We start from the raw sequence: 57,671 nt of genomic DNA, 5'->3' as shown, positions 1-57,671 counted from the left end.
GGGCTAAGCTTCCACTGGCGCAGCGGGTCCTCGATGCGTGCTTTAAACCGCCGCTCTTGCTCCTCGTTGCTTACTTCCAGCCAGAGTTTGACTAGCCTGATCCCTCCTTCCACAACGTACTTTTCAAACATGGCGCAAAGTTCAAGAAAGCGGCGATGGTCTTTCTCAGTGCAAAATCCCATCACCGGTTCCACTCCGGCGCGGTTGTACCAACTGCGGTCGAAGATCACAATTTCACCGGCGGCTGGAAAATGCGGAATATAGCGCTGCATATACATCTGGCTTTTCTCTCGATCGGAGGGGGCGGGCAGCGCCACTACACGGAAAACGCGGGAGCTCACGCGCTCTGTGATTGCCTTAATGGCCCCACCCTTTCCAGCACCGTCGCGGCCTTCGAAGACAATGATGATGCGCTCGCCTTCGTGTTTGACCCATTCCTGCAAATGGCAGAGTTCGGCCTGCAGTCCCACGAGTTCCTTTTCGTATTCCTTCCGTGCCAGCTTTAGCTTGATGCTGGCGTTGCCTTTGACTTGCTTTGCCATATGGTTGCCTCCTGACAAGCTACTTTCCGTTCTAGCGTTACTTCCGGAATCCTCACGGTTACGCATATCTGGTGTCGTGTCCCTGATTATTTCGTGACTGCGATCGACTTGCGGAAGAGCGCAACGCTATATGAGAAGAACGCCAGTCCAATCACCGCTACCATTGCGAAGTTGCGCCACACGGCCGCTAGTCCGCCGCCGCGGTAGATGATGATCTGCGAGAAACTGACGAAGTGCCGTGACGGCAGGAAATACGTGATCGCCTGCAACCAGCCGGGCTGGCTTTCAACGGGAGTCGATCCGCCTGAAAGAAGCTGAACCACCATAACCACCAGGACGATCAGCAGCGCGAACTGCGCCATTGACCGCGAAATGGTTCCGAGGAACACGCCGAGCGCCGTCGCAAAGAACAGATATAACAGAACGCCAACGAACCACAGTGCCACCGATCCTTGGACGGGCACCTTTAGAACCATTCGTACAACGAGGAACAGCGAAAGCATCGTTGCGACGAGAATCACCAGACCATTCGCCAAGACCTTCGCCATTGCAATCTCGAAGGGGGTGAGCGGCATCACCAAGAGGTGTTCGAGCGTGCCGTGCTCGCGCTCGCGGATCACCGCGGCTCCCGTGAGCACGATCGTGAGCAGCGATATCTGGTTCATGATGGCCACGATGCTCGAGAACCATGCCGAGACACCGTTCGGATTGAACAACTTGCGCTGCACGAGGTTCACGGGGCCGCTTGTGTCGACATCCGTGCGTTTGAGATAGGTCGCGAGCCGTTGGGTGATGATGTTGTGGATGTAGCCGGCGCCGATGCCTGCCTGCTGCATGGCGGTCGCGTCGATGTTCACCTGGACGTCCGGCTGGCGTCCGGCACGCAAATCCCGTTCAAACTGGGGTGGAATCACGACGACGAACATGAAGCGGCCTTCGTCCATGACTCGCTCGATTTCGTCGGTTCGAATCCTCACTGGATGCTGAAAGCGAGGGGGATAGAATGCATTGATCAGCTCCTCCGACAGCGCGGACTGGTCCTCGTCCGCGAAGGCGATCGAGGCATTGTTGACCTCGTTCGACGTGCCGCTCGCCTGCTGGTAGATGGTCCACGTGAATGCGTAGAGCACGAACATCACCAGTACCTTGTCGCTCAGGACGCTACGAAGCTCCTTGATCGCAAGCCAGAAGATGTTCTTGAGCGAGTCCATTCTCTACTTCTCCTGCTTCTTCAGCCCGAGCATGCTTACGAACAGGAGCACGGGGATCCAGCAGAGGAGAATGAGCATGTCGTTCCACATGAGATCGGCTCCTAGGCCTTTCGTGTAGGCGCCCAGGCTCGAGTGCATGTAGTACGTTGTGGGCCAGATGGAGCCCACCGCACCAGCACTGCCCTCCAGTGTCGATACCGGCTGCAACATTCCTGAGAACTGGACCGATGGCTGAATCGTGAGAATAGCCGTGACGAACACGGCGGCGACTTGAGTGCTTGTGAATGTCGAAGTCGCCATTCCAATTCCTGTTGTGACAAAGACATAAATCAGCGTGCAAAGCGCCAGAAGCAGAAAGCTTCCCTTTATAGGGACACCGAACACGATCAAGGCAAGCGTCACAAGAATGAAGAAGTTGATCATGGCAATGACAAGATACGGCAGTTGCTTACCGAGCAGATATTCAAGCCGTCCTGTTGGCGTTACGTAAAAATTGATGATCGAACCCAGTTCCTTTTCGCGCACGATGCTGACCGTCATCAAAACCGCTGGAATCAGGATGAGGAGTATCGCCGGCACGCTGGGGACAATCGAGTAGATACTCTCGAACGTGGGGTTATAAATGTAGCGATCCTGGAAGTTGGCGGTGTACTTGGTCGGCCCTTGATAGAGCCGATTGTCCGGGTCTGCAAGAAGTGTGTTCTGGACCCCCTCCATGTACCCCCTGATCGTTTCGGCACGGAAGGGATTCGCGCCATCGATCTGCATGAAGACGTCTGGAGTGTTGCCGCGACGCAGGTCACGGCTGAAGTTCGGAGGGATCTCGACCACGGCTGCGACTTCGTCCCGCTGCATACGTTTAAGAGCATCCTCGTCGGAGAATGTTGGAGGTTGCCACATGAAATATCGGGGTATTGATCGGAACTGCTCGAGGTACGTCCGGCTGTCCTGAGATTGATCGCGATCCAAGGCAGCCACTTTAATATGCTCAACATCGGACGTAATGCCGAAGCCGCAGACCAGCATTAGGACGGCCGATCCCAGGAAGGCAAAAGTCAGCCGGATGGGATCGCGCATGATCTGAATCGCCTCGTTACGCGCATAGGCCATCAGCCTGCGCAGCGGCAGAGGAAACGCCGCTTTCTCGTGTGCCGGAGCGGCAGTGGACGCTGCGGCCACAGGTACCTCGCTCGCAATCTTCGCCTGTATCGAACCTTTTGCCTCCTGCGCGATCCCGTCTTCCATGTAGCCTATGAACGCCTCCTCGAGATCCTTGGCGCCGCGCGCCTCGATCAACTTCTGCGGCGCATCGCAGGCGAGCACCTTGCCGGCATTCATCAGCGAAATGCGATCGCAGCGCAGGCCTTCGTTCATGAAGTGCGTCGTGACAAAAATCGTCACACCCTGCTCACGAGAGAGCTGGACCAGCAGCTCCCAGAAGCTGTCGCGCGCAACCGGATCGACTCCTGAGGTGGGTTCGTCGAGGATCAGCAATATGGGGTCGTGGAGCACAGCGACGGCCAGCGAGAGCCGTTGCCGCACGCCCATGGGCAGCGAGTCAGCCAGCGCATCGAGATGTGGACCTAGGCCGAATCGTTCGACGAGGTCCTCGATGCGCGCCTTGGCTTTGTCGGGCGGGATGTGAAAGAGACGTGCATCCAGTATGAGGTTCTCGCGCACCGTGAGCTCGCCCCAAAGCGAGAACGCCTGCGTCATGTACCCGATGTTGCGGCGAACCTCCATGCTGCCGGCTTCGACCGATTTACCAAAGATCTTCGCCGTGCCTTCGGTGGGAGGCAGGAGTCCAACCAACATCTTCATCGTCGTCGACTTGCCGCAGCCGTTGGAGCCGAGAAAGCCGAAAATTTCTCCGCGCTCGATCTGCAGGCTCACGTGATCGACGGCTGTGAAACTGCCGAAGCGCTTGGTCAGGCCGTTCGCCTCGATAGCGATTTCGGGTTTGTCGCTTACGGAGCGTGGCGGAATCACGAGCTCCACATGTCCCTTGCGTTTTTCTTCCGGGAGCAGACCGACGAAGCAGTGCTCCAGATCTTTGGATCCCGTGCGCTCCATGAGTTCAGCTGGCGTTCCTGTCGCGAGGACTTTCCCCTCGTCCATCGCGACGATCCAATCCCATTGCTGCGCCTCGTCCATATAGGCTGTCGCGATGACGACGCTCATGCTCGGCTGAGTCTTACGAATATCATTGATGAGCGCCCAGAACTGGCGCCGTGAGAGCGGATCTACGCCTGTGGTCGGCTCATCAAGAATGAGGAGATCCGGGTCGTGGACCAAGGCTCCGCATAGCCCTACCTTCTGCTTCATGCCTCCCGAGAGCTTTCCCGCCGGACGATCGGGAAAGGGCCCAAGCCCGGTGGCATCGAGCAGCTCTTTGACTTTAACGGGGCGCTCACTCGGGGAGAGGCCGAAGAGCTGCGCCATGAAGTCCACGTTGTCGTGGACGCTGAGCTCCAGGTACAGGTTCTTGCCGAGACCCTGCGGCATGTACGCGATCTTGGGGCACACGGCGCGCCGGTGCCGCAGTTGCCTCATGTCGCCGCCGAGCACGTCGATCTGTCCCTCCTGCATCCTTTTCGATCCCGCCATCAGCCCTAAAAGCGTCGACTTGCCGGCGCCGTCCGGACCGATGACGCCGACCATGATCCCCGATGGAATGTCGACCGAAATTCGATCGAGCGCGAGCACTTTGCCGTAGTGGTGCGTGACATCTCGAATCGAGGCGACCGGTTTGATCTGCGAGGACGGGTATTCAACCGCTGTTGCCATAGAGCACCTTAGTTGGACTTCACTGAAGAATGAGATGACTCCAACGCGGACGTCTTCGTCTTCGGATTTATGAGGCCTTTTTCCAGCCAGTCCGGAAACGTGGCGTCGGGGGTTACCTTCACATAGCCGACACCGCGCACGCCAGTCTTGATGCGTTCGATGTAGTGCGTGACAAGCTCGGGAGGTATCTGAATCTTGACGCGAAACATCAGCTTCTCGCGCTCGCTCTTTGTCTCGACCTGTTTTGGTGTGAACTGTGCTTCAGGCGACACGAAGCTAACATACGCGGCAGCGGCTTGGTTTGGTTCGTAGTCGACGGTAATGCGCGCGGGCGCGCCTGTCTTCAACCGGGCGGCCTGATCGGACGGGAGGTAGATCTCCATATAAACGTCGCTCAGGTCCACGATCGTCAATGCCTTACCGCCAGAGCCGAGGACTTCGCCCGGTTCAACCAAACGATAGAGCACCCGGCCGGTCACAGGCGAGATCAGGGTTGCATCCTTAATGCGGCTTTTGGTCACTTCTACCTGACCCTGAGCCACTCCGATCTGCTGCTGTGCAGCGTCAGCTCGTGCTTGTGCGGCGGCCGCCCGTGCTTGTGCGGCGCCCTCTTTTGCTTGTGCGGCGCCCACCCGCGCCTGCGCGGCGATCTCGCGCGCTTGTACGTCCTTAAGCGTTGCCTTCGTCGTAAGCACGGCAGTCTGGCGGACGTCATACACGGCCTTTGACGTCGCATTCTCCGCAAGCATCCTGCTCTGGCGGTCGGCCTCGGTCTGCGCGAGTTGGACCTCGCTCTGTTGCTGCTCGATGGCGGCGTTGGCCGAGGCGACGTCTGCCTTGGTGCCAGCAATGTCTGCGTTGGCCACAGCGATATCCGCCTTGGCCTCGGCGATGGCTGAGTTAGCCGCGGCGAAATCCTCCCTGGCGGATGCGACGGCGGCCTCGTCCTTTGCCAGTTCCTGGTCGATCGTCGAGGTGTCCAATTGCACTAGCACTTGACCAGGCTGGACCAGGTCACCCTCGTCTACCAGAACTTTCTTGACCCTGAGCGGCTCCTTCGCAGAGGCGTCGGAGAGCTTGGCTTCGATACGGCCGTTGCCAGACGCGATTCCCTCGGGCAGGGCCGATTGCTTTGACTTCCAATATTGGTAGGCCAGGATGCCAACGGCCACGATGACGACTGCAATGATGATCCACTTCTTGGAAAATCTGCTGGCCATGATGTTCTTACCTCACGGGTGGTGCCGGTTACTTTTTGGACGAGTCCGTCGTCGGCTGCGTCGAGAACAAATTGCCCCAATTGGTGCGATTCTCCATCTCGATCCTGATTACGTTGGGGACGAAAGGCTGACCGACGCTCATCTCCCAACCGCCGCCGAGGGCCTTGTACAGACTGATGACGTTCGTCGCGGCGTTCGAGCGCAGATTGACAAGATTGTTCTCCTCCTGCAAGAGCGTTCGTTCGGAATCGAGCACACGCTGGTAATCGACTGCACCTTCCCGATATTGGATGGAGGCCAGTTCGACCGACCGGCGTGCCGCCGTCACCGCGTTTTGCTCGGCAGACGTCGCCTCGAGTGTTTTGGTGAATCCTATAATGCTGTCATCCACCTCTTGCGACGCCTTGAGTACGCTGTTCTGGAATGTGGTGAGAGCTTGTTGAAATCGCGCATCCTCGACACGCACTTGATTCCTGATGCGGCCGTAAGAGAAGGGTTGCCAATACACACGCGGACCCACGGCATAGAACAGGCTGGCGGGGTCGAGAAAGTTGAAGGGCGATACACCAGGGTTGGTCGAGTGCACTCCCAGTGCACCTGAGAGAACGAAGTGCGGATAGAGCTCCGTCTTTGCGATACCAATGCGTTCGAATTGTGCCATTGCGACGAGTTCTGCACTTCGGATATCCGGACGGCGCTGCAGCATATCTGCAGGAATACTCACCGCCACTTGGGGCGGTGCCGCCGGGATCGTCCGCGGTCCTTGCAACAGATTCTGGAGCGAGCCTGTGGGCTGACCGAGCAAGGTGGAGAGCGCGTTTTGCGATTGAGCGAGGCCGATCTCGAACTGAGGAATCGACGCTCGTGTGCTCTCGAGCAGCTCCCGCGCCTGCGCTACGTCTAATTCGGACGTAGCCCCATTACGGAAGCGCACATCCGTGATGCGCAGCGATTCTTCCTGAATGCGCACGTTCTGGCGGCCCTGCTCGATCAGCTCTTCGAAGGTGCGAATAGCCACGTAGGTCCGCGCGACTTCGGCGCACAACGAGACGAGTGCGTTCTGGTAGTCGTCAATGGAGCTCACATAAACGGCCTTCTGCTCCTTGACGGCTCTGCGGTACTTGCCCCAGAAGTCCGCTTCCCAGGATGCGTCAAAACCGACCTGCTGATTCCAGTAATCTCGAGTGAAATCAGGTGGTCTGTTAACCGTATTGTTGCTGAGACCTACTCGGCTTACTCTCGCAGACACCTCGTTCTGCGGATATTGATTGCCGATCGCGACACCGAGCGCGGCCCGAGCTTCCATGATCCGAAGTCCCGCAACCTGCAACGTCAGGTTCTGACTGTAGGCGAGCTGGATCAATTGTTCAAGCGTTGGATCGTTGAAGGCTTTCCACCATGCGCTGTCCGAAGGAGGCTGCGCAGAGATCTGTGGGCTGGTCACGCCCCAAGTGTCGTTTACCTTCAGTACCGGCTTTTTGTAGTTCGGCCCTACCAAGCAACCAGTCAGCGTCAGCGCCGCGCCCAAGAGCATAACGGCAGAGCTGGCGTCTCGACATCGATAACCGGAGCAGAGTTCCGATTTGCGCTCAGTAGGCATGGCGACATTCGCTAAGCAAAATTTAAAGCTACGAACTGGTCAATGAAAGAGATCCTAGAAAACCATGTAATCAGGGTCAACTAGGGTTTTCCCCAGTTGTAGGTTCTCTGGCACCCGCTTATACCAACACATGAAGCGACAAAAAGTGGACTTCAAGTAACAAAAAGACTTCCAAAGACGGGTTAAGCGGTATCTGAAGTGCTCTGTTAGAGAGCAGCAACATGCGGCGCGAACTTCAGCGTCAGTCGCACGGACGTATATGGCAGAGGTAAGAGCACAATTAGAAAGCCGGCCGCAGACTGGGAAGAGCCTGGGAATAGCTGTCCTTGCATGGGTGCTGACCGCGATCTACTACTTTTATCAGTATTCACTCCGCTCGGCTCCCTCTGTCATGATGCCGCAATTATCGGAAGCCTTCGGGGTGAGCGCACTCGGCGTGGCCTCGATCGTAGGCCTGTTCTATTACGGGTATTCTCCGTTCAGCCTGGTGGCGGGCGCTGCTATGGACCAGCTTGGGCCGCGAAGAGTTCTGCCGGTCGCCGCAGCTGTGGTTGGGTTAGGGGCGCTGCTATTCGCTACTGGCCGCAGCGACGTCGCGAGCCTGGGCAGAGTGCTTCAGGGTGCGGGCGGCGTTTTTGCACTTGTAGGTGCGATCTACATCGCGACCAAGAATTTTCCGGCTTCCAACGCGGCCACTTTGGTCGGTGCCACACAAATGTTTGGAATGGCCGGTGGGTCGGCTGGGCAGTTCGTGGTAGGACCCATGATCGGCGGCGGCCTCGCGTGGAACCGTTTCTGGATCGGCATGGGCATTGCCGGCCTGGGGATTGGCCTCCTCCTTGCCGTTTTCTTACCAAAGGAAAAACAGGAAAAGCGGCTCGACAACTGGTTGAGTACCACCGTCGCGTCTTTCCGCGTTGTCTTCAGCAATCCGCAGTCGATCCTGTGCGGTTTGATCGCCGGGCTGCTCTTTATCCCAACCACGATCTTCGACATGGTTTGGGGGGTGCGCTATCTCCAGGAAGCCCATGGCCTCGACTACGCATCTGCGGTTATGCGCTCGTCCGCGGTTCCCTTTGGTTGGATCATCGGTTGCCCGCTCCTGGGTTTCATCTCCGATCGGCTCGGGCGACGGAAGCCAGTAATCATCGGAGGCGCGGCTGCGCTTATGGCATGCATGGCCTGGATACTCTTCGGTCGCACAGGAGTGTTCCCTCCTTACGTCGTCGGTCTGATGGCCGGAGTGGCATCCGGTGCAGCGATGCTGCCTTACAGCGTGATCAAGGAAGCTAACCCTCCGCAGTTTGGAGGGACGGCGACCGGGGTCGTCAATTTTCTGAACTTTACCTTCAGCGCTCTGCTCGGTCCGGTCTTCGCATGGATTCTTCAACACATGTCTGGCGGCGCCGGTCGTATGGAAAAGGAACATTATCAGGTGGCTTTTGCGCCGTTGCTCCTGGGGGTCGCGGTTGCTATTATACTGTCGTTCTTCCTGAGGGAAACCGGCCCCGCAGCCCGAGCATCGTCTTCGCGAGTAGTGCAGGGGATGAAAGCGTGACTGACCAAACCGGAACCGGAAAATATGAACAGATATTGGCGACATGCAAGAACATGAAGCCGATTCCAACCGCGGTAGCACATCCATGCGAGGAGTCGGCGCTGTCTGGTGCAGTCGAGGCAGCGAACCTGGGAATCATCATTCCCATCTTGGTTGGGCCTCGCGACAAGATAGCTGCCACCGCCAAGTCCGCGGGAATTAACCTCAACAGCTTTCAAATCGTGGACACGCCACACAGCAATGCATCCGCGGCGAAGGCCGTCGAATTAGTGCGTTCGGCACAGGCAGAACTTCTGATGAAGGGCAGCCTTCATACTGACGAATTGATGGCAGCGGTCGTGTCACGCGAAGGAGGACTGCGGACAGGCCGTCGCATCAGTCACGTCTTTGTGATGGATATTCCGACGTATCACAAGGTCCTGATTGTTACAGACGGTGCGATCAATATATCCCCCACGTTGGAAGACAAGGTAGACATCTGCCAGAACGCTGTTGATCTCGCCATCTCACTCGGCGTGAACAAACCAAAGGTCGCAATTCTGGCAGCGGTCGAAACCGTGACTTCGAAGATGCCGGCCACGATCGACGCCGCAGCGCTTTGCAAGATGGCGGAGCGAGGACAGATCACCGGCGCGATCCTCGACGGTCCACTGGCATTTGACAACGCCATCAGCAAGGAGGCCGCCCTAACCAAAGGTATTCACTCTGAGGTTGCTGGTGATCCTGACATCCTTCTGGCGCCGGACCTCGAAGCAGGAAACATCCTTGCCAAGCAACTAAGCTTCCTGGCCAAAGCCGACAGTGCCGGATTGGTGCTTGGCGCTAAAGTGCCGATCATCCTGACCAGCCGGGCCGATAGCGTGCGGTCGCGAATTGCAAGTTGTGCCGTCGCGATGCTGGCGGCGCATGCCCGCCGAAGCAAACCGTAGGAGTTACAGATGGACGACTACGCACTTGTGCTCAACGCCGGCTCATCAAGCCTGAAGTTTTGCGTCTACCAGCGACCTCGTGACAACGACTGGGAAATCGCGGCGCGCGGCCAGATTGAGGGGATTGGAACCTCGCCTCGGCTTAGTGCGAAGGATGCTCAGGGTGCAGTCCTTGTAAACAACAGCTTGGATGCCAGCGTCGCTGATGGCCATGCAGCCATCGAGGCGCTTGCGTCGTGGCTGCGGTCAAAGTGGCCCGGCGCGCATGTGCTCGGTGTTGGACATCGTGTAGTTCACGGCGGGACACGATACGGCCAACCGGTGCTGTTGACGCGGCAGACGCTTTCTGATCTTTACGAGCTCGTCCCGCTGGCCCCGTTGCACCAGCCATACAACCTCGCAGCCATCGATGCCGTCTTCGAACGCCTGCCTGGTGTGCCGCAGGTCGCCTGTTTTGATACGGGTTTTCATGCCGGTCATTCGCAAGTCGTCGAACTGATCCCGCTGCCAAAGGAGATTTGCAAATCGGGTCTGCGGCGATACGGTTTCCACGGGCTGTCCTATGAGTACATTGCCTCCGTTTTGCCTACGGTAGCACCCGCGATTGCCAAAGCCAGGGTCATAGTCGCGCATCTTGGAAGCGGTGCGAGCCTATGCGCGTTAAAGGATGGAAGAAGCCTGGACAGCACTCTGGGCTTTACAGCCCTGGACGGACTCTGCATGGGAACAAGGCCGGGCGCGATTGATCCAGGGGTCCTTTTGTATCTTTTTCAAAACCTCGAGCTCAGCGCCAAAGAGGTGGAGACGATGCTTTACAAGCAGTCGGGTTTGCTGGGGATCTCAGGGATAAGCAACGACATGCGCGATCTGCTCGGCAGAAGCGAACCCGAAGCTCGTCTGGCGGTGGATTACTTCGTATATCGCGCGGCAAAAGAAATCGGAGCTCTGGCCGCGGTGCTCGGTGGAGTCGATGCACTCGTCTTTACGGCAGGAATCGGGGAAAATTCGTCGGAAATCCGCCGCCGAATCTGCGAGGCATCTTCGTGGCTGGGTTTGGACTTGGACGCCCAGGCGAACACCAGCGGTAACTCGCGAATATCGACTGAGCAAAGCAGAGTGTCGGCATGGGTGGTTCCGACTAACGAGGAACTCATGATCGCGCGCCATACATGGTCATTACTTGGATTTATGCAGCCCGTTTCATAACGGCAGAAGCAGGGGGAACTACAAATGACGATTGCCACTTCACAGCAGATCGCGCCAGAAGCAGCGACCTCTCCATGGACTGGATTCAGCAAGGGTCTCTGGCAAAAGGAGATCAACGTTCGCGATTTTATACAGCAGAACTATGAGCCATACGAGGGAGATGGATCTTTCCTTGCAGCAGCGACGGAACGGACTAGGAAAATATGGGATGGGTTGAGCCAACTGTTTATTGAAGAGCGCAAGAAGGGCGTGCTCGACATCTCTCAGGTCCCCAGTTCGATCACGGCGCACGGTCCGGGCTACATCGATCGAGAGAACGAAGTGATTGTTGGCCTTCAGACCGAGGCGCCGTTGAAGCGGGCAATCATGCCGAACGGCGGCCTTCGGATGGTTCTGACCGCCCTCAAGGCTTATGGGTACGAGCCCGATCCTCAGGTCGTCGAGACCTTTTCGAAGTACCGCAAGACGCACAATGAAGGAGTCTTCGATGCGTACACTGCAGACGTGAGGCGGTGTCGCAGCTCTCACGTTCTAACCGGTTTGCCCGATGCCTACGGGCGCGGACGAATTATCGGCGACTACCGCCGAGTGGCTCTCTACGGTGTTTCCCGGCTCATCAAGCACAAGCAGGAGGAGAAACTCAGCCTCGATTCGGCCATGTCGACCGAAGACATCATCCGCGACCGCGAGGAACTCAGCGAACAGATTCGCTCCCTGAACGAACTGAAGCAGATGGCGTTCAGTTATGGATTCGATATCTCGGAGCCCGCCCGCAACGCGCACGAAGCCGTGCAGTGGTTGTACTTCGGCTACCTCGCAGCCGTGAAGGAACAAAACGGAGCGGCCATGTCGCTTGGCCGAACGTCAACGTTCCTCGACATCTACTTCGACCGGGACCTCGCAAGTGGTACGCTCACCGAGCAGCAGGCGCAGGAGATCATCGATGACTTCGTCATCAAGCTGCGCATTGTTCGATTTCTACGCACACCGGAATACGACGATCTCTTCGCAGGCGATCCGACCTGGGTGACCGAGTCGATTGCCGGCATGGGAGATGATGGGCGATCGCTGGCAACCAAAACAAGCTTTCGATTTCTTCAGACGCTGTATAACCTCGGCCCGGCGCCGGAACCCAATCTCACCATCTGGTATTCACCGCAGTTGCCTGACGGATTTCGCAATTTCGCCGTCAAGGTGGCGATAGACACCAGCTCCATTCAATTCGAGAGTGACGAAATCATGCGCCGCTCTCTGGGAGATGACGGAGCCATCGCTTGCTGTGTGTCACCGATGCTCATGGGCAAGCAGATGCAGTTTTTTGGTGCGCGCGCAAACCTCGCCAAATGTCTGCTGTATGCCATCAACGGCGGCAGAGATGAAATTACAGGTGAGCAGGTGGGACCGGCGGTCGACGGCGTGAAGGGCGAGTACCTTGATTTCGATGACGTGCTTGACAAGTACGAAAAGATGATGGATTGGCTCGCCCGCGTGTACGTCAACGCCATGAACATCATCCACTACATGCACGACAAGTACGCATACGAGCGCCTGGAAATGGCGCTTCACGATTACGCCCCCCTGCGTACCATGGCCTTCGGCATGGCAGGCATGTCGGTAGTTTCCGACAGTCTTTCGGCGATACGGTATGCGAGAGTTCGGGCGATTCGCGATGAGTCCGGGCTCGTCATCGACTACGCGATTGAAGGCGATTTTCCCGTCTTCGGCAATAACGACAATCGAGTTGACCAACTCGCTTCCTGGGTTGTCAGCACGTTCATGAGCAAACTGAGGAAGTATTCTACCTACCGGCACGCTGTTCACACTCAGTCGATCCTGACCATTACATCGAACGTGGTGTACGGCAAGAGTACAGGCAACACTCCTGACGGAAGGCGTCGCGGAGAGCCGTTCGCTCCGGGCGCCAACCCTATGCATGGGCGCGACAGCCATGGCATTCATGCTGCAGGCGCGTCGGTCGCAAAAATCCCCTTTCGCGATGCTGCCGATGGCATTTCTCTCACCGCGACGCTACTCCCCGAGGGACTCGGAAGAATCGCCCAGGACCGGATCGCGAATTTGCGAAGCATGCTTGACGCGTTTTTCAGTGCTACGGGTTATCACATGAACGTGAACGTGATCAATCGCGAAACACTCCTGAATGCGATGGATCATCCGGAGAAGTATCCGCACCTGACGATCCGCGTCTCAGGATACGCCGTCAACTTCGTCCGATTGACTCGCGAACAACAGATGGATGTAATCAACCGGACTTTCCACGGAAGCCAGGCGACGACATGAGCCAAGGTCTAAAAACTATCTCTCTCGAAGCGAGAAACCCCTTCGAACTGCGTGTCAACCTCGGGGCGGACACGCCCGAATCGGACGTGCGGACAGCCCTAGCCACTGGGAACATGGGCTTCCTTCATTCCTTTACTACCGGCTCGACAGTCGATGGTCCTGGTGTGCGAGTCGTCGGATGGACGACAGGTTGCCAATGGCGGTGCCTATACTGCCATAACCCCGACACCTGGAATATGAGCAACGGCATCCCCGTTACACTCGCTCACGCAACAGAGGAGCTTCGCAAGTATCGTCATGGTCTGAAGATCATGTCTGGCGGATTCACATTGAGCGGCGGTGAGCCTCTCATGCAGGACCGATTTGCCGTCAAGCTGTTTACAGCTGCTAAATCGATGGGAATCCATACCGCGCTGGATACTAATGGCTTTTTCGGTAATCGTCTCAGCGATACAGAACTCGAGCAAATCGACCTGGTGCTCCTTGACATCAAGATGTGGGATCCGGAGCGACATCGTCATCTTACCGGCATGGATAATGCCCCAGTTCTGGATTTCGCACGCCGGCTGGCGGAGCACAAAAGGCCCGTCTGGGTGCGATTCGTGCTGGTCCCGGGACTAAGCGACGATGCAGAGAACGTCGCGCACATTGCCAGATTCTCCGCGGGCTTGGGAAACGTAGAGCGAGTCGACGTTCTGCCGTTCCATCAAATGGGTCGTTTTAAATGGAAAGAGCTCAAACTCAACTACACTCTCGACGATGTCCAGCCACCGAGTGTCGACACGATTGAACGTGTCTGTGCGCAGTTTCGTTCGGAGGGTCTCCGGGTTTACTGATCGAATATGACGACACTTGAAATCGTCAAGATAGTCAGCTAGTCGAAGTGAGCATCAAAACTCAGGCTCCTAACGGAGCTTGCCGGAAGGAGAGAAACATGTCTACCAAAGAAGGCAATAGTGATCGTCAGGCGGCGATGAGCCAGCTTAATGAATCAGAACGAGAGAATCCAATTGGCACCTCCACCGACGTGCTTTCCCAGGAGATTCCAGTCGGCGTTGATCGGCGTACCTTTCTCATGCGGAGCGCTGTAGTCGGAGCTGCCGCGGTGATCGTCGGCACCCCCATCTCAGCCCAGGAGAGAACGGAGAGATCCACGGCAGCACCTCCAAAGGCGCCTCCCGGTGGAACGAAGGTCTCTCCTGATCTGAATGTCGTAAAACAATCAAAAGGTCCGGTGATGACGACATTGGATGAGTTCTACAAGGTGGGACCCGGGCCTTCCAGCTCGCACACGATTGGGCCGATGCGTATTACATATGACTTCTATCAGCGTTGTACCAAGCTACCTCCGGATCAGCTCAATCAGGCGACAGCACTCAAAGTTCGTCTGTTCGGAAGTCTCAGTGCCACAGGCAAGGGACATGGCACAGAGCGGGCCTCGCTTGCAGGATTGGTCGGAAAGGAACCCGCAACGGTCGATCCGAAATTTCTCGACAGCATGAAAGATAATCCCGATCAGTCCTACCCTGTGACGTTCGGTTCGAAGACCGTTGATGTCACGCTTAAGGATGTTGTCTTTGACGCCGTCAAAGGCAACTTCCCGCACCCGAACACGATGACTTGCAGCCTGATGGCTGGAAACAAAGTGCTTCTTGAGCAGGAGTACTACTCAGTGGGTGGCGGATTCATTGAGTGGAAAGGTTACACGCCACCCAAGAAGAATCCACCGAAGTATCCCTACAGCACCATGAAAGAGTTGCGGCAGCACGCAGAGCAAAACAAGCTCACGATCGCGCAAGTGGTTCTGGCCAACGAAATGTCGATCTCGGGCAAGAGTCAGGAGGAGGTCTATGCCTTTGTCGATAAGATCAGTGGCGCGATGGTGGCCATCGTGAAATCAGGACTAAGCGCTCCCGAAGAGGTATTGCCGGGTCCGGCGAAGTTGAAGACGAAGGCATCTACGGTCTACAAGCGCGCGCAGGACGAGCAGTACGAGTCGGACCGCGGGATTGGTTCGCTTTCGGCATATGCTCTTGCAGGATCGGAAGAAAACGGGCGCGGCCATCTGGTCGTCACAGCTCCAACAGGAGGCTCCGCCGGCGTGATGCCGGCCCTCGTCTACGGACTTGGCGAAGGAGGACGCAAGCTATCCTCGGAGAAGATTCGCGACGGCATGATCACCGCAGCTGCGATCGGGTATCTGTGCAAACATAACGCAACGCTGTCCGCCGCCGAGGGAGGTTGTCAGGCCGAGATTGGCGTCGCCTCTGCAATGGCTGCAGCGATGATTGCGGAGGCTCATGGCGCTGAACCAAGGGTTATCGAAAACGCTGCGGAGTCGGCGCTTGAGCATCATCTTGGGATGACCTGCGACCCGGTTGCCGGATACGTGCAGATTCCGTGTATCGAGCGCTGCGCTTTTGGCGCGGTCAAGGCATGGACGGCTTATGCGATTGCAAGTAACGAAATCGCAGCAAGCCACCGCGTCAGCCTAGACGAGACCATCCTGGCGATGGCTCAGACCGCAAAGGATATGAACAGCAAGTACAAGGAAACCAGTGAGGCAGGCCTTGCCCTCTCAGTGGTTCTCTGTTGAATAAGGCGGGGCTCCGATGGAACTCGAAGTTACACCGGCGTTTCCCACCCTCATCGGTCAATTGCGGGTACCGGATTCCGATGCGATGAACCAGGAACTCCGAGAGTTGATTCTCGCGGAGGAGACGAAACACGCTACCCTGGGTCGTAGCAATATCGGAGGATGGCACTCGCGGCCGGACTTCCTCAACGGCTCGGAGGCATCCATTGGGGCACTGACTGCATGGATTACCTGGGCGGTGAAGCATATGGTGGATGCCTCTGCCGGCCCAGGCGTGTTCAACGGAACGATATCGCTTTCGGCATGGGCGACTACCTGCCGCGATGGTGCGTACCATGCTCCGCACTCCCATCCTGACAGTGCCTGGTCCGGCGTTTATTACGTGGATCCGGGAGTTGGTAATCCGGAACGTCCCCTGAGCGGGGTGCTGGAATTTTTAGATCCGCGCGCCGGTGTGGAAGCTGTAAGCGCGCCTGGCGACCCATACGGAGAACCTGTTCGAATCAAACCCAAACCCGGTCTACTCGTGATCTTCCCCAGCTGGCTCTACCACTGGGTCCATCCCTATATGGGCGAGACGCCGCGCGTAGCGGTCTCATTCAATGCATCCTTAGGAAATCCGTCACAGTAGGCGTGACTTACGGTGGCCGTCAACGACGCTCAAATCCAGCGGTCGTTCGTTGGTTTTGTGGCCTGCCCGATCTCCCCGGACTAAGCGACGATGCAGAGAACATCGCACACATTGCCAGATTCTCCGCGGACTGGGAAACGTGGAGCGGGTCGACGTTCTGCCGTTCCATCAAATGGGCCGATTTAAGTGGAAAGAGCTCAAACTCAACTACACCCTCGACGATGTCCAGCCACCGAGTGTCGACACGATTGAACGTGTCTGTGCGCAGTTTCGTTCGGAGGGTCTCCCGGCTTACTGATCGAATGTGACGACACTTGAAATCATCAAGATCGTCTTCTGGTCGAAGTGAGCTATCAAATCTCAGTAAGCGGGCCTCCTTTCGGGGTTCACTGCGCCTCCATGCCGGCCTTGTTCCAGTCGATGATGTTCACCAGCTTCAAGGAATTCCTACGGAGCTCAAATTGAAGTTCGCCCTTTTTGTTGATAATCAGCCGGCAAGCAGGAAAAAGAACGCCGGTGCTCTTGCCCTAGTCGGCGTCGTCAGGCGTAAATTACACCTCCGATTCGGCCTCCGTATCGACGTGACGAGTGTCGTTCCAGAATCGAATTACCGGTCGGCTAAGATCTTTTTCGTAGCCCAGCGCACTCAGGCTCGACGTACTTAACATGAGATATCTGCTATTGGCAGTTGGTTCAAGTCCGAGCCACCGCACGGCCAACACACGAATGAAATGCCCGCTTGTAAACAGCAATACGTCGCCGGAAATCGCGCGTACTTGGTTAACCACATTGTCTGCTCGAGCACTTACCTGCTTCGGCGTTTCACCTCCTGGGCATCCATCCCGAAACAGATTCCAGTCCGGGCGCTCCAATCGGATGTCCGCGCCGCGGCGGCCTTCATATTCACCGTAATTCCACTCCACAAGATCGGAGTCAATCTCGGCCACGGAACCGAATCCCGCTAACTCGCAAGTCCGGCGTGCGCGCTGCAAGGGACTGGTGAACGCCCTTGCAAAGACAAGTCCCTTGAGACGTTCCCCCAGTCGCCGAGCGGTATGCTCGCCATCTTCCGTGAGGGGCAGGTCCGTAAGCCCGGTGTGCTGCCCTGTAATGGTCCAGGCCGTTTCTCCGTGCCGGGCCAGATAGACGATAGGAAGACGATCACTCATTCCGAGGCCTCCAGTTTCCTTTGTGGCTGTCCGCGTACCAGCCGACTAGGCTACTGTCTTCCTCGACCGACGTCCAGGATTGATCCGGGTTAAAAAGTTCCATCTTCTAGAATTCTTCTTGAATTCATCGAGGGTCGTAGACCCAAAATCCTTCTGGTAGATCACACCCGTCGTTGCTGACAATCAAAGTTTTTACTCCTGTCACGGGGTATTCGTCGGCGCCGCCAGCAGCGCAAGGCCCGCGAGTGTCGTCTGCCAGGGTATCCCCCGTTACGATAGCAATTGCACAAACCAGCGCCAGAGGACCTCGTCTAACGCCTGTAGTCGGTATTCTGGTTTGGAATTCATGACTACTTCCCCCCAAGTTTTGTGTGGAATCCGATGGATTGCTACTATTGCAGCGGTGATTATAGATCGCACCGCTGGTCTGCGCGCCGGTCGAAATAGAATAGAGAGGTGCTGGGGTTCACGTGCACGCGCGGACAGGGTACTACCTGCAAATTGCTGGGCCCTGTTCCAATTGACAGTTGGCAATCTGGCATGGTGGCTACCGGCTCCATGCTGCTCAAGTACGTTCGCTGGCAGTATCGCGCTGCTTGGGAATTCCGACAAATTCAGCTCTTAACTGAAGACCGAAACCGACTAGCGCATATTGACGAGCCACTACACCGCATTAAAGAAAAACTCCCCGCGAACAACAGCGATCGGTCGACTTCTGCAGCCGGTACCCTCCTAAGAGGAGGGCTTGAATGAGCCAAAACTATCAGCACGGCTACCTAAGGCGTGCAAAACAAAAATCCGGACCGCATCGTTGGGAATTTCTCTGGCGAGAACATGACGAAACAGGAAAATGGGTACGCCGAACCACGATTATCGGAACCGTTGAGCAATATCCGACAGAAGAACAAGCTCTGGCGGCGGCGAATGGGCTGAAAATGCAGATCAATGCAGATCGCAACCGCCATCCAGTGCACTCTATCTCAATCGGGAATTTAATCGACCATTATGTGCAGACGGAGCTCTTAGCGGAGGCAGGCTGGCATTCTCATGCGACGAAAACTGTATATCGTTATTTTCTGAAGAAGTGGATCCGTCCGCACTGGGGCGAGATGGCCCTTCGTTGCGTTCGAACCATAGCCGTTGAGCATTGGTTGAGACAATTACAGCGTGCGGATGGAATTCCGTTGGCGAATCCGACCAAAGCAAAGATCCGCAATATTTTCAGCGTGCTATTCAATCATGCGATCCGCTGTGAATGGCTCGAACAGGGCGAAAATCCTATCACTCTCGTTCGACAGAGTGCGATGCGCATGAACGTTCCGGAAGTGCTGGAATCCAGTGACATCCAAGCTCTCTTGGTGCAGCTGGATTCGCGCTCCCGCCTAATGGTCACGCTGGCTGTGACGACGGGACTGCGACGCAGCGAACTCTTTGCTCTCCGATGGGGCGACGTGAACTTTTCTGATCTGGAGATCTCCGTGCGACGTTCGATTTACCTCGGCACCATCGGGGATTGCAAAACAGAAGCTTCCGCAAACCGGTTCCCGTGAATGAACGCATTGCTGCCGATCTCTGGCTCTGGAAAGAGACATCCAAGTACAGTGGTTCGGACGATTGGATCTTTGCCAGCTCTCGCAACGACGGCAAAGATCCGCTCTGGCCGGGTGTCGTACTACAGAAGATGATTCGGCCAGCAGCAATGAGAGCCGGCATCCGGAAGAGGATTGGCTGGCATACCTTCCGCCACACCTACTCAACACTTCTCATCGCAAATGGGGAGAACGTAAAGGTGGTGCAGGAGCTCATGCGGCATGCGAACAGTCGGTTCACATTGGAAATCTACTCACAAGCTGGCCTCATCGCAAAGAGAGAAGCCCAACGGCGTCTAGTACAAGCAATTCTTCCCGAAGGGGTGGAGGAGTTCGCACCTGCGATCGGACAATCGAGCTCCATCTGTGATCAATAAAATGAACACTATAGGCTGCGATTGGAGCAAGCTGGAGCAACGGCCAATTCCCTATCCGCAGCTAAGTTGTTGAAAGATTTGGTGGGCACAGCAGGATTCGAACCTACGACTTCCACCGTGTGAAGGTGGCACTCTACGGGCATTTTATTGACGGTAAAGGGTTTATTAGCCGGATGAGTCGGCAAAACCGGCACAATCGGCGCTATTTGCCACAAAAATGCCACAAACTCTTTCAGTGATCTAACCAAGTGGGCCATGGGCTGGCCGTGGCGGAACAGCCCAGCTTTCCTCCCGTTCGAACGGCATTAAGTACTTGCTCCATGTGATGTTGCTGGCCGACAACCGGTTCCAGTGTGAGGGAATATTCGATTGATTTTCAAACTAATCGGATGCGCCTCCAAGGGGTCGAAACCTACTCGACTACAACCCTTCGGTTAACAGCCAGCGAATTCCCTTCCCTTCCCCTGCTATACACAAAAATGGGTACAGTCATTTCAATCGCTTTAGGATCGCTTCTACAAGATGCTACAAATCGAAAATGCCAGCCATAATTTTCGCGTCACTGGAACGAAGCCAGCCCTGAAAAGGGCGGCATCGGCGGTTCGATCCCGTCTCTGGCCACCATTAGAATCAATGACTTACGAGGAATAAACTATTAGGTCTCCCGGACGGGAGGCCTTTAGGTGTTTTGGGTAAATGCCCTGTTTTGAATAACATGACACTTTTTGGGTGTGGTCGCGTATTGGTCATGCGCCGCCTTGCTCATTGAAGACGATCTTCCAACTCTTTTGGAATGTGCAAAATACGAATACCGCAGAATTGGCGACGCCAGCCTTTCTCAAGGCCGCGCTCTACCTGTTGGTCGGTGGTGTTCTGATACGAACTCCGCTCAAGACGGTCTCAGCACGTTCTGTCCATTTGCCTTGCAACAGTTCGGCGACCCCTTGAAATCCTTAGTGTTTAGGAGATATCAAATCCACTCACGCTTTGCTCCCGAAATCATCGGCGGCGACTAGTTTCACTTCGAGCTTCGCTTGATCGACAAGTTCGGCGCACGTGTTCGGCCGCTCGCTCAAACGAAGCGATAACGCGATGCACGGCTACGGAATCTTCAAAGCGTTTTCTTAGGCGATAGAAGTACTCTCCAGTTACGAGTGCCTCAGGTTGATCGCTTGCTGCAAGCCAAACCTGGGTGCGACGTGCCTCGTCCAGATCACCCGTTGCCTCGGTGCCACCCGTCTTCGTCGGGACCCAGCCTGGCTCCAGTGCAGTGCATTCGAGAGGACTCTGGACCAACGTCGTGCGATACCAATGGCGAGGAGCACGTCAGGTCCTCAAGGGTCGATCGCCGTTCTGGTGAAGCATGGAGCTGAGACAGCCGAGTCGCTTGGGCTTCGCGATCAGGGCTGTCAGGATGTAGGGAGCGGGTCATAATCTGCATGGCAGCACGACCACCGGACTATGCGGTGCTACCGAAAGCTGGCCATCTCGCATGCTCGACTCCGCTTCTCCTAGGATGGGGGAACGAGGAGTGCAACCCTCGAGCGCTGTGTTGCGGATGTCGACAGTTATTGGCACGGAGCCATTACGCTCCAGCAGAATCAGCAACGGAACCTGCTCCGCTGAGCCGTCAGGTTTGACACAGCCCTTTGAATCGAAGCGTGCATAGATTATGGCATCCGGCCCGGCGGAGAGTACCTGCTCTTCGCCACAGGCCAGCACATCGTGCTCACGGCGTAGAGCGAGCAGGCGCTTGATCCAGGCATAGCTGCGCTGCTCTTCAGGCGTTCTGCCCGCGGCCAAAAAGGCATTCGGGCCTGGGTTCACCGAGGCAAAACCTCCCGGAAAATCTGCCCGATTGCCGGGGTCGTCACCACCGCGCATCGAGATCTCGTCGCCGGCGTAGATTTGCGGCGTTCCCCTCGTCGTCAGGAGGTACGCAAAGGCAAGTTCTCTGAGAGCAGGATCTCGCACGACCTCTGCCAGGCGTGACGTGTCATGGTTACCGGCAAAGGGGACGAGTCGTTCGGGATGGGGATACAGCGCATCCGCTGCAAGTACGTCGGCAAGCTCGCTCATCGGTTTGCCCTTGCCAAAAACGTCCCGGATCGCAAAGTAGGTCGGGAAGTCGAAGGGAGTATAGAGTCGCGTGTCGGCTCCGGCACGGATGACGCCGTCTGCAAAGGCAGAGGTGATCTCCGGGTGGGGGTTGAAGATCTCACCAACCTCGGTCAAATGCGGGAACAGCTCAGCGAGCTCACCGTTGAAGTCATGCCAGAAGGGTCGGTTAACGAACGCGAAGGTGTCGATGCGCAGAGCGTCCGCCCCAGTCTGCTCGACCCACCAGACCGCGTTCTGACGAAGGTATTGCGCCACGATCGGATCATCTGTGTTCATGTCCGGAAGTGCATTCGCGAACCAGCCATGAAGCGTGTTGACTCGGTCGCGTTCCGGGGCGTGCGGGTTGATTAGGGCTGAGAAGTCAAAGGTGGCCGGGCTGTGATTGGCCGGCGTGCCATGGAACCAATCTGGTGTCGGCTCGTCGGCCACCCAGGGATGTCCAGGACCCACATGATTGGGGACGGTGTCCAGTACAAGTTTCATGCCGCGAGCGTGCAGCGCCTTCGCGAGTTGTTCGAGATCGCTCAGCCTTCCCAGGTGCGGGTCCACTCCGTAGTAGTCCGTAGAATGGTAGCCGTGGTAGGCCGCCGGTTCAGCGTTCGTGTATACGGGGGTGATCCAGACAGCGGTGATGCCGAGCTGCTGCAGATAGTCGAGGTGCTGGAGTACACCTTGTAGATCGCCGCCATGCCAGCCTCTGGGCTTGCTCCGCTCTGCCAGAGCCGCCGGACTGCTGGCATCGCTTTGCGCATCCAAACCGTCGTTGTGGAGGTCGCCGTCCGCAAAGCGATCGGTCATGATCAGGTAGATAACGTCGTGCCCTGAGAACCCTTGCATGCCATCACTGGTCGCCCGCGCTGTGTCGAACCTATATGGTAGGCGCAGCTTAGTGCCTGAGCGCTCGATCTGAATCTCTACCGACTCCGCGGCGGCCGGCGCTGCGTTCAGTTGTAACTGCGCCCAATGACCGTTCGCCGAGATCGAGCTGCGTTCCACGTGCAGGGAATGGTCGCTGAAGGCGAAGCGCGCTCCAGTCAGGCCGGTTCCGCGCAGTAATAGCATAGGGCTCGGCAGCCCGCTGTACCAGTTCGGTGGATCGATCTTGTTGACTGTGAGCGGCTCAGCAGACGCGGGCGACTGCGTCTGGGCCTGCGATACGCCTGCGCCGAGCAGTGCCAGATAGAACGCGGGAACAACCATAAAGCCGCGAGTTGACAGCAGAGCCATAAGAAGTCCTTTAAAAATTCGGGTGAGAAGGAGGCGGGTGCGCCGTAATGCGAACCCGCCCGGTGAAATTTACTCCTGATGGGCGACAAAGACTGCAGTGGTGAGCGCAGGGATGGTAGCCGTGCCCTCTCTTCTATCGAACTTCGACTGCAGCAACGTCGCGTCAGATGATGCGGTCTCCAATGGGTCAAGCTGTAGATTCATCCCCTGCAGGCTGGCGTTGGTAAAGCTCACCGCAGCATTTGTAGCGTTAAAGAACACGACCACGTGGTGGATACCGCCGCCGTAGTCGTGGCCGTGGTCATCAAGCCGCATGACGATGAGTCCTGGGATCTGGCTGGGCCCGGTGTTCAGAAAGCTGAGGTTCGCTTGCACCTCAGCGAACGTCGCCATGCGGAAGAGGCCAGTGCTATAGCGGATGCGCAGGAAGTGCTGGAACTCCTGCGTCGCAGAGGCGATTTCCTGCGGCGAGGGCTTCAGGGCGGTGTTGGCCAACAAGGGCTGCATGACCGGCCACTGCGCCTGATTCTGGTTGGCGACCGGCAGGCCGATTCCCCAGTTGTTGGCCGTGCCAGAGAAGTCGATCTTGTTGAACCAGTCGCCGGAGTTGAAGGCGTTGTTATCCATGTCCTTCGATCGCAGCAGGTCATCCGCCCCCTGGTAGAAAGGGACACCCTGGGCGAGCGCCACGAGACTCATGGCCAACACCTGCCGCCGCACCCGTGTGGCGATGCTGTCCGCGGCAGAGCTCTTGATCTGGATGGCATCAAAGAGCGACTGGTTGTCATGCACGGAGCAGTAATTGACATCCTCAATCGGCGACGCCGTGTATCCTGCCGGCTGACCTGAGTAGGAGAGTTGTGCACCGGTGACGGTCTGTCCCGTAGCGTCGGTGAGAGTGTAGTTCCGGAGCGCTCCCGCGAGGCTGAGACGGATCAGGTCCGCCTGCGAAAGAAGCGTAGCAAGCTGGTCAGACCGAGCAGTGCCTTGGCTGGTAAACGCGCTCGAATCGGTGAACTGACCTGTGGCAAAGCCCTGATCCTGTTGATCCGTGCCGAAGGCATTTCCGCCACGGATGGAATCCCGGATGCGGTCATTGAAGCTGCCCACGCCCGTTCCGAAGAGGTTCAACTGGCTGGCGTTCGGTCCGATGGCGTTGTGGGCCGCCTCGGCGATCTGGAAGCCCTCACCGTAGATGTAAATCTTGCTTCCATCAACGCCATCCTTCTCCGGCGTCAGCGCGTTCAGCGCGTTGCGGATGTCCACCATGTTGTAGACAAAGTGCAGACCCATGGCGTCGAAGCGGAAGCCGTCGATCTTGTACTCCCTGGCGTTCAGCACGACGGAGTCGATCATCAGCTTCTCCATCATCTTGTGTTCACTGGCCGTGTCCGCGCAGCAGGAGCCCGTCTCGAGTACACCGTTCGCGTCCAGACGGTGGTAGTAGTTCGGCACTAGTTCGTCCAGGTTCGCTCGCGGGTCCTCGCCACTCGCAAAAGTGTGATTGAAGACCACGTCCTGGATGACTCGGAGCCCGGCGAGGTGCAAGGCGCCGACCATGTCGCGATACTCACGCACACGATTGCTGGGATCAGTGGCATACGCTCCCTCGGGAGCCATGTAGTGCACCGGATCGTAGCCCCAGTTGTACGGATCGTTTGCCTGGACAGCTTCGACGGCAGCTTGCTGCTGCTCTCCGTCGGGCGGATTGCTAGACAAATTTTCGGTATTCTGCCACGTAGTCTTGTCCTCATTGACCGTGCCGAAGTGGAAGCTGGGCAGCAGATGCACAGCTTTAATTCCGGCCTGCGCCAACGTGTGAAGGTGCCGCATGCCGTCGCTAGTCAGGTCGGTAAAGGCCTCGTAGGTGCCGCGACGATCCGCGGGAACTGTGTTGTCACCCACGCTGAAGTCGCGAATGTGCAGTTCGTAGATGCTGATGTCGTTCAGGCTGGCGAGCGTGGGCGAAGGCAGTAGATCCCAGAAGGCTGGTTTGGTCTTCACGTCGTCCAGGTCAGTGATGCGCGTCATCAATCCATTGAGCGCAATATCGACCGAGTAAGGATCGGTGGTGGTATTGGTGTCGATCGCCTGATCGGCGGAGACATAAACCTGTGCGCGGAGCTGATAGTATTTGCCAATCCAGTTGGCTTCGCCGTCGGCGACCCACACACCGTTGTGCTCGTGCATGGCGACAGTTTTCTCAGGCGTCGTATCGGTGCTGTTGGCAAACAGGAGAAGCGAAAGACTCTGCGCCGTGGGAGCCCAGACCTTTACCTTGAGTGGGCAGGAATCATCGTCCTCCCAGTCGAACCAGCCTGGATCGAGGTTATGGTGAAAGACAACTCCCAGCCTGCCGTTGTAGGCAAGCAGAGCATCGAGTGCGCCGAAACTCTGCACGCCGGTCGTGTACTTCAGGCTGCCGTCCGCGGCGATGGCGGTTACCTCCAGCTGACCTTTGAGCGCTTTGTCGAGCGTGGCCGCCTGGACGGTCGCAGGCAGCTTCAGTAAAGCGTAGCCTGCGAGCTGCGGAAAGCGGGTGAGCTCCTCGGCAGTAAGCGTGCCGGAGAAGGGTGTCAGCGCAAGCGAGATGTCAGAGCCTGTCAGTCCTGTCGCCGTGATGGCGAGGCTCGCCGACAGGCTCGATTGAAGCGTGTAGGTAGAGCCCGATTGCATGAATTGCGGCTGGATGGCCACCGTCGTTGCGTCGATCCAGTACGCCTGCAGTTGACGGAATGGACCATTGAGCAGCTGCGCCTGACTGGGCAACTGGGTGAACACGGTCGGGTCACCCGAGACGACCCAGCCCTGCTGAAACTGTGGGATCTGCAGGAACTGGTCCGGGCCCGGATCCTTCACGCCCGTGGAGCAGTTATGGATGATGAAGCCGAGCTGTCCAGTGCTGACTCCGACATCGAAGTAAGGTCCATAGCTGTCATAGCCGCTATAGAAATCCTCCGTAGAGCAAAAGGTTCCGGTTGGGTCCGTGGTGGCACCGAAGGGGAACAGGCTCCAGTTGTCATAGTTGACATCTGGCCGGAAGTAGTGAATACGCGCATGCCCGGTGGGGATTGCGGGATCGGCGCCTGTAGCGGGCCGGGTTGTCCTTAGCTTGTCGCTTCCGGAAAGCTCCCAGAACTCGTTGCCCTGAGTGGCGGGATCGACAAATTGATCGGGTCCCGGATCCTTGGTGTTGCCGTTATGCAGGATGAGCCCAACGTTGGCCGCGCCGGTCGTGACACTTACGTCGAAGTACGCCCCGAAGCTGTCCGTACCCGTGACCGGGACCGGTCCGCCGGCGAAGTTGTTGGGCTCTGTGGTATCGCCAAAGGCATAGATCGTCCATCCCGCATAGTTTCCATCCGGGCGAAAGTAGTGGACGCGGATGTCGCCTGCGGGGATTGGGGGATCCGACTGCGCATGCACGTCCACGTTGGAGAAAATGCCGAACAGCAAGAGACAGGAGCAAAGCGACCGAAGCAAACCGCGAGAAGAAACCATGAGACACCTCTCAAGAGACCAAAGCTGAAAACGTGAGTTGAGCGAAGTGAATGGCAGCGCCTTCGACCGTCGAACTCGGTACGAGGCAAGTGGCATGTCTATTGAATTTGCACGGTTCCTCCGTTCGGCTTGGCGGGAAAGCTCACGGTCCATGCGCTCCCTGCAGCTGTGAGCGGTAGCTTGCTCGAGTCCGTGGATGCTGTGTGCCTTGTGGGCGTCCAACCGTAGATCTCGAGCCTGTACTCGGTCCACCAGGGATGAAAACGGCCCTGCTGCGGTGCGACGGTAAACGTCATCGAGCCATCCTGCTGAAGGGCACAGGAGAAGTTGACCCGGGCGTAGTCGCCCTGCCTGAAGTTGAAGCTGTGACCGTCATCGGCATAAACCTCGCCGGTGCAGGGAGTGGTGCGATCCGTGGCGGGGTAGACCCGCAAGGTCAGTGGGCCCTTAGGCGTCTCCTCCGTGCTCTGGGTCAGGGGCTCGATGGGGACGATGCTGCCGCCATGAACATACACAGGCAGCGCATCGAGCGTGGGTGTGATCATCAGGGGCTGGACGGAATGCAGCTGATCGCGTTGTTCCAGGTCGCGAGTGGCTATCTTCGCAGCACGCTCGAAGCGCTCACCTGTCCAGTAGTCGTACCAGGTGCCGGGTGGCAAATGGACCTCATACGGAGCGATCTCTTCAGGAGAAGGATTAGGCGCCACCAGCAGATCAGGACCGACCAAGAACTCACTGCCTCCCGCCTCCAGATCGAAGGGGTGTCCATCGGTCGTAGCCTCCGGAAACTCCACAAAGAGCGGACGCATCATTGGGACGCCGTCATGGGCCGTGTGCTCGGTCGTTGTGTACAGGTAAGGCAGAAGCCGATAACGCTCCTCGATGAAGTGCCGCCGGATCGCCTCCTGCGCTGGGCCGTCCACCCAGACCTCATGACGTCGTGTGCCCTTGGCGGAGTGATCGCGATCGATGGGCTGGAAGGCGGAGACCTCAAGCCATTTGGTCAGCAGGTCGGCCGGTGGAGAGCCTGCAAAACCGCCCACATCCGCACCCGCCATGGAGAAGCCACTCAGACCAAGGTTCATCAGCTGCGGCATGGTCATCCGGAGGTGATTCCACGTAGAGCTGTTGTCGCCGGTCCAGGTGACAGCGTAGCGCTGGCCGCCCGCGAAACTGGCGCGCGTCATAACAAAAGGCCGTTCATTCGGCCGTGCCGCAAGCATTCCGTCGTAGGTGCCTTCCGAATTCAGCATGCCGTAGACGTTGTGTATCTCGCGATGATCGGTCGTGCGCTTGAGCAAGCCCGGCATGTCGATGCGGTGCTGCACGTCATCAGGCATCGTCTTGGTGGGTGTGTTGAAGACGGCAGGCTCGTTCATGTCGTTCCAGAAGCCGGCGATACCTTCTGCGATGAATGGCTTGTACAGCGAACCCCACCATGCCAGAGATCTCTGCTGCGTGAAATCGGGAAAGACAGCGGGGCCCGGCCAGACGGTGCCGACATAGGTGCTGCCATCGGGCATCTTGAGGAAATGATCGCCCGCCACGCCGGAATCGTACGGATCGTAGCCGATGCCCGGCTGCCGCGCGATATGCAGATCCGTAATTACCACAAGGTGGAACTGGTCCGCTGCGAGGTTCTTCACTAGCTGCGGAAAGTTGGGAAAGCACTCCGGATCGATGGTGAATGGCATGTTGTTCTTCTGAAAGTGGATATCGAGCCAAAGCACATCCGTCGGAATCTTGTCGGCGCGCAGGCGGTGGTCGACCTCCACCAGTTCTGATTCCGGCGAGTAGGTGTAGCGCGATTGCTGAAAGCCAAGCGACCATAGTGGCGGCAGCGGCGTCGGCCCGGTCAGCCAGGCATAGTCCGAAAGCACCTGCTTGGGCGTTGGACCGTACAGCAGGAAGTAATCCGCCGGACCGTCTACCGAGCCGAAGCTGTATTCGTCTGCCTTCTCACGGCCAAAGTCAAAGAAGCTGCGGAAGGTGTTGTTGAAGAAGACACCGAGCGTGCGGCCCTGTCTAACGTCGAGAAAGAATGGGATGCTCTTGTAGATCGGATCGGTTGACTCCTGCCAGCCAAATTGGTCGGTGTTCCATAGAGTGAACGCCTCACCGGAGCGGTCGAGCGGACCGGGCTTGTCTCCAAGACCGAAGAAGTGGTCGTCTCTGGTGCGGTGCTTGTAGATGCGGAAATCTGTGCCACGGCACACCATGGGCTCGGCATCCTGCTCGAGGATGTTGCCGATGTTGTCCGTCACGGTGAACATGAGGCCAGGGCCGAGCGCAACATGGAGCTTGCCGGTGCTGAAGCCGGCAGGCTCTGGCGTCGCCTGTCCCGTACTGCGGAGCGCCTCAGGCAGTACGGCCCAGGAGCTGTTCTCGGGCTCCGACGTGCCTTGCCATGAGCGCACGCGGATGACATCGTCGCGCAACGTGGTGATCTCCATCGTCTGGTCTCCACGATGGACACGCACCCCGTTGGCGAGCCGCTCCAGATCGGCGCCGGCCGGGGTCTGTGCTGCCGCCGCGAGGGTCACCACGGACAAAAAGGCAACGCTCAAGGTCACGCAGCGAAGACGGCGAGAGGGAGCTGCTGCGATGAACCACGGGACAATCGAGGCAAAGAAATGAGACACAATATCTCCTTAGGGCTGGGTCGGCGCGGGTAGCCGAAAGATGCGGACCTGAAAGGCATCGAGGGAGAGAGCTGGTAAGGCCGGAGGGAGCGATGCTGTGGCAGCCGCACTCGCAGGGTGTCTCCTTGAGCCGGCAGGAGGTGTCAACGAGACCTCTTGCCACGGCTGGTTGCCTGACGCAGCCACCTCAACACTGCCGCGAAATGGAGTGTTCGAAAGATTGACTGCGACGAGATCGGTCTCCTCAGGGCTGCGGCGGATAAAGCTGACCACATGCTGCTCGTCTGAATTGTGCAGCCAGATCAGGTCACCGTGGCGAAGCGCGGTTGAGCTGGCACGAAGCGGGATGATGGCACGATAAAAGGCCGCAAACTGGGGCCGCTGTTTTCCGGCTCCCCAGTACAGGTGAAACTTCTCGAACAACGCGGGAGCGCCCGAAGGCGTAGCATCGCCCACCTCCATGCCGTTGTACAGCAGAGGCACCCCCGGCAGCGTGAATACTAGCGCCGACACAGCCAGGGCACCGCCGGTTCCGTACCGTACCGTCGCCCGCTGTTCATCGTGGTCGTCCGAGATCAGCATGTGCTCGGTGCCGCGGGGAAAGCGAACCTGCTGCTCGTTCCACGTGGCCTCGATGGCTGTTGCTGGTTTGCCGTGCTCGACAACCTCGTTGAACGTGGCAAGTAGCGGCCATCCATAGTCCAGGTCAAAGGCTTTGGTCATCAGTTCAGGCTTTGAAGCCTCCGCGAGCAGAAGCACATCGGGACGAACCGCCTGAAGGGTCGGCCGTAGTTGTTCCCAGAAGCTGGTCGGGACGAATCCTGCCGCGTCGCAGCGGAAGCCGTCAAGGTTGAAGGTCTTCAGCCAGTACGTGAACATCTGGACCATGTACTCGCGCAATGCCGGATTGTCGTAGTTCAGACCGGCGACATCGCTCCAGCCGTGCGGCGAGACGATGTGTCCCGCCGCATCATGCATGTAGAACTCCGGATGTGCCATCATCACGCTGTCCCACGCGGTATGATCGGCGGCTATATCGAGAATGACGCGCATGCCGAGTGCGTGCGCCGCCTCGACCAGGCGCGTGAAATCGGCCTTCGTTCCCAGCGCAGGGTCGATAGCATAGAAGTCGCGCGCGGCATATGGGCTTCCCAGCGCACCCAGCCGGTGTACCTCCCCAATGGGATGCACTGGCATGATCCAGAGCACGTTGACGCCCAGCGTATGCAGGGTATTCAACCGCGCCGTCACAGCATTGAGCGTACCCTCGGGGGAGAAGTGCCTGGGGAAAATCTCATAGATGACGGCTTGGTCCATCCAGGCGGGGGCAGACCGAGCCGGCGCGAGCGGGACTGCCTCGGATTGCGGCTCCTGTGCCCGTAAGGCTGAGCTCGAATACAGAAGACCAAGAACAAGTGCGAGGCCGCACACCGTACGAAGGGCAGGGTGCGCCGCGGATGAATTCGCTCTGCCGGGAAGAATCAGCTCGCGAAGCAGGGTAGGCACCGGCATAAATGGTCGGGAACTCCAAGCAGGGTGATTTAGTTGCTGATGAGCAGGCGCAGAAAGTATGCGCAGGAAGGCGAACCGTAAACCGGCTGCCTCCCTGCGCTTTCGGACTTAGAACGTCAGACGAGTGGCAAGCTGGATCTGACGGGCAGAGTTTGCCTTCAGCCCGGTAATCACACCAAACGTGGTGAGGTTGTTGAGACTACCCCCAGGATTGGTGAACTGGGGAGTGTTCAGGACGTTGAAGGCATCGCCATGTAGCTCCAGCGCGATGCGCTCGGTTAGGTGGAGATTCTTCTGCACGCCAAAGTTCACAACGCGGGATGAAGGTCCGAAGATGATATTGCGGCCCGCCGTGCCCACACGTGTGTAGACGGTCTGGTCCTTACCGTCGGTTGAGGTAATCGAGGGGATGTTGGCGGAGAATGCATTGGGGTTGAACCAGTGACCCGCGATTTGCTTGGGATACTGAAGCGTACCGACCAGGTCTGGATGGTTTCCGGGCGTGTTGACGCCGGTGCTGAGATCATCGGGCTGACCGGTTGCAAGCAACGCTATGAGATTAAGTTGGAAGCCCCCGATCAGCAGGTCCGTGACCCTGGAAGCGTTTGCGCCAAACCGCTTGCCGCGGCCGAAAGGAAGGATGTAAAGAGCCGAGGTCGAGAAGTTGTGGCGAACATCTTGGTTGGAGTTGCCATAGTTAAGAAGGGGGTTATTGGGCTGGCTGACGGTTGAGCCTTCAAAGGCGCCCGGTGAGTCATCCAGCGAATGCGACCAGGCATAAGACCCCGTCACCAGCAGGTCTTCTGCGCGGTGCTCGTAGTGCACCTGCAGGCCGTCGTAGTTGGAGATGCCGTCATATCGATTGAGGGAAATTCCCCCGAGATTCTCAAAGGGCAGCGTGGGGGTATTGAAGTAGTAGCTGTTCAGCGGATAGTACGAAGACAGCCGGTCGCTGTGCACACCAACATAGGCCACGCTGAACACGTCGCGTGGGCCGAACTGCTGTTGCAACTGCAGGTTGAACTCCTGCAGACGGGCGTGCTTGTTATCGCGGTCCACGGCCAGGCCACTCAAGCCCAGCGGAGGGCTGTTCGGGTTGAAGTTGGGGAAGCCTGGCGCCGGAAGAGCCGTGGTCACGGCAGCAGGCGAGGTGTATCCCGGGCAGGTATATGGCGCGCCCTGACCGGAGGTTTGGCCGGTGAAAGTAATGCAGTAGCCATTGTTTGCCAGGTAAGTGACGCTACCTCCAAAGGGTGGTTGCTGGCCCAGTTGGTTGCTGATGCCACCATAATCGGGGAAGTAGAAGATTCCGTAACCACCATGCAAAGAAGCGCGGCCGTCGGGCGTAAGCGCGTATGCGAATCCAACCCGCGGCGCGAAGTTGCCATAATCCTGATTGATAATGCTGCGTGGAATTCCATTCTGCCCTGCAAGATAAATGGTGCCATTTGTCGGGTTGAACGCGGCGGCTTGGTTGTGCTGCTCATACGGCCAGGTCAGCAGGTCCCAGCGGATGCCAAGATTGAGGGTGAGGCGTGGGCTGAGGCGCCAGTCATCCTGGATGAAGAGAGCGTCCTCCTGGCTGTTGTTCGCGAAGTAGCCACTCTGTGCGCCGATCTGATAATTATCGACGGCTCCCACTAGAAGCTCGGTAGGCTCGAACCCGGTATAGTCGACGCCGTTCCCGGCGATATTGTAGAAGCCCTTACCCGCGATGGGCCGGAAGAATTCCACCTGCCGACGCAGAAAGGTCCCGCCGGTCTGGATCACGTGCTTGCCGAGTGTCAGATTGACAGTGTCGGTTAGCTCGTATGTGTTCTCCGGTACGGCGTAGAGGCCGTAGTCGCCCGTGTATTCAATCTCTGTATTATTGCCACCGATCAGTGCGCCGCCACTGGTCTCAAGGTTGCGATTCGCGTTCACGATGCCGAGATTGGCGGAGACGTTCTCTCCGAAATTGGGCGGCTGGTAGCCAAAGTTATCGCGATTGTAAGCAATGCGGAGCTCGTTTACGACGCGGGGCGAAAAAGTGTGCGTGGAGCCCAGATCGTAGCCGCGCCCATGCACGTAATTAGAGCCGGAACCGCTGCCGGCCGGCAGGGCCGGGCCAAGTACTGACGTCAGCGTGTTCGTCGAGTTATCGTAGGAGAAGCGGAAGAAGAGCAGGTCCTTGCTGGTTGGATGCCAGTCCATACGAGTATCAAAAGTGTTGTATTTGTTTGCCGCCCGCTGCTGGGCCAGGTAGTTCTGGAGCACGCGGTCGGTGCGGGTGGGCATCGGGTAGGCATTCAGATAGTTCACAGCTGCTGGGTTGAGCCGGTTCGAGGGTATCTTGTTGCCGGAAAAAGGCGTACACGTCTCAGGATCATAGATTTGACCCTTGCTGAACATACTTAAATTGTTGTTCATTGCGCCGTTGTTCGGAACGCACTTGGGGAACGTCGTAATGAAGGTCCCGCCCGTGCGCGCCGGGTTGAGCAGCTCCGAAAAGTCACCCGTACGCATCAGCGCCGTGGGCACGGTGTGATACGAGGCAGCCACTGGCAAAGCCTCGCGGTAACCTGCATAGTCGCCAAAGATGAACAGCTTGTCCTTGATGATTGGCAGCCCCACGGAACCGCCGAACTGGTTTCTGTTGTACGACGGGTTTGGAGTGAAGGGAGCATCCAGGAACTGGTAGTTCGGGTTCGCGTCAAAGTGACCGCTACGGTAAAACTCAAAGGCCGAGCCATGAATCTGGTTGGTGCCGGAGCGAATGGAGGCGATCACCAAGGCGCCGCCTGCCCGGCCGTATTGCGCGGGGGCCACACTGGTGGTCACCTGAAACTCCTGGGTGGCCTCCACCGGCGGGAAGAACAGGATGTCGTTCTGCAGGCCATCATTATTGTCTACGCCGTCCAAGATGAAGTTATTGGCTTGCAACCGGGTGCCGTTGACCGAGAGCGCGCCACCGCCGCTCTCCCCGTTGCGATTTACGGTGTCCTGGCTGCTATCTCCGTAACGTCCCTGAGTCACCCCGGGCGTAAGCAGGGCGAGATTGAGGGCATTGCGGCCGTTCAATGGAAGCTCAGTGATCTGTTTGCCTTGGATCGTCTCCCCTAGTGTGGCGTCGGTCGTGTCGACCAGGGCGGCAGCTCCGGTCACTTCGATGGTTGTCGTTGCCGCGCCCGGCAGCAACTTGAAGTTGAGGGTCAGGTTTTGAGTCACGGCAACCGTGACTTGCTGCGTCTGGGCCTGAAACCCGGTCGCGATTACCCTTGCTGTATAGGTGCCCTGGGGCACAGCGGGAATATTCAACTCACCGCTGTCGTTTGAGGCGCCGGAGAGCTTAAGCCCCGTCTGCGGGTTGACCAGAGTGATGATGGCGTTCGGGATGGCAGCGCCGGTTGAATCGGTGATGGTGCCGGCAATGCGACCGGAGTCGGCCTGGGCATAGGCGTGGGGCATCTCAACGGAAAACACGGCAGATACCGCAAGACAGACCACGGCTGCTCTGCATAGCTGATATATAGACTGCAATTTCATAGGACGGCCTCAATGTGAATCGTTTGCTTGGCTGTGATTACGCGGCTAAGTCTCGTTCGATTGCAAACTCTCTTCGTTCTTTGCGGCTTAGCGCAATAGCGGCGCCCAGATTTTTGTATTGAATGTGTATAACCAGATAAGTCTCTTTGTTTGAGTTCGATAGTGGATTTCTTTACGTGACGGCAACCGCAGATTAGAATCATTAGCGGATAGATACCAGATACCATGGCTGTTGGAACAAGACACAAGATCGTCTCGTTCGGCACATTTGAAGTCGACATCGATGCGGGCGAAATTCGCAAGTCGGGGATGCGCGTCCGCCTTCCTGGCCAGCCCTTTCGGCTGCTGGCCGCACTGCTTGCCCGTCCGGGGGAAATACTCACCCGGGAGGAGCTTCAGCGCGAGATCTGGGGTGCCAACACTAACGTCGATTTCGAGCAGGGCCTCGCCAGCGCCGTCAACAAGTTACGCGAAGCCTTGGGTGACTCCGCGGAACAACCCCGCTACGTTGAGACCTTGGCTCGCAGGGGATATCGATTCATTGCACCGATAAGCGTTAACGACGGGCGGGTGGCCGGGGAGGAGCACGCTCAACCAGGGCCACCCGCGATCCAGGTTGCGGACAGTTCGCCAAGCCACACTGAAAGTCTTGTAAGCACCTCACCAACAGTCGAAGCCCCGCAGCAGGGACAGCTTCTGCAGGCTGACAGGAGGCTCCGGCGGTACGTGTCAGCTCCTCGGCTCTGGCAGACAATGGTGCTTGGGTACGGAGCTGTTGCATTGGTGCTCCTTACCGCCCTACTTGCCCGCGGTTGGGGACGGAGCAAAGGGAAGTCGGCGCCCCCGCATATCGAGCAGCTCACACAAGCAACGGATATATATACCGGACCGCCTAATCCGGAGACATTCCTGTCAATCGCCACGGATGGACCCCGGCTATATGTCCCGGTACTTGTGAACGGCCAATCGCAGCTCTCATCGTTGGCTCTGAATGGCACGGAGTCCGAGCCGATCAGCATGCCCAGGGATCTGAGTTCCGGCGCTATCACCGGCATCTCCCACGATGGCTCAAGACTTCTGGTGCGTAGTCTGCGGACGCGAGCACCAGAGCAACCACTTTGGATTGTCCCCACGGACGGGTCTGGAGCGTCACGGGTAGGCGAGGTCTTAGCTCACGACGCCACCTGGATGCCAGATGATGAGTGCATCCTGTTCGCGTCTGGCAATGACCTGGCCGTCGTGCAGATCAGCAACGGCGCGATATCCCCCTACGCATCGCTTCCGGGGCGGGCTTTCTGGATGCGCTGGTCGCCTGACGGAAAGAAGCTCCGCTTTACACTTCTGGAACCGACGAGTCATACCTCTTCCCTTTGGGAACTCGATGCAGCGACGCGAAAGACTCATCGACTGTCTTTTCCGGCTCTGAGCAACATGGACCTTTGCTGTGGGACATGGACACCGTCCGGGGACCAGTTCACCTTTCAAAGCGGTGATGTTCACGAGAGCAATCTCTGGGTCGTTGGAAGCGGTGAACAGGCATGGCCGGTGCAGCTTACCAACGGACCGATTCGCTTCACCTCGCCGCTGCCCAGCCGCGAGGGCCGGACCGTCTTCGCTTTTGGCGTGGCTCAGCCCGCAGGCACGCGCATCTACGACGGTGCTCTTCATCGATTCGCCCCCGCACCGCACTTCCTCCAGAGCGCGCAACGCGTAACCTTTTCGCGCGACGGCGCATGGGTGGCCTGGACCGACCCTCAAGAGCAACTTTGGCGCGCTCGCAGCAAGGATGGCGCGGACCTCTTACGACTCAGCGGCAGTGACCTTGAAGTATTTGCCGCCAACTGGTCGCCTGACGGAAAGCAGTTGCTACTGATGGCTCGACAACCCGGAAAGACCTGGCAGATCTTCACGATTAGCGCCTACGGTGGCGCGCTTCATCTTGTGCTCGATGACGGGCAGAATCTTGCAGACCCGCAATGGTCTGCAGATGGAAGCCAGATCGTCTTTGGCCGGGAGGCGGATCTCATGGGCATGGAGATCGGACCTCATGACATCCGGCTGCTTGATCTTCGCAATCATCAAATCCGGTCTCTTCTTGGCTCCAAGGATCTCTTCAGCCCTCGCTGGTCTCCGGATGGGCTTTGGATCGCTGCGCTCTCGCGAGATCAGTCCCGGCTTGTGGTCTACAACACGAACGAACGAACATGGAAGACGCTCTTTACGGGCGGCGCCGCCGACCCCGTCTGGAGCGTGGATAGCCGGTCTATCTACTTCCATGCCTTCGCCAAGCCGAATTCAGCCATTATGAGGGCCGGCGTGGACGGCAAAGTAACAACTGTCGCCGATCTCTCAAAGCTCGGCTCGTCCACGGCTGAAAGCTACTTCTTCAGCGGCATCACGCCCGACGGCTCACCTCTGATTGAAATCCGTGTGGGAACCGGAAACCTGTACTCAGTCGAATTGCCACTACTAGAAGATCGTAGGTAGTTCGAGCTGGACAACCGAAGAACGAGTGCAGCGCCCGACTTCTTTTGTGCAAATCGAATTGATACAAACTGGATGAAAGAGCTTCTCTATGTCCATCTACGGCTGCGGGGCCATAAAATTGCGCATGAGTGAAGACGTTGAATGCCTCTGCACGGAACTCCAGAGATCTCGCCTCAGATAAGCGCAAACCCTTTTGCAACGTCATGTCGAGATTCTCGATCGCTGCACCATAGAAGATTCGGCGTTTGGCGTCCGAGATTTTCTTCGGGAAACAAGGCTGTGTTGAAGCATACAAGCAGCTCGCGTTCAGCTTCCGGGTGATTGCGATGTTGCGCGAGACCGTAGACCGAAAACTTTCTCCGAAGTGAACCGTCTAGTGGATCGTAAATCCCGCGGTTGCTCAAGCTCTCCTTCACATCCGAGCGAACCGGCAGGGCGACTTGTCGAGGAGAGGTGCCCGATGGGTCAACGGCACGACCAAAACACGACCATCGTACAGTCGAAACCATCACAAATGGTCCTAAACCATCCTAATTGGAGGAGGCCACAACGCTAATCGTCTCAATGATATCCGCTGATTCCAGACCACTTAGTTAGCTTGCGAGGCGGCCCTGAAAAGGCCGGCGTCGGCGGTTCGATCCCGTCTCTGGCCACCAATTTAGCAAGAAACACTTAGTTCCCTTCTCTACTTAAAATAAAAGGATGCGCCGTGTCCCTGAACGAGAGTAGTGCCGGGAGGGGAGTGGAACCCCACGGGCCGAAGCCCGGCGGATTTTGAGTCCGCATCTGGATCTCCTTAAGTTCTGTATTTTCCTTGTTTCCAAATACTTACGTGCAGTGGAGAGTTACGTTCCATTAGGTTCGGTGAGGTTCGATCGAGACTGATTAGCCAAAGTATAGCCAAAGTCAAAACGCACTTCCCTATCCGCTGTAATCGTAGACAGAATACACCTCGACCGACGACGCTGCACCACCTTGCAGCCCTTCGATTGGAGAGTCCGATGCACCTTCAGTTTTCTAAAGGTGGGGACGCCTCTTTGTCACCGGGTTACGCCCGTCTCCGCACGGCACGCACCGGAGCTTACTACTCCGGTGGCTCCGTTCTTTGGCGCCAACCACCCAGCAGAAACAAGCCCCAGCACGCAGAAGGCAGGCATCGATGCTCTTCCATGCCATGGAATGAGTCAAACCGCAAATTATAGACGGCACAGCGCTTACGAGTCGGCTGAGTCGGCAAAACCGGCACAATCGGCGCTATTTGCGACAAAAATGCGACAAGCTTCTTTAGCAGCGGGCCATCGGGCTGATCCGTGTGGGATCAGCCCAAACTCTTTTCATTATGTTCCCGGCAATGGTGCAACAGCCCGTTGCCCAGTTGCCGGGGAATACTCGAGCCAATAACTCCGCAAGTTGTTGATCGAGATCCGTACTTTGATAGGAGACTTCCTCCCTCAGGGGGCTTTAGGTCAGGTCTGTATTGAACCAGCTAGGCGAACAAGAGGCGAATATGATTGAATGGATGCGAGGTGATTTCGCTGACTCGACAACCTCAAAACTCAACCGGTCCGGTATGGACAGGCGATGACCTTCCTGCTTGTCCTGTTGGAATGGATTTGCTGCGCCGATTTGAAGAGGCACGTCCCAAGGATTACGCCTTTCTTCAGGCGCAGGACTTTGCCGATCTGAATACATCCGCGTTCGCTGGCATCCTGGAGTGGGACGCTTTCACCGAGCATTGCGAGACGTGTGAAGACTGCAAGGAGTAGCGTGCAGCGTTCGCGGAACGATGACAGCATCCAACGCCCAAAACGTAGTCGTCGCTGACACCTCCGCTCCCCTTCGCAAGATCGTTCATGTAGACATGGACGCTTTCTACGCCTCGGTCGAACAACGAGACAATCCAGAGCTTCGAGGGAAGCCGGTCGTGGTCGCTTGGCGCGGTAATCGTTCTGTGGTCTGCGCCGCCTCCTATGAAGCTCGCCGTTATGGCGTTCGCTCTGCGATGCCCGCGGTGCGTGCCGAGCGACTGTGCCCGGAAGCAATTTTCATTCCGCCTGATTTCGTGCGCTACAAAGCTGCTTCGGCCGCTGTGCGTGAAATCTTTCAGCGGCATACCGATCTGATCGAACCGCTGTCTCTCGATGAAGCGTATCTGGACGTGACCGAGAACAAGATGCAGCTTCCGACAGCGACGCGCGTTGCGAAGATGATTCGTGAGCAGATACGCGAGGAGCTGAACCTCACCGCTTCCGCCGGCGTGGCACCTAACAAATTCCTGGCGAAGATCGCATCTGATTGGAAGAAGCCCAATGGTCTGTTCGTGATTCAACCGCACGAGGTACAGAGTTTTCTTCTGCCGCTGCCGGTGGGCCGCATCCCTGGAGTGGGGCAGGTCACAGAGAGCCGTATGAAGGCGGTTGGAATCGCAACCGTCGGCGATCTCTATGCCCTTGAACTCTCCATCCTTGAAAGTCACTTCGGAAGCTACGGTCTTCGCTTATATCAACTCGCCCGTGGTATCGACCACAATCCCGTCGTACCGAACCGAGTCAGCAAGTCAATCTCCGCCGAAGACACGTTTCCCGAAGACATTCCGCTCGCGGACACCGAGCTACAGATTCGGCGTCTGGCTGAGAAGGTCTGGAAATCCTCGCACGGCAATGCGCGAGCAGCAAAGACGGTTGTTCTGAAGCTGAAGACGAAAGAGTTCAGTAGCCTCACGCGAAGTCTCACACTTCCGGCTCCGCCCTCATCCTGCGACGAACTTACACGTATCGCACTCGCGCTGCGCGAACGTGTTGAGTTGGGACCAAAGCAGCTCTACCGTTTGGTGGGAGTTGGCTTCAGTAACTTTCAAACAGCCGAGGACCCGGCTTCGCCTCTCTTTGTCGAGGAGCCTGTGCAGGACCAATTGATATGAAGTTACACAAGGAGATCAGATGGATAAATTGTTCGGCACGATCAGTGCAGGCAGCCAATTGCCGCACTCGTAGCCAAGGAGTTGCGGGATACCGGCTTCGTCGTGATTCCTGGTCCGGTGTCGGCCGAGCGCCTGCCGCTGCGTACGATGCAGCCATGCAGTCTGGGAACGAAGCGGACGTGAAGGTGGCCCGCACGACTACGCGCATGTATGACTTCGTCAATCGAGGCGCGGAGTTTACGACGTGTATGTCTACTGCTCCCGGAACGGATGCGCGCGGCGCTCGTTGAAAATCGGACATTCCTAACAAGCAAGTGAGCCAGTTCGATAGTCAGTGAAGCCTACAATTGCGGTTCTATAGGGATTTGCTCGTTGGTCTCCAGAGCCGGGAATGCTCTTTGAGCAGGGCTTCGATTTCCTTGTCTTCAACGCCGAGGATGCGCAGCGACTTCTCTAGTTCGTTGGGAAAGCACCATTCCATATACTTGCTAAGGCTGCCTGAGTGCTTTACGTGCTGGTAGAAAGTTCCGAGCGCCGGATAGCCAGAACCTCCGGTATATCGCTCCCAGGCTGCTCTCTTCGACATTCCTGCAAACCGGGCCAGCCAATTTTCGAGATAACGATCGGTTGCGAGTTGCTTCGCTCTGCGTAGAAGCTCATCTCTTCGCTTCTCTCGCGCCCGGTCTGCTTTCAGTTCCCGAGACCGCTTTTCCTCACATGCGGGACAGTGGATTTCGGTTGAACTCCGTGTCGGGTTCCAGTCGTCCATCTCCATGACGTGAATCATCGTTCCGGCTCCACAGTCGCAGGGGCCTGTCTCGGAACGCATAATCTCCCAGCTCATCGCTTTATCCTCGTTCAGCAACGTTCCATCATTTCACTTTTGGGATAAGGGAGGAAATCTCCTCGCTCACTCCAGCCGCCGGCGATGCCGGACGGTTTCCGCTACTCATTTTGTGGTTGTCCAATTCGTTCAGTGCTGCTTCGCCTCAGATTCCTCAGCTCTAAACTTTGCTTCCTCGCGATAGAGCTTCTGGTGGGCTCGCGGGAATGCCGGGTCAATCTCCTACCTCAACAGGCTCATTGTCCGGACCGCGCACTTGGTGATCGAAGGTCGGCGATAGAGATAACAAAGTCGCAGAGATCATGGTGAGGGAATTTCACGAAGCAGTTCCCAGGCAAAGGAGGGCACCTTGGACGGGAAACGGACGCACGCAGTGGTGGTCAAGTAGTGGCTGGGGTTCCCTGTATCAATCTTGTAGAGTTTTACTTTTTGGTGTTGGCGACGGCGTTCCGAATGCGACGCCCAGCAGCAGCGATCAAGGTCTCAGCCTGCAAAAGAGCGCAAAATCTCCCTCAAATTTAGCCCTGACTCCCCCTGGTCTCAGCGAAAGTCTAATGTTCCCAATACTTTCGTAGAGATAATGCTCTAAAATTGGTGCACGGAGAATCCCTAGCGCTAATGAACATGACCGACTATCACGCCAAGCTCTTTGCCCACGAGCTGACGAAGCGGTCCAGTTCTGACAACGTCGACAAATTGGCATCCGCGCTTTCTGATGCTCAAGTTGATCTAAATCCCCACCAGATTGAAGCCGCTCTCTTTGCTTTCCGCTCTCCACTCTCAAAAGGCGCGATTCTCGCCGACGAGGTTGGACTCGGAAAGACAATCGAGGCGGGTATTTTGCTGGCGCAACGTTGGGCCGAGCGACGGCGCACCTTGTTGGTGATCTGTCCGGCAAACCTCCGCAAACAGTGGAGCCAGGAGTTACAAGACAAATTCTTTCTTCCTAGTGTCATTCTGGAAGCCAAGACTTTCAATGAGGCCGTCCGAGCGGGCAATTTAAATCCCTTCGAGCAGCCGAAGATCATCATTTGCTCGTTCCAATTTGCTCGTTCCAAAGAGCCCTACCTACGAACAACGCCTTGGAATCTCGTCGTGATAGACGAAGCCCACCGGCTCAGGAATGTCTACAAACCCGGCAACAAGGTTGCGAACGCGATCAAGCAGGCGCTCACTGGACATCAAAAACTTCTGCTAACCGCAACTCCGCTTCAGAACTCCCTTCTTGAGCTATATGGCTTGGTCAGCATCGTTGACGAATTTACCTTCGGCGATCTGCGACGTTTTAGGGCGCAATTTGCCCGCCTAGCCGGAAAAGCAGACTTCGACGCGTTGAAGCAGCGTCTCCGTCCGATTTGTCAGCGGACGCTTAGGAGGCAGGTACTCGCCTACGTTCCGTACACCAACCGTCACGCGATGGTGCAGGAGTTCGTTCCCAGTCCCGCAGAGCAAGAACTCTACGATCTTGTCTCGGATTACCTCAAAGGCGAGAAACTATACGCGCTCCCTGCCAGCCAACGTCAGCTCATGACGCTCATCTTGCGGAAACTGCTTGCTTCCTCAACTTATGCGATTTCCGACACGCTTCTCGGACTCGCCAACAAGCTCGAGTCAGCCGAAGTAGAGCAACACCAAGCCGCAGAACCGGTCGCCATCATGGCTGAGGGACTTTGAGACCCTTGCCCGAAATGCAGGAGGAGTGGGTTGATGATGACGAAGGTTCAGAATCGGAGGACGCTTTCGGCGACGAGAAAAAGGTACCCGAAAGGCTAAGCAAGGAACAGCTCGCTGAGCTTCGCTCCGAGAAGGAAAAGCTGCGAAAATTCCACGATCTAGCCAAGGCAATCCGTACGAATTCAAAGGGCGAGGTGCTACTCACCGCCCTTCGCCGAGGATTTGAGGCCGCCCGAACTGTTCAAGCGGATGCACAGACAGGCGCCCTCCAGCAAAAAGCCATCATCTTTACCGAGTCCCGCCGGACTCAGGAATACCTATACAACCTGTTACAGAAGACAGACTTTGCGGGCAAGGTCGTTCTCTTTAATGGTACGAACACCGACCCAGGCAGCCGCGAAATCTACCAGAATTGGATGAAGCAGCACGCCGGAACAGACCGTATCACCGGCTCGCCCACCGCCGACAAACGCGCCGCTCTCGTGGAGTATTTCCGCGATCAAGCGAACATCATGATTGCGACGGAGGCGGCTGCCGAAGGCATCAATCTCCAGTTCTGCAATCTGGTCGTCAACTACGACATGCCGTGGAACCCCCAGCGGATCGAGCAGCGAATCGGCCGATGCCATCGCTACGGTCAGAAGTACGACGTTGTAGTCGTCAACTTCCTCAACAAGTCGAATGCCGCCGACGTGCGGGTGTATCAGTTGCTTGCGGAGAAGTTCAAACTTTTCGACGGCGTCTTTGGGGCGAGCGATGAAGTCATCGGAGCGATTGAGTCCGGTGTCGACTTCGAGAAGCGCATCGTCGGCATCTACCAACAGTGCCGCACGACCGAACAGATCGAGTTTCAGTTCGATCAGTTGCAGAAAGAACTTGAATCCCAGATCAGCCAGGCACGGAGTGACGCAAGCGAACAGCTCCTCAACAACTTTGACCAGGAGGTCATCGAGCGGGTTCGCGTCGCCAGCGCGAAATCGCTCGGACGCTTTGAAGAACTGCTTTGGCGACTAACTGCTTTCTATCTCGCGCCCTATGCCCGGTTTGAATCTTCCTGCCACAGCTTCTACTTGGAACACGACCCGTTTGCAGCAGCCGAACAAAAGCAGCACCCGATCCATCCAGGTCCATACCGCATGGGTAAGCAGATCGAAGAAGCCAACACCTACCGCATCGGTCATCCCCTTGCTCAACAGGTTTTGACCAATTGCTGCGCACTCCCTACGCCAAAGGTTGAGCTTCGCTTCGATCTCAGCGGTAGCGGCAAACGTATTGCCCTTCTGGAATCTCTGCCGGTCCGCAGCGGTTGGCTCACAAGTGCTCGCTTTACATTGAACGGATTGGAGACCGAAGACCACATCCTGCTTGCTGGCGTTCTGGATAACGGGCAGCCGATGGACGCCGTCGCATGTAAGCGCCTCTTCGATCTAACTGCCGAAGCCGGCCAACCGCTGCTTTTGGAAGCACCCGATGGTTTGACCAACGGGGTTCAAAGCGAACAGCAACGGGTACTTCGAGAGCTTGAGGAACGTAACGGCAAGTGGCTTGATGCGGAAATCGAGAAGCTTGACCGATGGACGGAAGACCTGAAGTTCGGCCTGGAGCAGGAGATCAAAGACTTGGACAAAGAGATTCGCGAGATACGACGTGATTCTGTCGCGGCATTAGGCTTGCAGGAGAAGCTAGAGCACCAGAGGCAACTGAAGGACCTCACTGTCGCACGCAATCAGCGTAGGAAAGACCTGTTCGTCGCTCAGGATGAGGTTGAGGCAAGGCGTGAAGCGCTGATCGCGGACATTGAAGGCAAGCTCAAACAGCAGCAGGAGCTGTCCCCGCTGTTTACCATTCGCTGGAGTCTCGCATGAGAAATGAACGAATCAGCAGTGGTTGAAGGAATCCCGACAGGCTAAGTAATGGAAATAAAGTGAATCTCAAGAGTCTCATACGACCAGCTAATTCTTAGCTTCCGACTGACTCAAAGCATCCATAACAGAGTTTCAGACAACTGGGGACCAATGACAGAACCGACAATTACCTGCCCAAAATGCAGAAGCGAAATTCGGTTAACAGAATCTCTTGCCGCACCACTGATCGAAGCGACTCGTCACCAATTTGAGAAGCAACTATCTCAGAAAGATGAGGAGATAGCCCACCGCGAACAGGTAGTGCGTGACAAGGAGAAGCAGGTCCTCGAAGAGAAGCGCTTGCTTGGACAGCACGTCGCGGATCAAGTGGCGGAGCAACTCAAAACCGAACGAGCGCGAGTGGTCGAAGAAGAGTCGAAAAAGGCCAAACTCGCCAGCGCGGCAGAACTTGAGACAAAAGCGCGAGAATTGACCGAGCTTCAAGAAATTCTCAAAGCCCGCGGCGAGAAGCTCGCCGAGGCTCAGAAAGCCCAAGCCGAGCTAATCAAGAAACAGCGTGAGCTGGATGACGCAAAACGTGAATTGGAGCTGACCGTAGAGACGCGTGTACAGGAAGGCCTTACCGAAGTCCGCTCTCAGGCAAAGCAGGAGGCCGAAGAAGGGCACAAGCTCAAGGTGATGGAAAAGGATCAAGCCATTGCCGCGATGCAACAAAACATCGAAGAATTCAAGCAGAAGGACGAGCTGATAGCCCAACGTGAACAGGCAGTACGCGACAATGAAAAGCGGATCCTCGAAGAGAAGCGAACGCTTGAACAGCAAGTGACAGATCAGGTGGCAGAGCAACTCAAAACAGAACGAGCGCGAGTGGTTGATGAGGAGTGGAAAAAGGCCAAGCTCGCCAGTGCGGCAGAACTTGAGTCGAAAGCCCAGGAGTTGACAGAGCTACAAGAAGTTCTCAAGGTGCGTGACGAAAAGCTGGCCGAAGCCCAGAAGGCGCAAGCAGAGCTAATCAAGAAGCAGCGTGAGTTGGACGACGCAAAACGCGAGCTGGAATTGACCGTGGAGAAGCGCGTACAGGATGGCCTTACCGAAGTCCGCTCACAGGCAAAGAGGGAAGCCGAAGAAGGTCTCAGGCTCAAGGTGATGGAAAAGGATCAAACCATTGCCTCAATGCAGCAGAAGATCGAGGAGCTGAAACAAAAGGCCGAGCAAGGTTCCCAGCAGTTGCAGGGTGAGGTTCAGGAGCTAGAATTGGAAAATCTCCTCCGAGCCAGATTCCCATACGACGCAATTGAGCCTGTTCCCAAGGGGGAATTCGGAGGCGACACGCTCCAGCGAGTAATCAGTTCAAGCGGCCTGACGAGCGGCACGATTCTTTGGGAAACGAAGCGCACGAAGAATTGGAGTAACGGATGGCTCCCGAAGTTGCGCGACGATCAGCGCACAGCCAAGGCAGATATATCCGTGCTCATCTCCAAGACCTTACCCGAAGGCATCGAGACCTTCGATGTTATTGATGGCGTTTGGATCACACATCCTCGCTCTCTTTTGCCTGTTGCCACCATCCTGCGCCATACGCTCCTTCAGGTGAGCACAGCGAAACTCATCACCGAAGGGCAGCAAACAAAGGCTGAGATGGTCTACCAATATCTAACAGGACCACGCTTCCGCCAACGCGTTGAGGCGATAGTTGAGGCGTTTTCCTCCATGCAGGAAGACTTGGACAAGGAACGAAAGGCGATCATGAAGCAATGGGCGAAGCGCGAAGAACAAATCGAGCGAGTAATAGGTGCAACGGTTGGGATGTATGGTGATCTCCAAGGAATTGCAGGCAAGTCTCTGCGCGAAATAGAAGGCTTGGAGTTGCCTGGAATTTCAGCGCTGAGTGTAGGCTAACTTGCTCCAAAGGATCTTCTGTAAGGGGCAATGAGGACAATAAGACGATGACGGTAGATTCAAATATCTGGCCACGAGGGGCAGAATGGCGTCGACGGGATTTGCATGTTCACACACCAGCAAGTCTTCTTGGAACCTCATTCGTAAATGTGCAATGGGACGACTACGTAAACGCGCTTGAGGAGGCGGTGGCCCGTCACAAAATTGCCGTCATAGGCATAACAGACTACATGTCCATCGACGGCTATGAAAGACTTGTCGCTCTTCAGCAAGATACGAAACACCCGAGATTGTCATCTGTCCTTCTTTTGCCCAACATCGAATTCAGGAGCCTGCCCCACACCAAAACGGGTCAGGCTTTGAATATCCATTTGCTTGTAAATGCTGCAGACCCTCTCCATATTGACAAACTAAAGAAGTCTCTTAGAAATCTGAAATTTAAGTACAAACAGCAAGACTATGGTTGCATTCGTGAGGAGTTGATTCAATTTGCGAGACAACAAGACCCCTCGCTGCACGACGAAACGGCTGCTTATAGGCTTGGGGTGGAGCAATTCAAGCCATCCCACACTGACATTTTCGAATGGCTCCAAAACGATAAATGGTTAACAGATAACAGCGTTGTCGGTATCGCTAATGGAAGTGATGGGATCAGCGGCCTGCCGCTAGATAGCTTTGCCGCAACTCGAGATGAACTGCTGTGCCGTTCCGACTTCATCTTTAGTGGGAACCCTTCAGACCGGAAGCACTACCTTGGGCAGAAACCGGGTATTCCTGCGACAAGCATAAAAAGCCAATACAAGACGCTGAAGCCTTGCTTTCACGGTTCCGACGCTCACGAGATTGCCAGACTCTTTGAACCAGACGAAAAGCGGTATTGCTGGGTAAAGGCCGACCCCAGTTTTCTTGGTCTCTTACAGGCCATAAAGGAGCCAGAGTCACGTACTTTCATTGGCGAAGTACCGTCCAAGCTACTTGAGGTGGCTGGACAAAAGAGATATTTCATTGACAAAGTGGAAATCGCCAAAGTTGCCGGCAGTGCATTGACTGACAAGTGGCTAGACGGATGCTCTGTGCCCCTGAACACTGACCTTGTCGCCATCATCGGCAATAAGGGAAGCGGGAAAAGCGCGCTTGCCGATGTTATCGCTCTGCTCGGCCATTCTCACCAGAGGGTGCATTTTACATTTCTCAAGAAAGAGCGTTTCCGGGGGAAATCGGGAGAGCCTGCAAAGCACTTCGTTGGAAGGCTTGTCTGGTGCGACTCAAGCGATGAAGGAGGCCAGAACCTCAATGATGACACGCCCTCAGAGAAGGTAGAACTTGTTCGCTATATCCCTCAAGGTCGCTTTGAGGAGCTTTGCAACGAACCTGTGTCTGGTAGGTCCAATGCGTTTGAACGCGAACTAAAGGCAGTGATCTTCTCACATGCCGGAGACTCCATCCGGCTTGGAGCATTGGATTTTGATCAGCTAATTGAACAGCAAGAGAGAAGTTACAGAGACCAACTCGCTGACTTCAGGAAACAGCTCAACCGATTGAACCAAGACATCTCCGGTATAGAGGATCAACTACAGCCAGAGATAAGAAAGAATCTGAACGAGAAGCTAGGCCTTCAGATAAAGGAGATTGCAGAGCACCAGAAGCTACGACCTGAAACGCTTACCAAACCAACCGATGAACTGAGTCCGGACCAAGCTCTGGCAGCCAACGAACTGGACTCGACCTCAGATGCCCTCGCAAATCTTGATGAGCGCGCTGGTCGGCATTCTGCTGCTCAGTTAGTTATCGCAGCGCGGATCAAGGCAATTCAAAACATCCGAGAGCGGATCCGCCTGCTGAAGCGCGCATATGACCAATTTCAAGAAGAAACCGTAAAAGACTTTCAGACATTGGGTCTCAACCTGTCTGATGTCGTGAAGACCACAATCACAGAGACATCATTGCTGGATATCGAGAAGGAAATCCCAACGCTGCAATCCCAATTGAGCGCCGAAATCTCCAAAGATTCAATCGCGAAGGAAAATCTTCAGAAACAGCAGGAAGGAACAAACTCCAGTTTCAAGCAACGCCGAGACGCTGCATCAGGCCTCGGCGCGCTGACTTGGGCCTCTGAGGCGCTGAATCGTTGGTGTGAGTTGCGATCAAAGCAGCTGGGTACGTTTGCGAGATTTTCATTTCTTTCTCCTTAGTTGTCTCAAGATTGAATCCAAAGTTGGTCACGCTCTGGCCGCAATCACTAGCTGGCGAGCACCGAGGGGCAACGCGGATCGATGAGGACACCGTCCACGATGGGTTGATATTGCGGTTGTTGCGCATCCGCTGGGATAAGCGACGGGGTGGTCGTTGCATTTTGTGGCTTTGCGCTTTCGATCGCCTCGATCTCCTGTATCAGCGACGACAACGGTCATCTCGCGGAGTTGTTAGAGCCGCGTCTCCGCATACCTCCTCCTCCGCAACCAGAATCAGCTCTTTTTACTAGTTACGTTTTTTGCGTGACGAGGATTGGCGGTGCGATCCCTTGCCTGAGCGGGAACAGGAACGGCCTCGACTCTCTGAACGCCTAGCCCCTGCTCCGCCGCAAGTCCGCTGCCTGTGGTGCCGCCGCGTCGGCGCCGCGTACTCTTTCGCTCGAGCTGCTTCCACCCTGTAACCACAAGGGTCCTCCCGTGTCATGGCAATCGCCACCTCACGCGCAGGCCGGAACCTAACGGCGGCGGGCTCCGATGATGAAAGAAGCCAGGGTGGCCGGCACGTCCCCAACGACGCGCCAACGGTGCCGAGTTCCGTTCTCGATCAGGACATCGCCGGGAGACAGCACCACCTCCGCGCCATCGTCGAGCTCGAGTGCCATGTTGCCGGAGAGAAGGACCCCGAAATCCGTCGTGTCAGTCCTGTGAAAGCCGTCGTTAGCTCCACCGGGTTCGTCGCCATCCTCGAGGTGCATCTCGGGAGTGGGTTCTGGTGCAATCACGCCGGGCAAGTACGTCCCTATGATGTAGCGGATGCCACCTACGGGTGGGAATATACCGGGCGCCGCCGGATTGTTCCCCACGTTCGGGTAGGTTGCGGGCTCATCGGCATTCCAGAGGAAGGCGAGCTCTCCTAAGCCAGGGATGGGCGTCCCATCGACTTGCTCGTCCCGCACAAAAACAGCCCGGCCCTTGGCGTCATGGCCGGTGACAACCGTGCGTACCTTCATCCCCTGTCTCTTCTCGTCCGGGTTGTTCGTGGTCACGTTCTTGGATACTTGTGATTTCGTTTTCATTTTTAAGTTTCCTTTCGTGTTGTTGAAGTCTCCACTCTCTACAACGAGACTCAGGCGCCCACGCCCGAAATGGCCGTGACCCCGCCGTCGATCAAGAAGTCTGCCCCAACGACGTACGCAGAATCGTCCGACGCGAGGTAAACTGCCAGCTTTGCGATTTCCAACGGATCGGCCATCCGCTTGCTTGGATTGTTGGCTCGGAGGACGCCCTTAACCGCCTCGCCCTGCTCTTCGCCTGGGAAGCGACCGAACATTGCCGTGTCCGTCGGGCCCGGGCTTAGGGTATTCACGCGAATACCGCGTTCCACGAGTTCGGCGCTGAGAATGTGAGCGAGATGGACGACTGCTGCCTTGCAGGTCGAGACGGTCGAGGTTGTCGGCCACCCCTTGCGCGCGCCAACCGACGCATTGATGATTACAGACGAGCCTTCCCTGAGTAGCGGCAATGCCTTTTGAATCGTGAAGTAAGCCCCTTTGAAATTGACGGCTATCACCTTGTCGAAGCTTTGCTCCGTCACGTCTTCGAACAACAGGAACTCGCTGTAACCCGCATTTACGAAGACGGCGTCCAGGTGCCCGAACTCCCGCTCGATCGTGGCGAACATCGTGTCGAGGTCGCGGAGATTGCTCACGTCCGCGCGAACGGCGAGACTTCCGGCTCCAAGCGTCTCCTTCGCTGCCTGCAGCGACCGCTCATTCAAGCCGCAGATGGCGACGCGCGCACCCTCTCGGTCGAATTCCTGCGCTGCGGCCAGCCCGATTCCGCTATTGCCGCCTGTGATGAGGATGTTCTTGTCCGTTAGCCTACCCATTGTCTTTGCTCCTTCGGATTAAACATGTTCGTGTCGGTTACAGTTTCTAGCCGACGCCGCGTACCAGCTCCGCGAGATTCGTTTTGCTCAGAGCCTGTTCAACGACGTCTCTTGCAGGTATGACGCTCGTCATGTATGATGATGATCATGCAAAAGGGATTCTCTTTTTTGCGGAAAGGGCCTTTCTGCGCTATCCAGCAACCGAAACGGCCGAGAAGCACGACCGCATCGTGCAAGAGGCCTCGCGTCTCTTTCGCGAACGCGGTTTTGAAGATGTGACCGTCGCCGAGGTCATGAAAAAAGCGGGGCTGACCCACGGCGCGTTCTACAGCCACTTTGAATCCAAGGAAGCTCTTATGGTGGCGGCAGTGGACTATGCCATGCAAGGGGTACTCCGTGGCGTGAAGAAAAGTTTCCCAACGCTGGAGGGAAGACGGGCCTATCTGGATCGGTATCTAACCGTAAGGCACAGGGACACGCCTGGAACTGGGTGCCCGATGGCTGCATTGTCGGGCGAAATACGGAACGAGCCGGAAGTGAAAGGTAGGTTCACCGCAAATCTTAAGGAGATTATCTCAGCGATGGTAGGCGAACGCAGAGAGGCGATGGCGACCCTAGCAACCCTAGTAGGAGCGATTTCGCTTGCCAGGGCGGTCGATGACGAAGCGTTCTCACGAGAGATACTGCGGGAGGTGCAAAAGAAATTAGATGGAGAGATGGCTGGCTAAAGAAGGAATGGAAAATGACGCCCCGGCTTGAGCCGACGATCGCAAGACGGGCCGAGGTGGATACGCAATGTAGACATTGCTCGGGAGGTGGAGCCTGTCTGCTGAGCGGACACCAATTGCCAAACCACGAATCCCCCTCTCTAACATCGAGCACTGGAGGAGAGGCTATTGCACCCGATGGAGGTATCGTTGTTCCCGGCCTGGGCCGGAAACAAACAACCTCGGCTTGCTCACCTGGAGAGAAACACGTTGCGACTCAGTACCGAAGGTCCAGTTCAGTCTGGTGGTCAAAAGGTGATGATGTTTCTCGTTTGGCAACGCGCTCCACTAACAACTGATGGTTCACGACACCCCTCACGAAGAAAGGCTATCTGGAATATGGCAACCGAAAATGCATTGATCGATGGAGCACTTCGCAATTGGCACTCAAATATGGACCGGGTTGGAAGATTCTTCCGTTCGTTATCGGATGACGATTTACAAAAGGAGATCGCGCCTGGCAAGAATCGCTTGATCTACATTTGGGGACACCTCTCTGCGACCAACGACAGGATGATTCCGCTTCTTGGCTTCGGTGAACGTCGCTATCCCGAATTGGATCTGATCTTCATCTCTCAGCCTGATCGTGCTGTTCCCCATAATTTCGCGGGTGAGGCCATGGGCGACATGTGGAGCCAATTGGGCGATCTGCTTTGGAGTGAATTTGCAAAGCTGACACCGGCCGAGTGGCTGGACAGGCATCAAGCAGTATCACCAGAGGACTTTGAACGTGAGCCGCACCGAAACCGTTACGCGATACTGCTGGGCCGGACGACACACCTGGCTTATCACCTCGGTCAAGCCATCCTCGTAAAACGCTAACAACAGTAAGGTCATCCGGCTCGCAGTGAGCGAACAAAAGATCTCTCGCGCGGTGGACTTCGGACACTGTCAGGGTGCTTGCCACCGCCCGCTCGATTCATGTCGCGGAGGGGGTGAGTGTCGATGGTTGAACCCCAAGATAGTGCGGCGAGGATTCGTATCCAAACTGATGGAACCGGCCGCAACCCACGAGCCCTGAGAAAAGGCAATCCTTCATCTTTCAAGAGCAATTCTGGAGCTACGTAATCCCATGGCCAGGGCAGCGACAACAACCGACGTCTTCAACGCTATCGCGGAAGCGAAGCGACGAGAGATGATCGGACTCCTGAACAATGGCAAGTACTGGACTGTCAGCGAAATCGTCGGTCGCATGAAAATTACGCAACCCACCGCTTCCAAGCACCTTCGAGTGCTGCGCAAGGTTGGTATTGTTACGGTCGTAAAACACGGTCGGTATAGGCAGTATCGGCTAAACGCGCAGAGCTTACGGCCCCAATTTGATTGGGCGAGAATATCCAAAGGTAAATGGAATTGTCCTCTGGACAGCAATTGCAAACGTGCTTCGTGAGAGAAAACGGGAGCAGGGACCCATCGAACGCTCACGAAGTGGGCAATCGCCTCACGAGAAGATGGTGAACGGGCAATGGGGTCAGCGACGAACGAGTGCCACCGAGCAGTCCGCTGCGATTACACATAATCGAGCGTAATCAAGTCAACATTTGGGAGGGCACTCGCTCCTCGAACTCTACCTCAAATACCATCACAAATAGGTGATTCTATTTGTATTGGTGCCCGGAGGGGCACTCGAACCCCCACTCGATTTCTCGATGCGAATTTTAAGTCTCTGAAGAACCCCGTAAGTCTATGATAAATAAGCGAAACTAGGCGTAATTAGTGGACTAGCTAAACCCATTACTATCTGTAATTTAGCGTAGTTTCCGCAATCAGGGCGAACTGATGTCTGTACCCGAACGTGTACCCGAAAACTTTGCACTCTGGCGCCCTTCCAGTAGCGCATTTGCCGTTCGAATCAACCGCAGCGAAGCGCCACTTCCCTTCCTTCTGTATTACGCGTTCTGGTTGAGTACTCCTCCAAGTACAGTTCCGTCGCCACATCAGTTTCGTAGGGAAAGTCTCGGCGGCCCAAAATCGTTTGAGTCTGAACAGGCGCTCGCGGAGCCACTGGAATGACCTCGGGCTCTCTTCGCTGAGCGCATTGATCTGTTATCGCCAATGAAGGTTTGGGCGATAACCCGCCTCAGCGCACAGCGGCCCCGGAGCGCGACGAGCGCTCCGGCTGGTGACAAGCGGTCATCAGCGCCGACCATAGTTTCTTGCTAGGCTTGGTTTCGTATGCCCCGCTCATAGGTTAGCGAGTCAGCGGTCTATGCGTGTTTGGTGGCGGCGACCGCTCTAATTGGTGTGCATGTTGCACTCGAAGCTCCTGAGGACAAATCTCTGAGCAGTGTTGAGCTGGTGGTTCACTACCTAGGGCCTCATAGTCGCATTTTGCCGGTTACCGGGAGCGGCGTCGCGACGATGGGTGCGGCGGAACTGAAGAAGACCTTTGAGCTGTCGTCGGAGGGATGGTTCGGCGCGGAGGCTTGCAGGCAGCCTGTTGATTGGAGCTCCTGCCACCGTCACACGCGTTGACTTGATGCGTATCACGTACGCAGACGACAGCACGTGGAGGGCGGGCGCGTCTGGCTGCAGCGTGAGTCCCAGTCTCTTTGTGCTTGTGCAGGCGCGTCCCCCGGGCTAAATTCCCTCGTATTTTCGCGGCTTCACGGCACCCATTCGACTTCGTTCAGGGCGGGCTCTCTTGTTTCTCATTCTTTCGGGCCATGCAGGCAGAACAGCAAATGCATCCTAACTAAGAAGCTTCAGAATAGAATAAGGAGGCGAACGGATCTGCAATGGAAGAAAGATCGCAGTTGGAAGTTGATTATGTAGAACTGAAATCCGGCTTGAAGTTAAGGAGAATGATCGGGCGCAATTCAAATGCAAAAGGCATTGTGCTTTGTCTGCACGGATTCCCGGAGACGATCTATGCCTGGAGCGGAGCTGCGAAATTCCTTGTTAAGGAATTTGAGGTTCACGCTTTTGATTGGCCAGGTTATGGACTCTCATCAAGACCATCGAGTGACAAATTTTCATACTCACCCAAAGATTATGCGAATGTTCTGAAAGATTACATTCAGACTGCGGGGTTGGATTCAAAAAGACTTTTGGTTTATGCAACGGACATTGGTGGGTTGCCTGCACTGCTGCTTGCGTTAGAAGAGCCTCACATGATGAGAAAGATCATTGTTGGGGCTTTTGCTCCTTTTGATAGGCCGCAGTATATGTATGACAATTTACGCCACTTAAAGCTAAGTGGATCTGCCGAAAAGATCCGGGAATATATGAACGCAAATAAACGTGGAATTCTAGAGAATATCTTCAGAAATGGTTTGGCGAAAGAGCATCAGTTTGAAGTCTCCAAGGAATATAAGGGCGATTTGAGTGAGGGGTGGGACGGGCCTGACATGACCTCGGTAGACGCTTTTTATCATTACTATTCTTTTTTTACGAGAGACCAAAACTATTTCGAGGCAAACCTAAGTCGCCTTAAGACGCCGGTCAAAGTTGTATGGGGCGCAATTGACTTCTACATAAAGAAAGAAATGGGAATAGAGCTGGCTGAGAGGATCAAAGCACCAATCGATCTTTTGGATGGAGTAAGTCATTTTCCACATTTGCAAGATCCGAAGCATGTTTATGAGGCAGTCAATTCATTTGTTGAATGATCCGCCCTCACTGAATGCCCAGTACTCCGTGATACCTAATTAGGTGTGCACTGGTTCCGTCTCGCCATGGGCGTTTCAAAACGATAGAGGAGCCGCCGATCAGGCAATTCAGTCAGGCGTTCCGTGGCCACGGCGGGCCGGCCTGTATACCGGCACAGCCTTTCAAGTCGCATCCTATCGCGTGCTTCAATACAGACGTTTGCATCGGTGGCTGGATCGCGACGCCATCCTCTACAAACGTGCCGTCGGTCGTTGAGCTTGCGGTCTACCTGCGCCACTGCGCGCGCGTCCCGAGGCTCGATGACGTGCTCTCGATGCTGGGGAATGCTGAACAGTTCGGTCGGGCGTTCGTGCAGCTCGCGTTCGGGTACCGGCTTCTTCGGCTCGGCGTCGATGGTCTGGAGTTCGAACCGCCGAACCGGAGTCCGGCGGTGGCTCCCGGCGAAGTCGTCCCGCTCACGTCGCGCGCAGAGCGTAGAGCGAGCCGACGACGCTCGGCCCATAGTTTCCCGGCGCAAACGCATGCGCGAGCGCCGCCTTGGCACGCCAGCCGGTACAGTGCCCCGGCGCGACGACACGAGGCCTGACACGATTGGCGAGGTCGTGGACGGTCGGCTCGATCCGCGGCTCCATGCCCTCGCCTGCCAGATGATAGCCGCCGAGGATGACGTCGATCGGCTCGCCCCCGAACGCGCCCAGCGCGCCGAGCGCTGCGTTGACGACGCCTGCGTGCGAGCACGACGAGAGCACACTGACGCCGCGGCCGCGCACGCGCGCCGCGAGGAATCGCTCGTCGAGGATCAAGGGATCCGGCACAGTGCCCATCGCGCACCGTGTGGTGCCCGACGAACCCCGCCTCGTACGACGTCACGCGCTCGATCTCGCCGCTGACGAAGAAGAAGCCCGCAAGTACGTGCGCCTCGGCGTGCTTCGTGACGCGCCCACCGGCGCTCTCGATCGCCTCGAACGTCGGCTCCGGGTTCAACAGCACCAGCGTCCCGGCCGGGGTCATGATGCCACGCTGGTCGGGCCGGTCTGGGTGTAGATCGACGATCGGCGGCGGGAGCCCTTCGTCGAGGCGGGACCGACTGATGGCAGCCACCGCCCCCGGGAGCCCGCCGCTGTGGTCCGTGTGCCAGTGCGAGAGGCACACGGCTTCGATGGACGCGAGCCGGACGCCGAGCCGACGCGCGTTCTCCAGCCAGACCTCGGCGGAGGGTCCGACGTCGAAGAGGACCGAGCGCTCTTCGGAGCCGCGCCGCCCCGTGACCAGCGCCGAGAAGCCGTGGCAGGCGAGGCACAGGTGCCCCCAGGGCTCGACGCAGTCATGGCCGTCCTTGGGCGCAAGATGGGGAACACGCGCGACCAGTCGCCCGAGCTCGGGAAGCTGCGGCACACGTTTATCCACGCTGGATAGCGTGTCGCTCTCGTTGTCCACGACGACGAGCAGGTCCAGCGCGTCGAGCGCCGCGATCTCCACAGGATTCATTGCTCTCTCCTGCCGACTGGTGCTATTGCTTCTGCAGTTGAGAAATTCTCTGTCGACGACTGGCTAAACAAACATACCGCCGTCTCCGACGAAGACTTCTCTAAGAATCCCACACGAAACCGGCTTGCCGTCTTCCTCAACCGCACCAATCACGCATCGTTTCACACAGGACAGATTGCACTCACCAAATAGTTTCGTAATGTCGCTAGCAGATCCAGGGCTTACTTACCCTGGATCAGTAGGCCGGAGCGGTTTAAGCGGCCCGACTGGAATGAATTCGAACCCAAGGAAGCCGTTCGCGGCAAGCGGCAGCTCGTGGATTATCGACTTAGCTTGATCGAGCGACTCGGTATTCATCAGGAAGATCACGCCTGGCTTATCCTCGCGGAACCAGAATTGCTCGATCTTGCCTTCAAGATAAAGTTTGAGTGTGTCCGGAACTTCCTTCCGCATAATCCGCTGCCTCTCTTCGTCCGTGATCGGCTTGGCGAATGATCCGATAGCGAAAACCTTCATGACTATTCTCCTTGTCAGATGTGGATTTCGATGTCTGACGAGGACTAATCTAGCTAATCGACGAGCTAGATGCACGCCGAAATTGAAGCCAGATTGGGTTATTGTTCCGACGGTGCGATGTTGAGAACACTTTTACGTGAACGCTTGGGACGAGGAGTGCGCGATCTTCGAGCGCAGCTGCGATAGGCCATGTCGAAGAGGCATTGGTCTCCTAAAACGCGCTTTGCCTAAGTGAAGTTACTCAATGAGCGATAAATCGCCAAGTCACGCATCGACAAATGAGATCGAGGCAAGTTGCCGAATAGTCGCCTTTCCGGACAAGTAGCCCTTGGCTCAACTGTTGCCTTCAGGGCTTAGCGCTCATTGACCGGCAAGTTGCTGTATAACCGCCCAACCGGACATTAGCTTTCCGTTACTGCCGGTTGGCCGACAACACTCCCGCGATCCGGGTTTTATCCTCAATAGGTGAGATCTGCGGCCCATGCGCCTTAATCCTGAACAGCTTGCGGTTCGGTACTATTATGACGATCTACAGTATTGAAAGCTTCCGCGAATTGCTGTCGACGCGCTCGAAGAGGGCTATGACGGCCCTGCGTTGAGATCCTGACGTGCCAGAAGGTTCGAGGTCTGGAGTGATCGGAAGCGGGACAACAGAAATCTCGGGTCGGACCGCTAGAAAAAATCGGCTAATCTCCTCTGGGAAGGATACCGATCATGTCGCTGCGCAAAGGGTTGCTGTTCGCAATGCTGTTCGCGATCGTTGGCTTGGCGGAGCCCGGAAGGGTCAACGTTTACAAGGCGGAATTTGATGTGCCGAAACCGAATACGTTGTTGCGCGCTTCTGCGCCTGCCACTCGGGCATTGCCTTGGTACGGCAGCTGGCCTGCAAACAAGCCAAGGCGATGGCTCAAGGCATTCCACAGGAAAGGCGAATTGCTGCCGGCGTCCTTTCTTCCGATTCAATTCAAGAACCCCAAAGATTTAGGTACTGGAAAGTTGCTCGTCGCGAGCCGCGGCCTCGGCGACCCGCATTTCGTTGGAACAGTAATCCTGCTAGTTCACTACGATGATAATGGCGTAGTCGGACTATTTCTCAACCGGCGCACCGATGTGCCGCTTTCTCAAGTTCTTGATCTCAAGGCCGCGAAAGACCGCTCCGACCCGGTCTATATCGGGGGTCCTATGAAACCTTCGGCTGCATTTGCACTTTTTCAGTCCTCGGCCAAGATTGAAAAAGCTGAGAACATCTTCGGTGGTGTTTATTTGATCTCCGACAAA

Annotated in this window: 42 protein-coding genes and 1 pseudogene (1 of these 43 running past the window's edge); 23 read left to right on the top strand and 20 right to left on the bottom strand. The window is 56.5% G+C overall.

What is annotated here, in order from left to right; genetic code table 11:
- The 5 genes from ppk2 to Q363_RS16000 all read right to left on the bottom strand — a co-directional run.
- Window positions 1-542 carry the 5' portion of a polyphosphate kinase 2 gene (ppk2, locus tag Q363_RS16020; protein ID WP_035352042.1) on the bottom strand. It extends 274 nt beyond the left edge of the window, so 542 of the gene's 816 nt are visible here — the first part of the coding sequence; the start codon lies at window positions 540-542; its stop codon lies off the left edge, out of view.
- An 86-nt stretch (window positions 543-628) separates the two neighbouring features.
- Window positions 629-1,753 (bottom strand): ABC transporter permease, encoded by a 1,125-nt coding sequence (locus tag Q363_RS16015; protein WP_035352039.1) that lies wholly within the window; start codon window positions 1,751-1,753, stop codon window positions 629-631.
- A 3-nt stretch (window positions 1,754-1,756) separates the two neighbouring features.
- The gene (rbbA, locus tag Q363_RS16010; RefSeq protein WP_035352037.1) at window positions 1,757-4,540 is read right to left on the bottom strand and encodes a ribosome-associated ATPase/putative transporter RbbA; all 2,784 of its coding nucleotides are present in this window, start codon (window positions 4,538-4,540) and stop codon (window positions 1,757-1,759) included.
- 8 nt (window positions 4,541-4,548) lie between these two features.
- Window positions 4,549-5,760 (bottom strand): HlyD family secretion protein, encoded by a 1,212-nt coding sequence (locus Q363_RS16005; protein ID WP_051978856.1) that lies wholly within the window; start codon window positions 5,758-5,760, stop codon window positions 4,549-4,551.
- Window positions 5,761-5,788: 28 nt separating this feature from the next.
- A complete protein-coding gene (locus tag Q363_RS16000) occupies window positions 5,789-7,294 on the bottom strand; it encodes an efflux transporter outer membrane subunit (RefSeq protein ID WP_051978855.1) in 1,506 nt (501 codons plus the stop codon).
- Window positions 7,295-7,694: 400 nt separating this feature from the next.
- Here Q363_RS16000 and Q363_RS15995 point away from each other — a divergent pair, with 400 nt between their 5' ends.
- The 7 genes from Q363_RS15995 (at window position 7,695) to Q363_RS36175 (ending at window position 16,578) form a co-directional block, all read left to right on the top strand.
- A complete protein-coding gene (locus Q363_RS15995; protein WP_169747009.1) occupies window positions 7,695-8,918 on the top strand; it encodes an MFS transporter in 1,224 nt (407 codons plus the stop codon).
- The gene (locus tag Q363_RS15990) at window positions 8,915-9,847 is read left to right on the top strand and encodes a bifunctional enoyl-CoA hydratase/phosphate acetyltransferase (RefSeq protein WP_035352033.1); all 933 of its coding nucleotides are present in this window, start codon (window positions 8,915-8,917) and stop codon (window positions 9,845-9,847) included. Before Q363_RS15995 ends, Q363_RS15990 begins: the two co-directional genes overlap by 4 nt.
- A 9-nt stretch (window positions 9,848-9,856) precedes the next feature.
- Window positions 9,857-11,053, top strand: a complete 1,197-nt coding sequence (locus Q363_RS15985; protein WP_035352031.1) for an acetate/propionate family kinase — start codon at window positions 9,857-9,859, stop codon at window positions 11,051-11,053.
- A 24-nt stretch (window positions 11,054-11,077) separates the two neighbouring features.
- Entirely contained in the window at window positions 11,078-13,351 is a 2,274-nt protein-coding gene (gene pflB / locus Q363_RS15980) for a formate C-acetyltransferase (RefSeq protein WP_035352028.1), read from the top strand.
- Complete coding sequence (gene pflA, locus Q363_RS15975) at window positions 13,348-14,187, top strand: pyruvate formate-lyase-activating protein (RefSeq protein ID WP_064742657.1); 840 nt, start codon at window positions 13,348-13,350, stop codon at window positions 14,185-14,187. The genes pflB and pflA overlap by 4 nt, the downstream gene beginning before the upstream one ends.
- Before the next feature lie 98 nt (window positions 14,188-14,285).
- Window positions 14,286-15,947 (top strand): L-serine ammonia-lyase, encoded by a 1,662-nt coding sequence (locus Q363_RS15970; protein ID WP_211256206.1) that lies wholly within the window; start codon window positions 14,286-14,288, stop codon window positions 15,945-15,947.
- Window positions 15,948-15,963: 16 nt separating this feature from the next.
- Entirely contained in the window at window positions 15,964-16,578 is a 615-nt protein-coding gene (locus Q363_RS36175; RefSeq protein ID WP_051978853.1) for a 2OG-Fe(II) oxygenase family protein, read from the top strand.
- Window positions 16,579-17,129: 551 nt separating this feature from the next.
- Here the strand turns inward: Q363_RS36175 and Q363_RS15960 are convergent.
- Window positions 17,130-17,747 (bottom strand): histidine phosphatase family protein, encoded by a 618-nt coding sequence (locus Q363_RS15960; protein ID WP_035352025.1) that lies wholly within the window; start codon window positions 17,745-17,747, stop codon window positions 17,130-17,132.
- A 749-nt stretch (window positions 17,748-18,496) separates the two neighbouring features.
- Between Q363_RS15960 and Q363_RS15955 the strand changes: the two genes are divergently transcribed.
- Window positions 18,497-19,297 carry a tyrosine-type recombinase/integrase gene (locus tag Q363_RS15955; protein ID WP_051978852.1) on the top strand — a complete coding sequence of 267 codons (801 nt, stop codon included), beginning with the start codon at window positions 18,497-18,499 and terminating at the stop codon, window positions 19,295-19,297.
- Window positions 19,294-19,713, top strand: a complete 420-nt coding sequence (locus Q363_RS46295; RefSeq protein ID WP_051978851.1) for a tyrosine-type recombinase/integrase — start codon at window positions 19,294-19,296, stop codon at window positions 19,711-19,713. Before Q363_RS15955 ends, Q363_RS46295 begins: the two co-directional genes overlap by 4 nt.
- 1,428 nt (window positions 19,714-21,141) lie before the next feature.
- Here Q363_RS46295 and Q363_RS15950 read toward each other — a convergent pair.
- The 5 genes from Q363_RS15950 to Q363_RS15930 all read right to left on the bottom strand — a co-directional run bounded on the left by Q363_RS15950 (window position 21,142) and on the right by Q363_RS15930 (window position 34,202).
- Entirely contained in the window at window positions 21,142-23,061 is a 1,920-nt protein-coding gene (locus tag Q363_RS15950) for an alpha-amylase family glycosyl hydrolase (protein WP_051978850.1), read from the bottom strand.
- 69 nt (window positions 23,062-23,130) lie between these two features.
- Window positions 23,131-26,562: a pullulanase-type alpha-1,6-glucosidase gene (gene pulA / locus Q363_RS15945; protein WP_084080409.1), complete on the bottom strand. Its 3,432-nt coding sequence runs from the start codon at window positions 26,560-26,562 to the stop codon at window positions 23,131-23,133.
- A gap of 98 nt (window positions 26,563-26,660) precedes the next feature.
- Complete coding sequence (locus tag Q363_RS15940; protein ID WP_245632257.1) at window positions 26,661-29,204, bottom strand: glycoside hydrolase family 31 protein; 2,544 nt, start codon at window positions 29,202-29,204, stop codon at window positions 26,661-26,663.
- Window positions 29,205-29,213: 9 nt separating this feature from the next.
- Window positions 29,214-30,716: an alpha-amylase family glycosyl hydrolase gene (locus Q363_RS15935; protein ID WP_051978849.1), complete on the bottom strand. Its 1,503-nt coding sequence runs from the start codon at window positions 30,714-30,716 to the stop codon at window positions 29,214-29,216.
- Between the two features lie 108 nt (window positions 30,717-30,824).
- Complete coding sequence (locus tag Q363_RS15930; protein WP_245632256.1) at window positions 30,825-34,202, bottom strand: TonB-dependent receptor; 3,378 nt, start codon at window positions 34,200-34,202, stop codon at window positions 30,825-30,827.
- Window positions 34,203-34,466: 264 nt separating this feature from the next.
- Between Q363_RS15930 and Q363_RS15925 the strand changes: the two genes are divergently transcribed.
- Entirely contained in the window at window positions 34,467-36,728 is a 2,262-nt protein-coding gene (locus tag Q363_RS15925; RefSeq protein ID WP_035352018.1) for a winged helix-turn-helix domain-containing protein, read from the top strand.
- On the opposite strand, the gene Q363_RS47475 is transcribed toward Q363_RS15925, so the two are convergent.
- Window positions 36,637-37,023: an outer membrane beta-barrel protein gene (locus tag Q363_RS47475; RefSeq protein WP_483782894.1), complete on the bottom strand. Its 387-nt coding sequence runs from the start codon at window positions 37,021-37,023 to the stop codon at window positions 36,637-36,639. The genes Q363_RS15925 and Q363_RS47475 overlap by 92 nt on opposite strands.
- A 1,231-nt stretch (window positions 37,024-38,254) precedes the next feature.
- On the opposite strand from Q363_RS47475, the gene Q363_RS40590 reads away from it, so the two are divergent.
- From Q363_RS40590 to Q363_RS45490, 3 genes are all read left to right on the top strand, one after another.
- Window positions 38,255-38,494, top strand: coding sequence for a hypothetical protein (locus Q363_RS40590; protein WP_157466975.1), 240 nt, complete (start codon window positions 38,255-38,257; stop codon window positions 38,492-38,494).
- A 20-nt stretch (window positions 38,495-38,514) separates the two neighbouring features.
- Window positions 38,515-39,648, top strand: coding sequence for a DNA polymerase IV (gene dinB, locus Q363_RS15915; protein ID WP_051978848.1), 1,134 nt, complete (start codon window positions 38,515-38,517; stop codon window positions 39,646-39,648).
- A 155-nt stretch (window positions 39,649-39,803) separates the two neighbouring features.
- Window positions 39,804-39,938, top strand: coding sequence for a hypothetical protein (locus Q363_RS45490; protein ID WP_281176006.1), 135 nt, complete (start codon window positions 39,804-39,806; stop codon window positions 39,936-39,938).
- A gap of 65 nt (window positions 39,939-40,003) precedes the next feature.
- Here the strand turns inward: Q363_RS45490 and Q363_RS15910 are convergent, their stop codons facing one another.
- Window positions 40,004-40,492, bottom strand: coding sequence for a hypothetical protein (locus Q363_RS15910; protein WP_157466972.1), 489 nt, complete (start codon window positions 40,490-40,492; stop codon window positions 40,004-40,006).
- 618 nt (window positions 40,493-41,110) lie between these two features.
- Here Q363_RS15910 and Q363_RS42815 point away from each other — a divergent pair.
- From Q363_RS42815 to Q363_RS15890, 4 genes are all read left to right on the top strand, one after another.
- On the top strand, window positions 41,111-42,166 hold the full coding sequence (locus Q363_RS42815; RefSeq protein WP_211256205.1) for a DEAD/DEAH box helicase: 1,056 nt from the start codon (window positions 41,111-41,113) through the stop codon (window positions 42,164-42,166).
- 14 nt (window positions 42,167-42,180) lie between these two features.
- On the top strand, window positions 42,181-44,031 hold the full coding sequence (locus tag Q363_RS42810) for a helicase-related protein (RefSeq protein WP_245632258.1): 1,851 nt from the start codon (window positions 42,181-42,183) through the stop codon (window positions 44,029-44,031).
- A gap of 150 nt (window positions 44,032-44,181) precedes the next feature.
- Window positions 44,182-45,930, top strand: coding sequence for a DUF2130 domain-containing protein (locus tag Q363_RS15895; RefSeq protein WP_245632255.1), 1,749 nt, complete (start codon window positions 44,182-44,184; stop codon window positions 45,928-45,930).
- Between the two features lie 47 nt (window positions 45,931-45,977).
- Entirely contained in the window at window positions 45,978-48,122 is a 2,145-nt protein-coding gene (locus tag Q363_RS15890) for a TrlF family AAA-like ATPase (protein ID WP_342667420.1), read from the top strand.
- A gap of 47 nt (window positions 48,123-48,169) precedes the next feature.
- On the opposite strand, the gene Q363_RS40585 is transcribed toward Q363_RS15890, so the two are convergent.
- From Q363_RS40585 to Q363_RS15880, 3 genes are all read right to left on the bottom strand, one after another.
- Window positions 48,170-48,334: a hypothetical protein gene (locus Q363_RS40585; protein WP_211256203.1), complete on the bottom strand. Its 165-nt coding sequence runs from the start codon at window positions 48,332-48,334 to the stop codon at window positions 48,170-48,172.
- Window positions 48,335-48,637: 303 nt separating this feature from the next.
- A complete protein-coding gene (locus Q363_RS15885; protein WP_051978846.1) occupies window positions 48,638-49,198 on the bottom strand; it encodes a cupin domain-containing protein in 561 nt (186 codons plus the stop codon).
- A 50-nt stretch (window positions 49,199-49,248) separates the two neighbouring features.
- Window positions 49,249-50,010: an SDR family oxidoreductase gene (locus Q363_RS15880; RefSeq protein ID WP_035352012.1), complete on the bottom strand. Its 762-nt coding sequence runs from the start codon at window positions 50,008-50,010 to the stop codon at window positions 49,249-49,251.
- A gap of 119 nt (window positions 50,011-50,129) precedes the next feature.
- Here Q363_RS15880 and Q363_RS15875 point away from each other — a divergent pair, with 119 nt between their 5' ends.
- From Q363_RS15875 to Q363_RS15860, 4 genes are all read left to right on the top strand, one after another.
- Window positions 50,130-50,738: a TetR/AcrR family transcriptional regulator gene (locus Q363_RS15875; RefSeq protein WP_245632254.1), complete on the top strand. Its 609-nt coding sequence runs from the start codon at window positions 50,130-50,132 to the stop codon at window positions 50,736-50,738.
- A 168-nt stretch (window positions 50,739-50,906) separates the two neighbouring features.
- Window positions 50,907-51,599, top strand: coding sequence for a lipocalin-like domain-containing protein (locus tag Q363_RS15870; RefSeq protein WP_281176005.1), 693 nt, complete (start codon window positions 50,907-50,909; stop codon window positions 51,597-51,599).
- A 250-nt stretch (window positions 51,600-51,849) separates the two neighbouring features.
- Window positions 51,850-52,167 (top strand): ArsR/SmtB family transcription factor, encoded by a 318-nt coding sequence (locus Q363_RS15865; protein WP_051978845.1) that lies wholly within the window; start codon window positions 51,850-51,852, stop codon window positions 52,165-52,167.
- 1,348 nt (window positions 52,168-53,515) lie between these two features.
- Entirely contained in the window at window positions 53,516-54,388 is an 873-nt protein-coding gene (locus Q363_RS15860) for an alpha/beta fold hydrolase (RefSeq protein ID WP_035352008.1), read from the top strand.
- 35 nt (window positions 54,389-54,423) lie between these two features.
- Here the strand turns inward: Q363_RS15860 and Q363_RS46290 are convergent, their stop codons facing one another.
- Both Q363_RS46290 and Q363_RS44135 read right to left on the bottom strand, forming a co-directional pair.
- Entirely contained in the window at window positions 54,424-54,891 is a 468-nt protein-coding gene (locus tag Q363_RS46290) for a transposase (protein ID WP_169747008.1), read from the bottom strand.
- Window positions 54,845-55,192 (bottom strand): MBL fold metallo-hydrolase, encoded by a 348-nt coding sequence (locus Q363_RS44135; protein WP_245632253.1) that lies wholly within the window; start codon window positions 55,190-55,192, stop codon window positions 54,845-54,847. Before Q363_RS44135 ends, Q363_RS46290 begins: the two co-directional genes overlap by 47 nt.
- A 13-nt stretch (window positions 55,193-55,205) precedes the next feature.
- Here Q363_RS44135 and Q363_RS44130 point away from each other — a divergent pair, with 13 nt between their 5' ends.
- Window positions 55,206-55,433 carry a hypothetical protein gene (locus Q363_RS44130; RefSeq protein ID WP_245632252.1) on the top strand — a complete coding sequence of 76 codons (228 nt, stop codon included), beginning with the start codon at window positions 55,206-55,208 and terminating at the stop codon, window positions 55,431-55,433.
- A gap of 114 nt (window positions 55,434-55,547) precedes the next feature.
- Here the strand turns inward: Q363_RS44130 and Q363_RS46285 are convergent.
- Both Q363_RS46285 and Q363_RS15850 read right to left on the bottom strand, forming a co-directional pair.
- A pseudogene (locus Q363_RS46285) lies at window positions 55,548-55,877 on the bottom strand (hypothetical protein); the annotation flags it as partial.
- Window positions 55,878-56,102: 225 nt separating this feature from the next.
- Window positions 56,103-56,393, bottom strand: coding sequence for a hypothetical protein (locus tag Q363_RS15850; RefSeq protein WP_035352006.1), 291 nt, complete (start codon window positions 56,391-56,393; stop codon window positions 56,103-56,105).
- A gap of 714 nt (window positions 56,394-57,107) precedes the next feature.
- Between Q363_RS15850 and Q363_RS36150 the strand changes: the two genes are divergently transcribed.
- Window positions 57,108-57,671 (top strand): YqgE/AlgH family protein (locus Q363_RS36150; protein ID WP_211256200.1); only part of this gene is annotated, 564 nt, incomplete at its 3' end.

Origin of the sequence: Edaphobacter aggregans DSM 19364, assembly GCF_000745965.1 — a bacterium.
In the GTDB taxonomy this organism is placed as follows: domain Bacteria; phylum Acidobacteriota; class Terriglobia; order Terriglobales; family Acidobacteriaceae; genus Edaphobacter; species Edaphobacter aggregans.
This window is presented reverse-complemented; position numbering and strand designations above follow the sequence as displayed.

What these genes read in the sequence shown, in the direction of transcription:
- Q363_RS16015 (WP_035352039.1), bottom strand. Translation starts at nt 1,753, where the DNA reads ATGGACTCGCTCAAGAACATCTTCTGGCTTGCGATCAAGGAGCTTCGT.
- rbbA (WP_035352037.1), bottom strand. Translation starts at nt 4,540, where the DNA reads ATGGCAACAGCGGTTGAATACCCGTCCTCGCAGATCAAACCGGTCGCC.
- Q363_RS16005 (WP_051978856.1), bottom strand. Translation starts at nt 5,760, where the DNA reads ATGGCCAGCAGATTTTCCAAGAAGTGGATCATCATTGCAGTCGTCATC.
- Q363_RS16000 (WP_051978855.1), bottom strand. Translation starts at nt 7,294, where the DNA reads ATGCTCTTGGGCGCGGCGCTGACGCTGACTGGTTGCTTGGTAGGGCCG.
- Q363_RS15985 (WP_035352031.1), top strand. Translation starts at nt 9,857, where the DNA reads ATGGACGACTACGCACTTGTGCTCAACGCCGGCTCATCAAGCCTGAAG.
- pflB (WP_035352028.1), top strand. Translation starts at nt 11,078, where the DNA reads ATGACGATTGCCACTTCACAGCAGATCGCGCCAGAAGCAGCGACCTCT.
- pflA (WP_064742657.1), top strand. Translation starts at nt 13,348, where the DNA reads ATGAGCCAAGGTCTAAAAACTATCTCTCTCGAAGCGAGAAACCCCTTC.
- Q363_RS15970 (WP_211256206.1), top strand. Translation starts at nt 14,286, where the DNA reads ATGTCTACCAAAGAAGGCAATAGTGATCGTCAGGCGGCGATGAGCCAG.
- Q363_RS36175 (WP_051978853.1), top strand. Translation starts at nt 15,964, where the DNA reads ATGGAACTCGAAGTTACACCGGCGTTTCCCACCCTCATCGGTCAATTG.
- Q363_RS15960 (WP_035352025.1), bottom strand. Translation starts at nt 17,747, where the DNA reads ATGAGTGATCGTCTTCCTATCGTCTATCTGGCCCGGCACGGAGAAACG.
- Q363_RS15955 (WP_051978852.1), top strand. Translation starts at nt 18,497, where the DNA reads ATGAGCCAAAACTATCAGCACGGCTACCTAAGGCGTGCAAAACAAAAA.
- Q363_RS15950 (WP_051978850.1), bottom strand. Translation starts at nt 23,061, where the DNA reads ATGGCTCTGCTGTCAACTCGCGGCTTTATGGTTGTTCCCGCGTTCTAT.
- pulA (WP_084080409.1), bottom strand. Translation starts at nt 26,562, where the DNA reads ATGGTTTCTTCTCGCGGTTTGCTTCGGTCGCTTTGCTCCTGTCTCTTG.
- Q363_RS15935 (WP_051978849.1), bottom strand. Translation starts at nt 30,716, where the DNA reads ATGCCGGTGCCTACCCTGCTTCGCGAGCTGATTCTTCCCGGCAGAGCG.
- Q363_RS15925 (WP_035352018.1), top strand. Translation starts at nt 34,467, where the DNA reads ATGGCTGTTGGAACAAGACACAAGATCGTCTCGTTCGGCACATTTGAA.
- dinB (WP_051978848.1), top strand. Translation starts at nt 38,515, where the DNA reads ATGACAGCATCCAACGCCCAAAACGTAGTCGTCGCTGACACCTCCGCT.
- Q363_RS45490 (WP_281176006.1), top strand. Translation starts at nt 39,804, where the DNA reads ATGCAGTCTGGGAACGAAGCGGACGTGAAGGTGGCCCGCACGACTACG.
- Q363_RS15910 (WP_157466972.1), bottom strand. Translation starts at nt 40,492, where the DNA reads ATGAGCTGGGAGATTATGCGTTCCGAGACAGGCCCCTGCGACTGTGGA.
- Q363_RS42815 (WP_211256205.1), top strand. Translation starts at nt 41,111, where the DNA reads ATGAACATGACCGACTATCACGCCAAGCTCTTTGCCCACGAGCTGACG.
- Q363_RS42810 (WP_245632258.1), top strand. Translation starts at nt 42,181, where the DNA reads ATGCAGGAGGAGTGGGTTGATGATGACGAAGGTTCAGAATCGGAGGAC.
- Q363_RS15895 (WP_245632255.1), top strand. Translation starts at nt 44,182, where the DNA reads ATGACAGAACCGACAATTACCTGCCCAAAATGCAGAAGCGAAATTCGG.
- Q363_RS15890 (WP_342667420.1), top strand. Translation starts at nt 45,978, where the DNA reads ATGACGGTAGATTCAAATATCTGGCCACGAGGGGCAGAATGGCGTCGA.
- Q363_RS15885 (WP_051978846.1), bottom strand. Translation starts at nt 49,198, where the DNA reads ATGAAAACGAAATCACAAGTATCCAAGAACGTGACCACGAACAACCCG.
- Q363_RS15880 (WP_035352012.1), bottom strand. Translation starts at nt 50,010, where the DNA reads ATGGGTAGGCTAACGGACAAGAACATCCTCATCACAGGCGGCAATAGC.
- Q363_RS15875 (WP_245632254.1), top strand. Translation starts at nt 50,130, where the DNA reads ATGACGCTCGTCATGTATGATGATGATCATGCAAAAGGGATTCTCTTT.
- Q363_RS15865 (WP_051978845.1), top strand. Translation starts at nt 51,850, where the DNA reads ATGGCCAGGGCAGCGACAACAACCGACGTCTTCAACGCTATCGCGGAA.
- Q363_RS15860 (WP_035352008.1), top strand. Translation starts at nt 53,516, where the DNA reads ATGGAAGAAAGATCGCAGTTGGAAGTTGATTATGTAGAACTGAAATCC.
- Q363_RS46290 (WP_169747008.1), bottom strand. Translation starts at nt 54,891, where the DNA reads ATGGGCCGAGCGTCGTCGGCTCGCTCTACGCTCTGCGCGCGACGTGAG.
- Q363_RS15850 (WP_035352006.1), bottom strand. Translation starts at nt 56,393, where the DNA reads ATGAAGGTTTTCGCTATCGGATCATTCGCCAAGCCGATCACGGACGAA.